Origin of the sequence: Brevundimonas sp. NPDC058933 (genome assembly GCF_049315965.1) — a bacterium.
GTDB lineage: Bacteria > Pseudomonadota > Alphaproteobacteria > Caulobacterales > Caulobacteraceae > Brevundimonas.
Window position 1 is genome coordinate 108778 of sequence record NZ_JBMOSL010000003.1, and the last position, 54230, is coordinate 163007.

59 protein-coding genes are annotated in these 54230 nt (G+C 66.0%); 34 read left to right on the top strand and 25 right to left on the bottom strand.

The genetic code is table 11. The features are described 5' to 3' along the window. Positions 1-168: 168 nt before the first annotated feature. On the top strand, positions 169-1440 hold the full coding sequence (locus tag ACOZBP_RS08745; protein ID WP_422676035.1) for an NAD(P)/FAD-dependent oxidoreductase: 1272 nt from the start codon (positions 169-171) through the stop codon (positions 1438-1440). Between the two features lie 284 nt (positions 1441-1724). On the opposite strand, the gene glf is transcribed toward ACOZBP_RS08745, so the two are convergent. The 9 genes from glf to ACOZBP_RS08790 all read right to left on the bottom strand — a co-directional run bounded on the left by glf (position 1725) and on the right by ACOZBP_RS08790 (position 11933). Next, positions 1725-4127 (bottom strand): UDP-galactopyranose mutase, encoded by a 2403-nt coding sequence (glf, locus tag ACOZBP_RS08750; protein ID WP_422676036.1) that lies wholly within the window; start codon positions 4125-4127, stop codon positions 1725-1727. Between the two features lie 29 nt (positions 4128-4156). Next, positions 4157-5704 (bottom strand): hypothetical protein, encoded by a 1548-nt coding sequence (locus ACOZBP_RS08755; protein WP_422676037.1) that lies wholly within the window; start codon positions 5702-5704, stop codon positions 4157-4159. Next, positions 5694-6701 carry a UDP-glucose 4-epimerase GalE gene (galE, locus tag ACOZBP_RS08760; RefSeq protein ID WP_422676038.1) on the bottom strand — a complete coding sequence of 336 codons (1008 nt, stop codon included), beginning with the start codon at positions 6699-6701 and terminating at the stop codon, positions 5694-5696. The genes ACOZBP_RS08755 and galE overlap by 11 nt, the downstream gene beginning before the upstream one ends. A 402-nt stretch (positions 6702-7103) precedes the next feature. Beyond that, the gene (locus ACOZBP_RS08765) at positions 7104-7802 is read right to left on the bottom strand and encodes a Crp/Fnr family transcriptional regulator (protein WP_422676039.1); all 699 of its coding nucleotides are present in this window, start codon (positions 7800-7802) and stop codon (positions 7104-7106) included. Between the two features lie 841 nt (positions 7803-8643). After that, positions 8644-8853 (bottom strand): hypothetical protein, encoded by a 210-nt coding sequence (locus ACOZBP_RS08770; RefSeq protein ID WP_422676040.1) that lies wholly within the window; start codon positions 8851-8853, stop codon positions 8644-8646. A gap of 84 nt (positions 8854-8937) precedes the next feature. Beyond that, positions 8938-9138, bottom strand: coding sequence for a hypothetical protein (locus tag ACOZBP_RS08775; protein ID WP_422676041.1), 201 nt, complete (start codon positions 9136-9138; stop codon positions 8938-8940). Positions 9139-9474: 336 nt separating this feature from the next. Beyond that, positions 9475-10002: a hemerythrin domain-containing protein gene (locus ACOZBP_RS08780; RefSeq protein ID WP_422676042.1), complete on the bottom strand. Its 528-nt coding sequence runs from the start codon at positions 10000-10002 to the stop codon at positions 9475-9477. Positions 10003-10095: 93 nt separating this feature from the next. Continuing rightward, positions 10096-11052: a methyltransferase gene (locus ACOZBP_RS08785; RefSeq protein WP_422676043.1), complete on the bottom strand. Its 957-nt coding sequence runs from the start codon at positions 11050-11052 to the stop codon at positions 10096-10098. After that, the gene (locus ACOZBP_RS08790) at positions 11019-11933 is read right to left on the bottom strand and encodes an iron-containing redox enzyme family protein (protein ID WP_422676044.1); all 915 of its coding nucleotides are present in this window, start codon (positions 11931-11933) and stop codon (positions 11019-11021) included. Before ACOZBP_RS08790 ends, ACOZBP_RS08785 begins: the two co-directional genes overlap by 34 nt. A gap of 158 nt (positions 11934-12091) precedes the next feature. Between ACOZBP_RS08790 and ACOZBP_RS08795 the strand changes: the two genes are divergently transcribed. The 5 genes from ACOZBP_RS08795 to ACOZBP_RS08815 all read left to right on the top strand — a co-directional run bounded on the left by ACOZBP_RS08795 (position 12092) and on the right by ACOZBP_RS08815 (position 17437). Then, on the top strand, positions 12092-12283 hold the full coding sequence (locus ACOZBP_RS08795; RefSeq protein ID WP_422676045.1) for a hypothetical protein: 192 nt from the start codon (positions 12092-12094) through the stop codon (positions 12281-12283). Beyond that, positions 12280-15063, top strand: a complete 2784-nt coding sequence (gene cphA, locus ACOZBP_RS08800) for a cyanophycin synthetase (RefSeq protein WP_422676046.1) — start codon at positions 12280-12282, stop codon at positions 15061-15063. The genes ACOZBP_RS08795 and cphA overlap by 4 nt, the downstream gene beginning before the upstream one ends. Beyond that, on the top strand, positions 15056-15880 hold the full coding sequence (locus tag ACOZBP_RS08805; RefSeq protein ID WP_422676047.1) for a cyanophycinase: 825 nt from the start codon (positions 15056-15058) through the stop codon (positions 15878-15880). Before cphA ends, ACOZBP_RS08805 begins: the two co-directional genes overlap by 8 nt. Before the next feature lie 77 nt (positions 15881-15957). Beyond that, entirely contained in the window at positions 15958-16476 is a 519-nt protein-coding gene (locus ACOZBP_RS08810; protein WP_422676048.1) for a ferritin-like domain-containing protein, read from the top strand. Between the two features lie 55 nt (positions 16477-16531). Continuing rightward, complete coding sequence (locus ACOZBP_RS08815; protein ID WP_422676049.1) at positions 16532-17437, top strand: manganese catalase family protein; 906 nt, start codon at positions 16532-16534, stop codon at positions 17435-17437. A gap of 511 nt (positions 17438-17948) precedes the next feature. Here the strand turns inward: ACOZBP_RS08815 and ACOZBP_RS08820 are convergent. Together ACOZBP_RS08820 and ACOZBP_RS08825 are read right to left on the bottom strand one after the other, a co-directional pair. After that, positions 17949-18833, bottom strand: coding sequence for an NAD(P)H-hydrate dehydratase (locus tag ACOZBP_RS08820; protein WP_422676050.1), 885 nt, complete (start codon positions 18831-18833; stop codon positions 17949-17951). Beyond that, a complete protein-coding gene (locus tag ACOZBP_RS08825; protein WP_422676051.1) occupies positions 18830-19591 on the bottom strand; it encodes a histidine phosphatase family protein in 762 nt (253 codons plus the stop codon). Before ACOZBP_RS08825 ends, ACOZBP_RS08820 begins: the two co-directional genes overlap by 4 nt. 798 nt (positions 19592-20389) lie before the next feature. Between ACOZBP_RS08825 and ACOZBP_RS08830 the strand changes: the two genes are divergently transcribed. After that, complete coding sequence (locus ACOZBP_RS08830) at positions 20390-20635, top strand: hypothetical protein (protein ID WP_422676052.1); 246 nt, start codon at positions 20390-20392, stop codon at positions 20633-20635. A 31-nt stretch (positions 20636-20666) separates the two neighbouring features. After that, positions 20667-21395 carry a DUF72 domain-containing protein gene (locus tag ACOZBP_RS08835; protein WP_422676053.1) on the top strand — a complete coding sequence of 243 codons (729 nt, stop codon included), beginning with the start codon at positions 20667-20669 and terminating at the stop codon, positions 21393-21395. On the opposite strand, the gene ACOZBP_RS08840 is transcribed toward ACOZBP_RS08835, so the two are convergent. Next, positions 21392-22048: a DUF6766 family protein gene (locus ACOZBP_RS08840; protein ID WP_422676054.1), complete on the bottom strand. Its 657-nt coding sequence runs from the start codon at positions 22046-22048 to the stop codon at positions 21392-21394. The two genes, ACOZBP_RS08835 and ACOZBP_RS08840, sit on opposite strands and share 4 nt — an antisense overlap. A gap of 153 nt (positions 22049-22201) precedes the next feature. On the opposite strand from ACOZBP_RS08840, the gene ACOZBP_RS08845 reads away from it, so the two are divergent. From ACOZBP_RS08845 to ACOZBP_RS08875, 7 genes are all read left to right on the top strand, one after another. Continuing rightward, positions 22202-22417, top strand: a complete 216-nt coding sequence (locus ACOZBP_RS08845) for a hypothetical protein (RefSeq protein ID WP_422676055.1) — start codon at positions 22202-22204, stop codon at positions 22415-22417. Positions 22418-22589: 172 nt separating this feature from the next. Continuing rightward, on the top strand, positions 22590-23174 hold the full coding sequence (locus ACOZBP_RS08850; protein WP_422676056.1) for a DUF4142 domain-containing protein: 585 nt from the start codon (positions 22590-22592) through the stop codon (positions 23172-23174). 5 nt (positions 23175-23179) lie between these two features. Beyond that, the gene (locus tag ACOZBP_RS08855) at positions 23180-23638 is read left to right on the top strand and encodes a hypothetical protein (protein ID WP_422676057.1); all 459 of its coding nucleotides are present in this window, start codon (positions 23180-23182) and stop codon (positions 23636-23638) included. 42 nt (positions 23639-23680) lie between these two features. Beyond that, entirely contained in the window at positions 23681-24229 is a 549-nt protein-coding gene (locus ACOZBP_RS08860; RefSeq protein ID WP_422676058.1) for an SRPBCC family protein, read from the top strand. Positions 24230-24248: 19 nt separating this feature from the next. Further along, positions 24249-25421 (top strand): zinc-dependent alcohol dehydrogenase, encoded by a 1173-nt coding sequence (locus ACOZBP_RS08865; RefSeq protein ID WP_422676059.1) that lies wholly within the window; start codon positions 24249-24251, stop codon positions 25419-25421. A 710-nt stretch (positions 25422-26131) separates the two neighbouring features. Then, the gene (gene dinB, locus ACOZBP_RS08870; RefSeq protein WP_422676060.1) at positions 26132-27229 is read left to right on the top strand and encodes a DNA polymerase IV; all 1098 of its coding nucleotides are present in this window, start codon (positions 26132-26134) and stop codon (positions 27227-27229) included. Between the two features lie 5 nt (positions 27230-27234). After that, positions 27235-27804 (top strand): alpha-ketoglutarate-dependent dioxygenase AlkB, encoded by a 570-nt coding sequence (locus tag ACOZBP_RS08875; protein WP_422676061.1) that lies wholly within the window; start codon positions 27235-27237, stop codon positions 27802-27804. Between the two features lie 331 nt (positions 27805-28135). Here the strand turns inward: ACOZBP_RS08875 and ACOZBP_RS08880 are convergent, their stop codons facing one another. After that, on the bottom strand, positions 28136-29890 hold the full coding sequence (locus ACOZBP_RS08880) for a response regulator (RefSeq protein ID WP_422676062.1): 1755 nt from the start codon (positions 29888-29890) through the stop codon (positions 28136-28138). 341 nt (positions 29891-30231) lie between these two features. Here ACOZBP_RS08880 and ACOZBP_RS08885 point away from each other — a divergent pair, with 341 nt between their 5' ends. After that, complete coding sequence (locus ACOZBP_RS08885) at positions 30232-30465, top strand: hypothetical protein (protein ID WP_422676063.1); 234 nt, start codon at positions 30232-30234, stop codon at positions 30463-30465. A gap of 20 nt (positions 30466-30485) precedes the next feature. Here ACOZBP_RS08885 and ACOZBP_RS08890 read toward each other — a convergent pair whose 3' ends face one another. After that, positions 30486-32561, bottom strand: a complete 2076-nt coding sequence (locus tag ACOZBP_RS08890; protein ID WP_422676064.1) for a glycoside hydrolase family 65 protein — start codon at positions 32559-32561, stop codon at positions 30486-30488. A 554-nt stretch (positions 32562-33115) separates the two neighbouring features. On the opposite strand from ACOZBP_RS08890, the gene ACOZBP_RS08895 reads away from it, so the two are divergent. Then, positions 33116-33862, top strand: coding sequence for a Crp/Fnr family transcriptional regulator (locus tag ACOZBP_RS08895; RefSeq protein ID WP_422676065.1), 747 nt, complete (start codon positions 33116-33118; stop codon positions 33860-33862). Positions 33863-34272: 410 nt separating this feature from the next. On the opposite strand, the gene ACOZBP_RS08900 is transcribed toward ACOZBP_RS08895, so the two are convergent. Beyond that, a complete protein-coding gene (locus ACOZBP_RS08900; protein WP_422676066.1) occupies positions 34273-34509 on the bottom strand; it encodes a DUF378 domain-containing protein in 237 nt (78 codons plus the stop codon). 249 nt (positions 34510-34758) lie between these two features. Here ACOZBP_RS08900 and ACOZBP_RS08905 point away from each other — a divergent pair, with 249 nt between their 5' ends. From ACOZBP_RS08905 to ACOZBP_RS08920, 4 genes are all read left to right on the top strand, one after another. Next, positions 34759-34980, top strand: coding sequence for a hypothetical protein (locus ACOZBP_RS08905; RefSeq protein ID WP_422676067.1), 222 nt, complete (start codon positions 34759-34761; stop codon positions 34978-34980). A gap of 32 nt (positions 34981-35012) precedes the next feature. Further along, a complete protein-coding gene (locus ACOZBP_RS08910) occupies positions 35013-35285 on the top strand; it encodes a hypothetical protein (RefSeq protein ID WP_422676068.1) in 273 nt (90 codons plus the stop codon). A gap of 87 nt (positions 35286-35372) precedes the next feature. After that, complete coding sequence (locus ACOZBP_RS08915) at positions 35373-35705, top strand: hypothetical protein (RefSeq protein ID WP_422676069.1); 333 nt, start codon at positions 35373-35375, stop codon at positions 35703-35705. 104 nt (positions 35706-35809) lie between these two features. Further along, positions 35810-36274 (top strand): DUF6894 family protein, encoded by a 465-nt coding sequence (locus ACOZBP_RS08920; RefSeq protein WP_422676070.1) that lies wholly within the window; start codon positions 35810-35812, stop codon positions 36272-36274. Positions 36275-36296: 22 nt separating this feature from the next. On the opposite strand, the gene xth is transcribed toward ACOZBP_RS08920, so the two are convergent. From xth to ACOZBP_RS08970, 10 genes are all read right to left on the bottom strand, one after another. After that, positions 36297-37070, bottom strand: a complete 774-nt coding sequence (gene xth / locus ACOZBP_RS08925; RefSeq protein ID WP_422676071.1) for an exodeoxyribonuclease III — start codon at positions 37068-37070, stop codon at positions 36297-36299. 137 nt (positions 37071-37207) lie between these two features. After that, positions 37208-37450 carry a hypothetical protein gene (locus ACOZBP_RS08930; RefSeq protein ID WP_422676072.1) on the bottom strand — a complete coding sequence of 81 codons (243 nt, stop codon included), beginning with the start codon at positions 37448-37450 and terminating at the stop codon, positions 37208-37210. Positions 37451-37610: 160 nt separating this feature from the next. Beyond that, on the bottom strand, positions 37611-38912 hold the full coding sequence (locus ACOZBP_RS08935) for a DUF1254 domain-containing protein (RefSeq protein WP_422676073.1): 1302 nt from the start codon (positions 38910-38912) through the stop codon (positions 37611-37613). Then, on the bottom strand, positions 38909-40339 hold the full coding sequence (locus ACOZBP_RS08940; RefSeq protein WP_422676074.1) for a DUF1254 domain-containing protein: 1431 nt from the start codon (positions 40337-40339) through the stop codon (positions 38909-38911). The genes ACOZBP_RS08935 and ACOZBP_RS08940 overlap by 4 nt, the downstream gene beginning before the upstream one ends. Before the next feature lie 497 nt (positions 40340-40836). Continuing rightward, positions 40837-41325: a ferritin-like domain-containing protein gene (locus ACOZBP_RS08945; RefSeq protein ID WP_422676075.1), complete on the bottom strand. Its 489-nt coding sequence runs from the start codon at positions 41323-41325 to the stop codon at positions 40837-40839. A gap of 581 nt (positions 41326-41906) precedes the next feature. Then, positions 41907-42545, bottom strand: a complete 639-nt coding sequence (locus ACOZBP_RS08950) for a hypothetical protein (RefSeq protein ID WP_422676076.1) — start codon at positions 42543-42545, stop codon at positions 41907-41909. Positions 42546-42587: 42 nt separating this feature from the next. Next, a complete protein-coding gene (locus ACOZBP_RS08955) occupies positions 42588-42935 on the bottom strand; it encodes a hypothetical protein (RefSeq protein WP_422676077.1) in 348 nt (115 codons plus the stop codon). A 213-nt stretch (positions 42936-43148) separates the two neighbouring features. Continuing rightward, the gene (locus ACOZBP_RS08960) at positions 43149-44339 is read right to left on the bottom strand and encodes a GAF domain-containing sensor histidine kinase (protein ID WP_422676078.1); all 1191 of its coding nucleotides are present in this window, start codon (positions 44337-44339) and stop codon (positions 43149-43151) included. Positions 44340-44517: 178 nt separating this feature from the next. Next, positions 44518-45039, bottom strand: coding sequence for an SgcJ/EcaC family oxidoreductase (locus ACOZBP_RS08965; protein ID WP_422676079.1), 522 nt, complete (start codon positions 45037-45039; stop codon positions 44518-44520). 231 nt (positions 45040-45270) lie between these two features. Next, on the bottom strand, positions 45271-46347 hold the full coding sequence (locus ACOZBP_RS08970) for a winged helix-turn-helix domain-containing protein (protein WP_422676211.1): 1077 nt from the start codon (positions 46345-46347) through the stop codon (positions 45271-45273). A gap of 80 nt (positions 46348-46427) precedes the next feature. Between ACOZBP_RS08970 and ACOZBP_RS08975 the strand changes: the two genes are divergently transcribed. The 13 genes from ACOZBP_RS08975 to ACOZBP_RS09035 all read left to right on the top strand — a co-directional run bounded on the left by ACOZBP_RS08975 (position 46428) and on the right by ACOZBP_RS09035 (position 53987). Beyond that, positions 46428-47012: a hypothetical protein gene (locus ACOZBP_RS08975; RefSeq protein ID WP_422676080.1), complete on the top strand. Its 585-nt coding sequence runs from the start codon at positions 46428-46430 to the stop codon at positions 47010-47012. 780 nt (positions 47013-47792) lie between these two features. Next, positions 47793-48173 (top strand): hypothetical protein, encoded by a 381-nt coding sequence (locus ACOZBP_RS08980; protein WP_422676081.1) that lies wholly within the window; start codon positions 47793-47795, stop codon positions 48171-48173. Between the two features lie 172 nt (positions 48174-48345). Further along, positions 48346-48507, top strand: coding sequence for a hypothetical protein (locus ACOZBP_RS08985; protein WP_422676082.1), 162 nt, complete (start codon positions 48346-48348; stop codon positions 48505-48507). Beyond that, positions 48504-48725 (top strand): hypothetical protein, encoded by a 222-nt coding sequence (locus ACOZBP_RS08990; protein ID WP_422676083.1) that lies wholly within the window; start codon positions 48504-48506, stop codon positions 48723-48725. Before ACOZBP_RS08985 ends, ACOZBP_RS08990 begins: the two co-directional genes overlap by 4 nt. A 2-nt stretch (positions 48726-48727) precedes the next feature. Then, entirely contained in the window at positions 48728-48982 is a 255-nt protein-coding gene (locus tag ACOZBP_RS08995; RefSeq protein WP_422676084.1) for a hypothetical protein, read from the top strand. 17 nt (positions 48983-48999) lie between these two features. Next, positions 49000-49563, top strand: a complete 564-nt coding sequence (locus ACOZBP_RS09000; RefSeq protein ID WP_422676085.1) for an SOS response-associated peptidase family protein — start codon at positions 49000-49002, stop codon at positions 49561-49563. Between the two features lie 43 nt (positions 49564-49606). Beyond that, positions 49607-49879 carry a hypothetical protein gene (locus tag ACOZBP_RS09005; RefSeq protein WP_422676086.1) on the top strand — a complete coding sequence of 91 codons (273 nt, stop codon included), beginning with the start codon at positions 49607-49609 and terminating at the stop codon, positions 49877-49879. Between the two features lie 702 nt (positions 49880-50581). After that, the gene (locus ACOZBP_RS09010; protein WP_422676087.1) at positions 50582-50878 is read left to right on the top strand and encodes a DUF736 domain-containing protein; all 297 of its coding nucleotides are present in this window, start codon (positions 50582-50584) and stop codon (positions 50876-50878) included. Positions 50879-50943: 65 nt separating this feature from the next. Further along, positions 50944-51828, top strand: coding sequence for an ArdC family protein (locus ACOZBP_RS09015; protein ID WP_422676088.1), 885 nt, complete (start codon positions 50944-50946; stop codon positions 51826-51828). A 149-nt stretch (positions 51829-51977) separates the two neighbouring features. Next, the gene (locus ACOZBP_RS09020) at positions 51978-52241 is read left to right on the top strand and encodes a helix-turn-helix transcriptional regulator (RefSeq protein ID WP_422676089.1); all 264 of its coding nucleotides are present in this window, start codon (positions 51978-51980) and stop codon (positions 52239-52241) included. Continuing rightward, positions 52238-52795 (top strand): DUF2840 domain-containing protein, encoded by a 558-nt coding sequence (locus ACOZBP_RS09025; RefSeq protein ID WP_422676090.1) that lies wholly within the window; start codon positions 52238-52240, stop codon positions 52793-52795. The genes ACOZBP_RS09020 and ACOZBP_RS09025 overlap by 4 nt, the downstream gene beginning before the upstream one ends. Then, positions 52792-53307, top strand: a complete 516-nt coding sequence (locus ACOZBP_RS09030) for a S26 family signal peptidase (RefSeq protein WP_422676091.1) — start codon at positions 52792-52794, stop codon at positions 53305-53307. Before ACOZBP_RS09025 ends, ACOZBP_RS09030 begins: the two co-directional genes overlap by 4 nt. Next, positions 53304-53987 (top strand): lytic transglycosylase domain-containing protein, encoded by a 684-nt coding sequence (locus ACOZBP_RS09035; protein ID WP_422676092.1) that lies wholly within the window; start codon positions 53304-53306, stop codon positions 53985-53987. The genes ACOZBP_RS09030 and ACOZBP_RS09035 overlap by 4 nt, the downstream gene beginning before the upstream one ends. The last annotated feature ends 243 nt before the right edge of the window (positions 53988-54230 follow it).

Consider the following 54230-nt stretch of genomic DNA (forward strand, 5'->3'; position numbering starts at 1 on the left):
ACGTCCTTCTTCTTGAACAAGGAAGCCCTTCGTCCGCGCCTTGGCGCCTAGAGTCCGCTTTTGGTCACTGGCGAAGCAAGCATTCTTAGGAAACCCCCGAGCTTGCGGTCCGGAATGCGGGGCGTCGGCCTTTTCGCAACCCCTGCAGGCGGCGGGGATTGTTTCGGGATGCAGAACCAGATCGTGATCGTAGGCGGCGGCGCAGGCGGCCTGGAGCTCGCCGCCCTTCTTGGGCGGCGGCTGGGTCCTCACGAAGGACCCCGAAAGGTGCTCCTCATTGACCGGGCGGTCTTCCATCTGTGGAAACCCTCCCTTCATGAAGTCGCGGCGGGCTCGCTGGACTCGAGGCAGGAGGGCCTCGACTATCTGATGCTCGCGCGTCGCAATCATTTCAGATTCGTTCTCGGCGAGGTCGAAGGCTTGGACCCCGTCGCGCGCCGCCTTCGCCTGGCCGAAACGCGTGACGTAGACGGCGCTCTCCTGATCGGGGCGCGTTCCCTTGATTTCGAGCGTCTGGTCCTGGCGACGGGCGCCGGAAGCCATTTGTTCGATACGCCCGGCGCGGCGGAACACGCCTGTCTGCTGGAGGATGTGGCGGATGCGGAGGCCTTTCACCGGCGGCTGGCGGCGCTCTTTCTGTCCTCCGCCTATGACGGCCGCCGTCTGCTCAGGATCGCCATTGTCGGCGCCGGCGCGACCGGGGTCGAACTCGCAACCGAGCTCCTGGAGGGACACGCGGTTTTGTCGGCGGCGCTCGACCCGACCGAGCGCTTCACGCTGGAGGTGACGGTAGCAGAAGCCGCGCCTCGCATCCTCGGCGGTCTGCCTGAGGCGGTCGCCGACAAGGCGGCCCGGGCGCTGCAGGCGCGCGGCGTCAGGCTCGCCGTCGGGGCGCGCGTGACGCGGGTGCGGGCCGACGGCCTCGAGACCAGCGTGGGTGAGATTCCAGCCGACCTGGTCGTCTGGGCCGCCGGGGTCAAGGCGGCCGACGTCAACAAGACCTTTGGCCTGACCACGGGGCGCCTCAACCAGTTCATCGTGGATGACCGGCTGCGCGCCTCCGCCCCCGGCGTCTACGCCATGGGCGATTGTGCAGAAGCGCCTGGACCCGACGGACGCGCGGTTCCGGCCCGGGCCCAGGCGGCGTCTCAGGAAGCCGTCTATCTGGCGAGGGCTCTTATGCAGCCCGGGGACCCCGGACCCTATCAGTACCGCGACAGAGGATCCCTCATTTCCCTTGGCCCTGATCATGGACTGGGCTCCCTGATGGGAGGCCTCGTCGGACCTGACTTCCTGATCGAGGGCCTTCTCGCGCGCTGGGCCTATATGGCTCTTCACCTGCAACATCACCGGGTTGTCGTTGGGCTGCGCAGAACCATTTTGCTCGCCTTGAGCCGGTTGGCCCATCGCCGTGTTTCGGGGCGGCTCAAGCTGCACTGACGCGATGACGTACAGGCCGGTCGAAGCGCTCAGCGCTCAGACGGACGGCCGCCCCCCTGCGAAATCCAGTTCCTGGTCCTGCCGGGGCGGCGCATAAGCGGCGTCGGGCCGAAGATGAAAGCCAGCACCCGGCCAATGAGGCCGTTCGGTCGTCTCGGTGTGGATCCCGCTCTCGACATGGAGCCATCCTCACTCCGGACATGAGGCAGTCCAATAACATGGGTTAGGAAGAGATTATCTGTCGGCGGAGACGGAAGACACCGGCCTGGTCGGAGACGGTGGCGTCAGGCCCGGATGCCCGGACTTGCCGTCAGATCTGAAACGACGGAAGACCTTGTAAGGCGACGGAAGGCGGCCAGGGCCTGTCCGGTCACCTGATCCATGTTGTAGTAGCGATAGGTGGCGAGGCGGCCCACGAAGCTGACGTCGCGACGCGCGAGGGCGAGCGCCTCATACTGCTTGAAGCGCGCCTGGTTCTCGGGGCGGGGGACCGGATAGTAGGGGTCGCCGTCGTCGCAGGGGTATTCATAGCTGATGCTGGTGCAGGGATGCGACTGGCCCGTCAGGTGCTTGTACTCCGTCACCCGGGTATAGGGCGCCGCCTCTTCGGGGTAGTTGACGACCGCGGCAGGCTGGAAGGTTTCCTGCTGAAGCGTTTCGTGGCGGAACTGCAGAGATCGGTAAGGCAGCGGCCCGTATCGATGATCGAAGAACTCGTCGATCGGCCCCGTGAAGACCAGATGGTCGTAGAGCACTTCGGCCTCGACATCCCTGAAGTCCACGCCCGTCTCCACCCGGATATTGGGGTGATCAAGCATGTTCTCGAACAGCTGAGTATAGCCGTGCAGAGGCATGGCCTGGAAAGCGTCAGTGAAATAGCGGTCATCGGTATTGGTTCGCGTCGGGACGCGCGCCGTCACGGAACGGTCGAGCTGCGAAGGGTCCAGGCCCCACTGCTTGCGGGTGTAGCCGCGGAAGAAGGTCTCGTAGAGCTCCCGGCCGACCGCAGAAACCACGACATCCTCGGACGTGACCACCTTGTCCACCGGCTCAGCCCGCGACGACAGGTAGGCCTCGGCCTGCTCGTCGGACCTGAGGTCTAGGCCATAGAGCAGATTGAGCGTCGTCCGGTTGATGGGCATGGGCACGAGGCGTTCCCCCACTCGGGCCAGAACACGATGTTCATAGGGTCGCCAAGGCGTGAAACGCGAGAGATAGTCGAACACCTCGGCCGAGTTGGTGTGGAAGATGTGGGGACCGTACCGGTGGACCAGGACGCCAGCCGCATCTAGTTCATCGTAGGCGTTGCCGCCGATGTGGGATCGGCGATCGACCAGGAGGACCCGTCGTCCGCTTGAGGCCAGGCGTTCGGCCATGACTGAACCCGCGAAGCCGGCGCCGACGACGAGGGCGTCGTAGTGAGACGCCCGGTTTGATGGGCGGATGAAGGGAGATTCAGGGGCGCGAACCGAGCCGGCGCCGGTGGAGCATCCGCGATGTGCGCCGCCGCCCGTGAGGGGTTCGCGGAGTGTAGCGGCCCTGTCGACCATGACCGCCATTCGGGCCTGGGTCTGGTCCCATGACAGGTGCGATAGAGCGGCGTCGGCCTCGTCCAGCCATGACGGGTCGCCCCTTTGCGCCAGGGCCGCTTCGCAGCCAGCCACAAAGGCGTCGGCGCCTGCTGCGATGTGGACGCCCTCCAGAGCCCCGTAATGTCTCACGACGTCGGTAACCGGGGTCGAGACCACGGGGCGACCGCCTGCCAGATATTCCGGCGTCTTAGTAGGGCTGATGAAACGGGTGGATTCATTGATGACGAAGGGCATGAGCGCCACGTCCCATCCCGCGAGAAGGTCCGGGAGCTCGTCATAGGTCTTCAGCCCCAGGTAATGGAGATTGGGGCGCCGGGGCAGGTCCGCCTCGTCTATCTTGACCACAGGGCCCACGAAGACGAGGGACCAGTGCGGCCGTGCGTCGGCGACCGCCGCTATGAGGTCGAGGTCCATGCGCTCGTCGATGACCCCGTAGAAGCCGAGCCGCGGCCCGGGCAGATCAGCCTGAGCCGGATGATCGCGTCCGGCCTCGCGCGCTCGGGCGAAGTGAGGGACGTCGACGCTGGAAGGAAAGGGATGGATATTGGCGTGCCGGTTCCGCCTGGCTTCGAAAAGACTGTAGCCGCCGGTGAAAACTACGTCCGCCGCGCTCATCAACTCCGCCTCCAGAATTCGGAGCTCCGGCGGGGCGAAACGGAAGGCGGAAAGCTCGTCCATGCAGTCAAACACCACGGCGGCGGCTTCGATATGTCTCGCGACGGGCAGCATCATCGGTGTGTAGTACCAGAGCACTGGACGGCTCAGCGCGCGTTCAGCGAGAAGATCGTCGAGGAGCTGTCGCACGACGGCGTCGCGACAGGGCCCGTCTACGCCATGCGGCAGTCGGGGCGTGGCCACCAGCACGCCGGTGTCAGGGCACGACCGGACGTCGAGGCCGACCGGCGCGCCCGCTTCCGCAGGCAGGGCCTCTTCCAGGAAGACGACCGGTCGGGTCCGGGCGAACCGGGCCATGAGATGTTGGGGTCGCTGGAAGACAAAGTTCCACCGCAGATGGGAAAGGCAGACGACGGGATCTCGCCGCGCGTGTGGAAGATCAAGAATGTCGGCGGCGGAGGCGGCGGAAGGCTGGGTCATAGCGGCTTTCTTCATAAAGGGAGCCTTGATCAAATCCTGCGGCGGCCGCCTGTATCCCTGTGTCGGGTCGAGGGCACAGACCCCCCGGACAGGCGTTGGTCGATCAATAGATCCAGAGCTCGGCGCGTCGGCGTCTCTGAAGCGACAAAGCGCCAGGCCGCGCCGTCTTCGGCGCCCTCCAGACGCAAGCCCCGACGTTCGCACTCCGCCAGGAGTTCAGGGTGCGCGTCCTGGCAGGCAATGGCCTGCAAGGGGGCGGCCTCCCGTGGCTGACAGGACAGGGACCCGGGTCTTGGCGGCGGGTAGAGCAGACGTTGGGGCCGCCGCCACCAGCCGGTCTCGGTTGCGAGCGCCATATCGGTGTCGCCATCCAGGGCCAGGTCCCTCACCAGCGCCGCCAGGGCCGTTTTACGGGGGACGCCTTCCGAGATGTCGAAGGCGCCGGTTTCGTAGCGGCCGTCCGCGCGAGTCAGGAGACTGTCCCAATCGAAACTGCCCAGAAGATTCCAGACGGTCACGGCCTCCACCTTCGCCCCCGACCGGCGGACGTCCAGCGCCGCCGACCAGCATTCGTGGAGCCAGCGCAACTGTTCTTCGCGGGTGCAGCCGAGGTGGCATTCGGTGACGACGATGGGTCTGCGGTAGCGGCGCCAAAGCGCTTGCAGATGAGCGCTCCAGCCCGGCGGGGCGGGGTCGATGACACGCACCGCCTCGACGTCTGCGTAGGCGAGGCGTCCGTTTCCTCCGTGAAGCGACACGGGATAGCGTTCCAGCCGGTGGTCCAGAAGACGATCACTGGTGAGGTAGTGATTGAGGCCGATCACCGGGGGGCAGGGATCCGTTGAGATGGCGTCCAGACGAGGGCCGAATCCCATGTGGGCGAGGTGGGGGTAAAGATCGTGCTCGGGCGTCACCCGTCCGCAGAGCAGGTCCCAGGTCATCAGCCTTCGACGGTTCTCATGATCAGCCTGGTCCTGGCAGGGCGGCGTGGCGAAGGTCCGGCCGAAATCCTCGGTCTGGATCAGGCGGGCCTCCGGTATGATCCGCCGGATCTCGCGCATGGCGCAGCGCACGGCGTCGACCTGATTAAGGAGGGCGAGCCAGAAAGAGCGTTCGTCTCGAAGATGGGGATGCCACAGGCCGTAGAGGGTGCTGAAGCGCGCCGTGGTCAGGGGTTCGTTCACCGGGCACCAGTCTCGGATCCAGGGATAACGCCTTGCAGCCGCGCCCGCGAAGCGCGCCAGACCCGATGCGAAGTTCGGATCCAGGAGATCGGTCCAGGCCGGGCCCGACCCGTGATGAACCAGGCCGGCGGTCACGCCCATGCCCAGCGCCCGTATGCGGCCAAGCCTCCGATCCGCCCAGCTCCAGTCGAGGACCCCCCGGGAGAGTTCCGTTCTTTCCCAAAGCACGGGATAGCGCAGCGCCTTGAGACCAAGAGCGGCGAACCGGTCCAGATCGTCCTCCCTTTCCTCATGTCCGCTCAGGACGGTCTGATCTCGAAACGTCTCGCCGACCCGGTTCAATGAGCATTCGTGACCGCCCCAGATTTCCAGGGGCTTTTGTTCAGGCGACATGGGCGTGGGCGGCGGCGGGGCCGAAGCGGGGATGCAGCCGCCAGGCCAGGGCGGTTTCGACGATGTCGTCTATCTCCGTAAACCTCGGCGTCCAGTCCAGGCGAAGGCGCGCCAGGCCTGGGTCCGCCACAAGGACAGGAGGATCACCGGCGCGCCGCGGCGCGGCCTCCCAGGGCACGGGGCGGCCGGTCGTCCGCTCCACGGCGGCGATGACCTCCAGCACAGATAGTCCCCTGCCCAGTCCGAGGTTCATTGCGAGGAAACCGGCTTCACCCGCCGGAACCGTGAGGGCCTTGACGTGCGCGCGCGCGAGGTCGGCGACATGGATGAAATCTCGCACGCAGGCGCCGTCGCGCGTCGGGAAGTCCAGGCCGAAGACCTTGAGCGGAGGACCGAAGCCAAGCGCGGCCTCAAGGGCGAGGGGGATCAGGTGGCTCTCTGGCTGATGGGCCTCGCCGAGTTCTCCCTCCGGGTCCGCACCCGAGGCGTTGAAATAGCGCAGGGCCACGCCTTCCACGCCGTGAGCTCGGGCATGGGCGGCGATCAGGCGTTCTGCCGCCAGCTTGCTGTCGCCGTAGGGATTGATGGGAGAGGTCGCCGCCCTTTCGTCCAGAAGCGCGGCGCCGGCCTGCCCGTAGACGGCGGCGGTGGAAGAGAAGACGATCCGCCGCACGCCATTGGCGCGCATGGCGGCGAGGACCGAGGCGACGCCGTTGAGGTTCACGTCCCAGAAGGTCGCCGGATCCTGGACGGATCGACCCACCTCGATCAGGCCGGCGAAGTGGATCACGCCCTGCACGCCATGTCGCTTCATGCAGGTGCTCAGGGCGGCGCTGTCGCGCACGTCGCCCGTTACAAGGGGACCGTATCTGACGGCGTCGCGATGACCGTTGCTCAGATCGTCGAACACCACGGGTTCAAAGCCGGCGGCCGCGAGCGCCTTGCAGGCATGAGCGCCGATATAGCCCGCGCCGCCCGTCACCAGTATGGATTTCATCAGATACCTCCGTTGCCAGAGGGGAAGAGACCACGCCGCCCTGATGTTGCCAGTGTCCGATCCACGACTTGTGCACGCCTGGTCCCGGGCTCGACGGAGCGGCGGGTAGAGAGCGGTCGCACATGAGTGCTAGCGACGCGACCTTTAGGTCCGGGTTGAGGCCGCCGTGGAGCGGGTGTCGCCGCCAGCGTTCTGGCCCGCGCGGAAGATCCTAATGGGCTTCTTTTCTTCGAGACCGTCGGAGCGTCCGTCCGTGCGGGCCGGCGCCGTCACTGTGGGATCTGTATTTTCCTCGGGATGCGTGCTGTTCGGCTTGTCAGGGCGGGGGGGCATGGCGTCCTCGCTTGCAGGGGCTTGAAGTCAACCCGTCCAAGGACCAACCGGTTCCGGTCGCGCCCGGTATTAGAATGGCGCGGGAATGAGCGGCCCGCAAACCGCGCTGAGGTTAGCCGCCTGGACGAGGCCGGGCAGATCCTGCAGTGCGGTGCGTCCTGTCCGGTAGTCTACGAGAACGTTGCGTCGCAGCTGCTGCAGCGTACGGTTCATGTGGACCGCGCTCAGACCGAGGATGTCAGCGAGCACGTCCTGCGTCAGGGGAAGGTGGAGGGCGCCGTTGCGCGCGGACCCGAGACGGACCTGCCGCTCATGCAGCTCGAGCAGCAGGTGGGCCGTACGTTCGTAGGCGTTGAGCCGTCCGAGCCGGATGACCTGGCGCGCCAATCGAAGGCGTTCCGCTGTCCGGCAGCGCCGCCACGCTTCCTTCAGCGGGGAGGCCAGGGCCCCGGGTTCGGAAAGCATGGTCCAGAAGGCGGTGGCGTCCACCGTGACGATTTCGGTCAGAGCCCAGACCTGGAGATCGGCGTCCACCGATCCCGAGGCCACAATCACGTCGCCGGGCAGGCTGAGACCGACGATCTGACGTCGTCCGTCGTTCAGCATGGCTCCCCTCGCGATCCAGCCGCTCGCCACCAGTCGGGCCTGGTTGCGCTCAGGATCCATGGGAATCGCGGCGCCAGACGGCTGCTGCTGGGGCGCGCTCATGAAGCTGCTGCGGATCAGGGCCGTCCCCTCGATCCCCACGGGCGCGAAGCTGGCCAGCATACGCTCCAGGGGAGCGGTGAGCCGTGCTTCAAGACCTATATCCGACTGATTCTTCATGGCCTTCGACCAACAGCATGGCTTCGGCGCTCAGTTCTTCACATAGGTTGGTTTTTCGCGTGTTTCGCGCAGGCGGAAAGTTAAAATCAGACGCCGCCGAAGCGCCGCTGTCCCAGAACTCGCCTTCAAGACAGACGGCAGGACGGGAGTCGCGCCCAGCCCGTCGGAGAGAAGCTCCGGCGCTGGGGCCAATGGCTCCAGGGCGGGACGGGATGAGGCTGTCGCGGGGCGTCCAAAAATCCTAGTGAAGCATGTGGGCGTCCGCGACCGTAAACGCGAGGCAGAGATCCGCGGCCAGGCCCACGAGCACGTGGCGGGTCGCGCCGTGGGAGGGCGGAAGCACGGGCAGGCATCTTCCGTAAAAAAGCCCAGCTGTTGAGGCTTGATTATGTAGTCGTCGAAAGCGCGCTGCGTCTCGTCCTGAGGACGGCGGCAATCCCGACAATGTCGGAGTGGGCCATGATCATTCTGGCGTGGCCTGGTGGAAGTGGCGGCCGCCCAAGTTCGACGGCGGCGCGTCGCTTTACCTGGGCCTTATGTCGCACGGCTCTCTCTGAAACGGGACAGTTCGGCCTCATTTGCCGGGATCAGGGCTGATAGCCTTCCTCGGCACATGAAAGGCACGACGACGTGAAAGAATCCAAGGGGAAGGCCAAGAAGGTCCAGCCGAAGACCAATGCATCCAACCCAAGCGTGAAGGGCCTGATCGACAAGATCCCAGCCGGCGGCTCGAAGAAGCCCAAGTAATCCCAAGGCCCTCTGGAAACGGCCGCCCTTTTTTTGGCTATCGTCGGTGCAGCAACCCTGTCGCCACGGGATGCCGGCGGGCGACGCTGGTCGAAACCCAGACCAAGACCGCTGTCGACGCGAGTATGCTGGATACAAGCCCGCCAACCGCCAACAGCCCGCCGTTGGACAGTTTAATGCGCGACGCGATGCGGACCTTGCCCGCTCGAACGATCAGGGCGGCGCTGTTGGTTTGCGTTTCGCTCATGCGATCCTCCTCTCGGGTTACCCAAACCGGCCTTCGCTAGCTTCGTTCCGCCTGACCATATTCGGCCCTACGGGAATGGCTGGATCAGGGATGGATGGGATCGACGCGGTTACGGTTCACTGCCTCGGCAATGTCATCAAGATCACCGCCGATTTCGAAGGTCTCGCCTGATGTGAGCGTCAAGAACGTTCTGTCCGTGCCGAGCGTTGCGAGCTTGACTACATGCTCCGGGCAGATCCAGACCTTGCCGCCATCCTTCGACGCGATTGCTATCAGCTTGGCCATGCCTTTCTCCTTTAATGACGAGGCGTGCATGAGCCTCGCAAGATGACAATAGGAGCCTCCCCCGGTCGCAATGAAAAGCCCTCGTAGGCTTCTTCCCCGCCTAACGGCGCAGCTGCTGCTAGCGCTCCATTCGCGGCTGCCGATGCCAAGTCCGCCGACCGCCTGGAAGCCGCCGGCATCGCCGAGCGCGTGAAGGGTGAGACCACGGTCAAACCCAGGAAGCTTGGTGTGTCCAAAGCCGCCGCCCGACCTTCTTGAAATCAGCGTCGCCAACATCGACCGGTTCGCCCCGGCGCCCGACCTCACCCTATGGATCGAAGAGACGACATGCGGGAATCAGCCGCCGACGTAGCGATCGAATTCCTGGAGATAGCGAATCTTCAATCGGTCCTGGTCCTCGGCATGGGCCTTCAGGTGGAGAAACCAGCCGTGCTCTTCCTCATACATATGAGTGAGGACGGCGCCCTCGACATGCTCCCACTTGTCGAGCCAGGCGTCCGAGTTCGGGTTAAGGGTCTCAAGTTCGGCCATCTGCATCTTGGCGGCGGTCTGCTCGCTATAGGCCAGGCCAGCCTGGCTCTTGTGGCCGTGGCGGGCCATGGCCGGATAAAGAACCAGTTCCTCAGCGAGGCTGTGACCATTGAGGACAAGGGCCAGGGCATCGCGCGCCGCCAGACGCTCCGCGCCCGAGGCCGCCTGTCGACCGGTTCGGAAGGCCGCCCTGATCGCTTCATGGTGATCCAGTGCCGTAGACAGCCAGTCCCCGGCCACCGCGGCCTCACGCGCCGCCGCCGTGGCCTCCGCCCTCTTTTCCGCCGAAGGCGCAGGCGTGATGGCGGCGATGGCCTTGTCGATGACGGACATGTCGTTCTTCTCCCTAGGCTTCAGACAGGCCTAACGATCCGCACAAAGGCCGGTAGGCTGAGACCGGAAGCCGACACAGCCGGGGCCCGTCCGTCAGACGGTGACGACCGCGCCGACGGCGGCGATGCGTTCGACCTCGGCGTAGGAGGCCCGGGCGAGGCTGGCCCCGAAAACGTCAGGATCAATCTCCTCATAGACCAGATGCGCCCCACACCGGCGCGCCAGGCTCGTGAGGGCGGCGCGCACCAAATCCTCGCCAGCCACGACCGGGGCGCCGGTATAGAGCAGGAGGCGGCCGCCGGGCGCGAGGCGGGAGAGGGCTTCGTTCGCCCATGCCAGAGCGACCTCCGCCCCGTACTGACCGCCGCCGTCGCGGTACAGCCGTCCGCTGCGACCCTCCATGTAAGGCGGGTTGGCCGCGATCAGGTCCCAGACGCCCTCAACGGGAAAGCCGCCCGGGCGGAGGTCGACCAGAAGATCGGCGTGCCGGGCGTTGAGACGACAGAGGCGAAGGGCTTGGGAATTGATGTCGGTGGCGACGACAGCGGCTTGCGGGTTGAGGGCGGCGATCGCAAGAGCTCCGGCCCCGGCGCCCACCCCTATCTCGAGGGCCTTTCCCCACGCGGCGCCGGACAGGGTCTGGCGCAGGAAACGGACGTAGCGATAGCTGTCCGGGCCCAGGAAGACAGCCTGGTCGTCCGCAGAGCAGGCGGAATGCAGGTGAAGGCGTCCGTCCAGCCGGCTCACGCGAAGCCGGGCGCGCAAGCCGTCGGCGTCTTCCCTGAGGGCGTCGGCCTCCGTCAGAACGTCCAGAAGCCAATCGGGCGCGGCTTCGGGATCAAAGACCCGGCCCCAGCCGAGAATGTCCCGAAGGATGTCCGCCCCTCGCGCCCGCCGTCGTCGCGCGACCAGGCCATGGGTGGCCGGGGTGGGCGAGACGAAATGATATCCGGCGGCCTCCAGGCGAGAAAGCAGATCAAGAAGGGCGAGGTCGGCGGGCGTGAAGGCCTGCGCCGTCACGCGGAGCGACGTACGGGCGAGGCGCCCCAAAGCTGGGTCCGGTAGGCGTCATAACAACGGGCGCCGGCCATCAGCCGCATGATCGCGCCTTCAGCCAGGGCGCGGACGCACTCTGGCCGCTCCGCCGCAAGCGGACGAAGCACCTCCTCGTTCCAGGCTTCGGAATGGGCGATGTCCAAGGTGGCGTGAAGGGCGAAGTATTTGCGCTCCACGCCAACGCCGAGCCGTTTCAGCCCCTCCGCCACATGGGCGGCTCTCCAGGGCGCCGTGAGTTCGACCGCCCCCAAGGCCCCGAGAGCGTGATAGGCGTAGCGTCTCTGGGTGGAGAAGGCGACGAGCGTATTGCCGAGCGCAAGGGACGGCCAGACCGTCTCATCAATCCTGGGATTGAGGTCGAGCGCTGCGGCGAGACGGTCCAGCATGGGGCCGTGCATGCCGGCCTCCGACCCGCGACCCATTTCGTCCCAATAGTTGCGCGCCAGCTCGAGCTTGGGACGGGCCGGCATCTTGACCTGGGCCATGGCCACGAGATCCTCGAAACCGGCTTCACCGGCCACCTCCTGGAGCAGGAACCAGCGCATCTCCTCCATCGACGCCGTCTCGGCCAGCCAGGGAAAGAGCGGATCCGCCTCGCCGGGGCCGGATCCCTTGAGCGCCTCGAACCAGGCGACGAAGGCGTCGGCGGTGGAAGGAAGGTCGGCGAGCAAGGGCGCGGCCTCGGCCCGGGCGCGTTCGATGAAATCGCCCTCGACCAGCATCATCTCCGCATCGTGGCGGAGGTCGTCACGCCATGCAGGGCGCGGCGTGGCTGGGGCGAGGCGACGGTGGTTCCAGTGCGCCAACCGGCGATGAAAACCCGCCGGGTCCGAGGGTTCGGGGGCGGGGAGCGGGGCTGGGCCCTCTGGCGACATGAAAGGCTCCTGTGACTTGGGACTGCCATACGCCTTGCCGCGACCCAGGGTTCCCGAAGGGGCGCGAGGCCGCGAAATCCCTGGCTCCGTGTCGGGTTTCAGACAGTGGAACTGGGTTAGGGACAGTCGGTTCATCCAGTCCTTCAGGGAGGCGCCGAGTGAAACAGGCTGGATTTGGATGGACGATCAGCCAGGTCGGGGAGACCTGGAACTGGGCCGTGACGGACCCGGGAGACGGGGCGGCCCTTGTCGGCGGGCAGGCCCCGTCGCGCGCCGTCGCCGCGGCCATGGTGGTTCGCGCCTTGGTGCGCGGCTTGACCGAGCAAGCGCCGCGCGAGCTGGCTGCATGAGCATGATGACGACGGCGACGGGCGAGCGGGCGATGCAGGTCCTTGAGCGGAGCCTTTACCGCGGCCCTCATCTGTACAGCGCAAGGCCCATGGCGCGGATCCGCCTGGATCTAGGGCGGATGGAGGACTGGCCGACCGATCGGCTGGGCGACTTCACGGCCCGCCTGCTGGAGGCGCTTCCGGGTCTGCACCGGCACGGATGCTGCTACGGCGAGCCGGGCGGATTTGTCCGTCGTCTGCGCGACGGGACCTGGTTCGGCCATGTCGTGGAGCATGTCGCCCTTGAACTGCAGACCCGCGCAGGGACCCCTGTCACCCGCGGCAAGACGCGTTCTGTCCGGGGTCGCGCGGGCGTCTACGACATCCTATTCACCTATCGCGATGAGACGACGGCCCTCCTGGCGGGACGACTGGCCCTCCAGCTTTGCGACGCCCTGCTGCCGGAGACCCTCGCCGGAATCGGCGGTCTGGACCGGGTCTGCGCGGACAGCCTGGATTCCCGCCTGCCAGGCGCGGCGGGCGCCGACGCGGCCGTGGCTATCCTCCGGGACGCGGTGCGCCGGACCGCGTTCGGACCCTCGACCCAGGCCTTGGTCGACGCCGCGCGCCGCAGAGGGATTCCTGTCGAACGCCTCAACACCGGCAGCCTCCTGCGCCTGGGCTGGGGCGCCCGGCAAAGACGGCTCCGCGCCAGCGTGACGGACCGTACAGGCCTGATCTCAGCCGAACTGGCGGGCGACAAGGCTCAAGCCAAGGCCCTGCTCGAGGCGGTTGGCTGTCCGACTGCGCGCGGAGAGGTGGTCCGCACCGCGGACGAGGCCGCCGCCGCCGCCGCCCGCCTGGGCGGCAGGGTCGTGGTCAAGCCGCTCGACGGCAACCACGGAAGGGGGGTGACGACAGGCCTGGACTCGGCCGAGGCGGTCAGGAAGGCCTTCGCCCTGGCCGCGCCTCACGGACGGCGGGTCATCGTCGAGCAGGAGCTTCCGGGCCGGGACTACCGCGTCCTGGTGATCGACGGCAGGGTCGTCGCCGTCGCCGAGCGCCGCCCGCCCTGCATCGAGGGCGACGGGCGCCGGTCGGTGGCCGAACTGGTCGAAGAGGTCAACGCCGATCCGCGCCGGGGGGTCGGCCACGAGAACAGCCTGACCCTGATCCGTCTCGACGAGGAGGCGCTGACCCTCCTCGCCCGCCAGGGTTTGACGCCCGAGAGCGTCCCCGAGCCCGGCGCCAGGGTCCTGCTGCGTACCGCCGCCAACCTCTCGTCAGGCGGGACGGCGACGGATCGGACCGATGAGATTCACCCGGCCAACGCCGCCATCGCCCGGCGGGCGGCCCTGGCCCTGGGCCTGGACGTCGCCGGAGTGGATCTACTGGCGCCGGACATCCGCCGCTCGGTGCGCGATACGGGCGGGGGGGTGGTCGAGGTCAATGCGGCGCCGGGATTGCGCATGCATCTGGCGCCCTCGGAGGGGGAGGCGCGAGACGTCGCCCGACCCGTCATCGACATGATGTTCCCGCGGGGCGCCCCGTCCCGCATCCCCGTCATCGCGGTGACGGGCACCAACGGGAAGTCGACCGTGGGCCGGATGATCGCCCATGTGCTCCGAGCGGAAGGCCGGGTCGTGGGCCTGACCAACACCAGCGGCGTCTATGTCGACGGAGAGAGAATCCGCGCCGGCGACGCCAGCGGCCCGCGCAGCGCTCGGATGGTGCTCAATGATCCGGTCGTCGACGTCGCGGTGCTGGAGTGCGCCCGGGGCGGCATCCTCCGCGAGGGCCTCGCCTTTGATCGCTGCGACGTCGGCTGCGTCCTCAACGTCCAGCCTGACCATCTGGGGCTCAAGGGGGTGGACACGCTGGAGGACCTGGCGAAGGTCAAGTCAGTGGTGGCCGAGGCCGTGTCCCGTCGGGGGCTGAGCGTCCTCAATGCTGATGATCCCCTGACCCTGCGCATGGCGCGCCATGCCGGAGGCCGGGTCTGCTGGTTCTCCATGCGGGGCGGCGCCGAGACGCCGGGTTTCCTGCTCAAGCATGTGGCCGAAGGCGGCGCCGCAGTCCTCTATGACGCTTCAAGCGGCGTGCTCGATCTTCACGACCGGGGCGAGCCTCGCCGGCTGGGCCATGCTGCCGACCTGCCCTCGACCCTGGGCGGCGCGGCCGCCTTCAATGTGGCGAACATCCTGGCGGCCGCGGCCGCCTGCTACGGGGTAGGCGTGCCCCCCGAGCGGATCGGGCCGGCCCTGGCCAGCTTCACATCCAGCTATGAGCAGAATCCCGGTCGTCTCAACATCTGCGACCAGCACGGCTTCCGGGTCATTATGGATTATGCCCACAATCCGGACGGCCTCCGGGCGCTCGGCGCCCTCGTGGCCGCGACCCGGCCAGCCGGCGGCCGGACCATCGCCATGATCAGCATCCCCGGCGACCGGAGGACGCAGGAGATCGTCGCAATGGGCGAGATCAGCGCAGGCTTCTTCGACGAGGTCGTCTTCAGGGAGACGCCCGACAACCGCGGTCGGCCCGCCGGAGAAGTGATCCGCCTTCTCGCCGAGGGCGCGCTGCGCAGCGGAGCGGACGCGTCGCGTTTCCGCGGCGTGCAGAAGGAGGAGGAGGCGGTGGCGGCATGCCTTGAAGCGGCGCGACCCGGGGACCTCGTTGTCCTGACGCCGACCCGTATCGAAGCGGTCTGGGAACAGATCCTGGCCTTTCGTCCCACCTTCCCGTCCTCGGCCCAGGGCCTGAATGCGCCGGGCGTCATCCTGGAGCCTCCTCATGGGTAAAGGTCCCCTGATCATCATCGGCGGCCATGAGGACAAGACCGGCGAGCGGGTCATCCTCAGCGAGGTGGCTCGCCGTCTCGAGGGGGGCAGGCTGGTGATAGCGACCATCGCCTCCCATGAGCCCGAAGGCTATTTCGACAGCTATCGGAAAGGCTTCAGTGGCCTCGGCGTCGGGGAGCTGATCGAGCTCTACGTCGAGGACCGGGCCGAAAGCCATGACCAGGATGTTCTCGATGTTTTTGACGGCGCCGCGGGGGTCTTCTTCAGCGGCGGCGACCAGCTCAGGCTCGCTAGCCAGATCGGCGACACGCCGATCGAGCGACGCATACGGGATCTTCATGCGCGCGGCGGCCTCATCGCAGGAACATCTGCAGGGGCTTCGGTGATGAGCGAGACCATGCTGGTCAAGGGACCTAGCGCGGAATCCTATCGGATCGGCGAGGTGCACATGGCCCCGGGACTCGGCCTGCTCCCCAATGTCATCATCGACCAGCATTTCGCCGAAAGGGGAAGGTTCGGGCGGCTGCTGGGGGCAGTGGCCCACAATCCGCGCCTCATGGGGCTGGGGATTGACGAGAACACGGCCGTAGTGGTCGAGCAAGGAGAGCTGCGGGTGCTTGGCGACGGCGCCGTCTACGTCGTCGACGGTGAGAACGCGACTCATTCCAATATTTCGGAAGGCGGCGCCGAGGACGCCCTGTCCATGTTTGACGTGCGCCTCCACGTCTTGTCGCGGGGCGACGGCTTGGACCTGGATCTCCGTCGTCCGCAGCGTGCGGTTCCGGAAGGCAAGGGCGGAAGCGCCGATCCGCAGTGACCTGAACCCGACACGTCGGCTCCGTCGCCGGTCGCGGGGGTTAGCCTTCTGTACCGATTGCAGGAAGGAACGCCGACATGACCAATGCAGACGACATCTGGCGCGACGTCTTCGTCACGGGCCTCAAGAACGCCCACGCCGTGGAAAATCAGGCCCTGGCCCTGATGGATCGCCAGATCGACCGGGCCTTGAACTTCACCGAGGTCGCCGACCGGTTGAAAGCCCATCGTCTTGAGACGGAGGGTCAGATCGTCCGTCTGGAGACCTTGCTGGCGGGGTTCGACGAGACGCCGTCCGGGCTGAAGGACGCCGCGCTGTCGCTTGGCGGCAATCTGGCGGCCATCGGCCACAGCTTCGCCGAAGATGAGATTCTGAAGAACGCCTTCGCCAACTACGCCTTCGAAAATTTCGAGGCGGCCTCCTATCGGGCCCTGATCCTACTGGCCGAGAGCGGGGGTTACGCGGCGGCTTATGACCCTCTCAAGGCCACCCTGGAGGAGGAGTTGCGCATGGCGCGCTGGGTCGACGAAAGCCTGCCCATACTGGTCGAAAAACACCTCCAACTGAGACGCGCCGGCGAAAACGCCAGCCGCTGAGCTGTCAGGCCGTCTTCGACACCATTTACATCGTGATCAACAGGATGCCTATCTCATGTTCATGCATAACAAGAAGCTGATGTATACGGTTCGGGTCGCCGAACCCAATCCCGCCCTGGCCACGCTCATGCTGGAACAGTTCGGCGGTCCCCAGGGGGAGCTGGCCGCCGCCATGCGCTACTTCACCCAGGGGCTGGCCGACGAGGACGTGGGTCGCCGCGACATGCTGATGGATATCGCCACTGAGGAACTGAGCCATCTCGAGATCATCGGCTCGATCGTCGCCATGCTCAATCGCGGGGCCAAGGGCAAGCTGGCGGAGGCCGCCGAGGAAGAGGCGGACCTCTACGCGAGCATGACCTCGGGCGGCGAAAGCCACACCATGTCCATCCTCTACGGCGGCGGCACAGCCCTGATCAACTCGGCCGGCGTGCCTTGGACGGCGGCCTATATCGACTCGATCGGTGATCCGGCCTGCGACCTCCGCTCCAATATCGCGGCTGAATCGCGGGCCAAGATCGTCTATGAAAGGCTGATCAACGTCACCGATGATGCGGGCATCAAGGATGCCCTGACCTTCCTCATGACACGGGAGGTGGCCCATCAGAAATCCTTCGAGAAGGCGCTCTACGCCATCCCCGCCAACTTCCCGCCGGGCAAGCTTCCCGGTCATCCGGACTTCGCCGACAAATACTACAACATGTCCCAGGGAGAGGGGGATGCGCGCGGGTCCTGGAACGAGGGCGAGCAGTGGGAGGTCGTCGACGAACGCGAAGCCCAGGCGGCGGTGGACGGCGGCGCGGGCGACGCCTCGGTCAAGCTGTCGCCGGCTGACAAGAAGACGGTTGAGGCCTTCGCGGCCCGCACCCAGTCCGATCCTTCAGCCAATCCGATCACTGGTGCCGATCTCGGCGCTGGTCCTGGCGCCGGGCGCACCACGCCTATGGAGGCGCCGGCCTGACGGCCACTGCCAGCTCCCTGGCGGGTTTAAGGATCCGGAGGCCGTCCGACCGGCGCGCTTCACGCATCGTGAGCGACACCGTGACCGATCAGGCCCGTGTAGGCAGGAGGGCCCGCAGACGGAGGGCGCTCCTGTCCGGCGCGGCCTCGGGCATGAGCTATGAGCAGCATCGCAAGACGGCCAGGTCGGGAGGGGCGGGCGATGGCGCGAGGTGAACCAGGTCAGACCGCCTTGCAGTTGGGGTGCGGATGCCTGCTCTCCGCTGGCGGGCTCGGCGCAGCGGCGGTCGCCATGACAGAAAGCGACCCGACATTGATCGGGAATGCCTGGGGCGTCATGACCATCGGCATGGCGCTTGTGCTGGATGGGGTCGTTCCAGACGAAGACGACAAGGATCAATAAAATCGGGACGCTGTCGATGCAGCGAATCCGACGGCGTCAGGGTTGGATCTATTGCGCATGGCGCCCGCAGGCGAGGATTTGATGAGGCGCTAGTCCCGGACGACGCCCGTCAACGCTCAATCTCGTCCAGAATCCCGGGAATCTGGTCCGGCAGCTCAGACGCGAGGAAGCCCAGCGCTCCTAGGTCTGCCGCGAGCCGCCTTCCCGCAGCCGCATGAAGATAGACGCCCCATTGGGCGGCCTGGAGGGGTGAGGCTCCGCGGGCCATGAAGCCGGCGATCAAACCGGCCAGAACATCGCCGGACCCGGAAGTAGCGAGGCCGGCCACTCCGCCTAGGTGCCGCCAGGCCAGGCCGGACGGCGTGGCCACAAAGGTCGCGGCCCCCTTCATAACGACGACGGAACGCAGTCGGCTCGCCGCATCCCGCGCCATGGCGAGAGGGTCGGCGAGCACCGCCTCGCGGGTCCGGTCCAGCAGTCGGGCCATTTCCCCGGCATGGGGCGTGAGGACGACCCGCCCATTCGCCAATCGGGAGAAGACCTCGGCTTCTGACGGCGAGGGCAGGGCGGCGGCGTCCACCACGATGGGGAGAAAAGGCCAGGCCTCCATCAGGCTTCGCGCGAACCGGCGCGGGGTTTTCCGCGGCGCCATCCCGGGCCCGACCACCACGGACCCGGAGTGGGCGGCAAGGGCCGCGACGCGTGGACGGGAGGGCAGGGCGATCTCGAACCGCCGGGTCTCGGGCACGCATAGGATGGCCGCCTCGGGGAGGACGGCGCCGAGAGGACCCAGAAGTCGCAGGGTCGAGACGACCTGGAGCTTGCCTGCTCCCGCGCGAAGGGCCGCCCGACCTGTAAGCACGGGCGCGCCTGGAACCCCGCCGCCGCCGGCGACCACGAGGACGGCCCCGCGCTCCTCCTTGTCGCTGTTCGGCGAGAGCTTCGGCAGGGGCGTCCCGGCCAGCAGGTCGGCGTCCAGGAGGGCGACAGTCATCGGGCGGCCACCGGGGCGTCGGGCGCTGAGGTGACGGCGGCGCCGGTCTCTCGAAGAGGCGCGGTGAAGTTGTACCGGACCAGTTCCATTCGGGCGCCGTCGGCGGCCAGACGATATTCCGTGACGCCGCAGTTTGCGACGTCGCCGCGGGCGTCGATCGCCAGCACCTCGGCTTCGTCGAGTTGCTCAAGCAGGTAGCGGAGACAGAGAACGACGACCTGGTGGCCGATGATCAGGACCCGCTTGCCGGCGTGGTGCAGGCTGAGGGTGTCAAGGGCGCTCCGAAGCCTGAGGATGACGTCGCACCAGCTCTCGCCTCCCGGCGGCCGATGATAGAATTTTCCAAGGAGGCGACGGGCTTCGGCCTGATCCGGAAATAGCTCCGCCACGCCCGAGGCAGTGAGGCGGTCCAGGACGCCGAATTCTCGCTCGCGGAGGCGTTCGTCCTCACACAGGGAGGTGGAGACCGCCGCCAAGCCGCCGCCGGCTCTAATCGCTTCAGCGGTTTCACGCGCGCGGCGGTAGGGTGAAGCCAGTACGACTTCGGGACGTTCATGGGCCGGGAGATTCGCGAACCAGGATCCGAGGGCCTTGGCCTGCACAAGACCCTGGGCGCTCAGTGGAACGTCGGCGTCCCGCATTTCCAGCTGGATACGACCATGACCGGCGGCATGGGCCGCCTCGAGCGCGACATTGCCGGCGCTTTGCCCATGGCGAACCAGCCACAGGGCGACCGGCCAGCGGGAGGCGGCGTTCATGGCGTCTCTCGCTGCCGGTCGAAATCGGCGCGCACGGACTTCGACGGCCGCACGTCGCGCGCTCGTGAAGGGACGCCGGACGCGTTCGCCAAGCTCAAGCCGCCTCCGCCAGCGGTGAGGGGGCCGGAACGGATTCATCGTCGGCCCGAGAGGACTCGTTCCGGAACATGCGGGACGAGCCCGGTTTCACAAGCCTCGCCGCCGTTGACCGGCTTGGAGACGTGAAGACATAGAAGCCGCGATCGGCCATGGCGGCGAAGAAGTCATGATCGTAGACGCGATCCGCAAACATCGAAGCTCAAGGTCTCCCTCTGGTGATGGGGAGGGCGTAACGAGACCCCTGACGGCGGCGTTCCATAGGTCCGGCTCCCGACTCTAGGCGCCGGCGCCTTAATCGTCCAAAGACCGTTCAAGGGGCGCCTCGGCGCCCGTCATTCGCGGGTCTGGCCGCTTTTCCTGGTTCCTCAGAAACCCTGTCAAAGCCGTGCCGAGGTAGACGATAGCCAGCAGTAGCAGGAGTAGGCCTCCGAACTGCAGGAGCCGCCTGGGGTTGCGCAGGACGGGCGGCTTGTCAGCGGATTTCATGGGCGCTCTATCCTTCGTGCTGGGCGTTCGGGGGTTCAAGCTCCGGAACGCGCCGTCTGTTCCCCGTGTCGCCGCTGGGTCTCCGATCCGCCTTTCGGCGTGATGTGACCGGAACGCGTCGGCCGCCGTAAGCGCTAACCGGGACAGCCAGCCGCCGGACACGTCGGTCTGGCGCGTTCGCCGACACAACCCGGGACCAGATGAGGAATGGACATGAAATTCTATGAGATTGTCGTCGCCGACGCCCATGGCGCCGAGCGCAAGCTGAGGGTTCCTTCGCCGACAGACGTCCAGGCGGCGGACGCCGCCGCGCCATTGCTGAACAGCGGGGACTCCATCCTTTCGGTCCGAGAGACGCCCGACGACGGTCTTCAAAGAACCGACGGTCCGCCCCCCAAGACCCAGGCAGCGGAGCTCGCGCCGACCACCCCCGGCATGGCGGCCCGTCGGGATCCTTGATGGCTGTACTGACTGCGCGGACCCCTGCGAGATGAAAGTCCGAGTCGGGACGGCGGGCTGGGCCATTCCCGCAGGAGTGAGAGACCATTTTCCTGTCGCGGGCGGCGGCCTCGAACGTTACGCCGCCCGCCTCGGCGCCGTGGAGATCAACTCCACCTTCTACCGTCGCCACCGGGTCTCAACCTTCGAACGCTGGGCCGCCGCCACGCCTGCGGACTTTCGGTTCGCCGTCAAGGCGCCCCGCGAAATCACGCACCGTCGAAAGCTGGAGAATTGCGAAGATCTGCTCGCGGACCTGGCGGCCGATCTCACGGGATTGGGGGACCGCCTGGGACCGGTCCTGATCCAGACGCCGCCGGGCCTGGCCTTTGACGATATCCGGACAGGGGCCTTTCTGGACGCCTGTGAGGCCCTGCTCGAGGCGTCGATCGTGCTGGAGCCGCGGCACGCTTCCTGGTTCACGACCGCGGCGGATCAATGGCTCGCCTCACGACGGGTCGCGCGCGTCGCGGCGGATCCGGCGCCGGCGCCGGGGGCGGGCCTTCCCGGCGGCTTCGGAGCTCATGTCTACTTTCGCTTGCACGGCAGTCCCGACATGTATCGCTCAGCCTATGAACGTGACCGGCTCCAAACCATCCAGAAAAGTGTCAGGGCGGCAGGAGCAGTCGGAGCTGAGCGCTGGGTCATCTTCGACAATACCGCCTCCGGCGCGGCCGCCGCGGACGCGCTCGCCCTCGTTCGGATGGCGGAGCCCCACTAGTCTCCGGTCTGGTCGTGGGGGGCGGCGACCGGCTTGGATTCAGGCGACTCGCGCTGCCGCAGGAAGATCGACAGGACCACCAGGACCGCCGTCGATAAGAACTCGCTCTGCCAGTTCTGGAAGGACTCGAACCAGAGCTGCGGGTCGGCGAGATAGGCGAAGGCCCCCTTAGCCGCTTCACCATGTTCCAGCGCCTCTTGCGCAGCCGCGCGCGCGCTTTGGGTCCAGTGGAGGATGAAGGAGGCGAGGAAAAGGACCGCAAGCGCCAGACCTAGGGACCGGGAATAGACGGCCCGTGCGAAGGCGCCCCAGCGCAAGGGGGCGGGCGCTCCCGCCTTTCCGGCCTGAGTCTCAAGATCGGCGTCGCGGGGCGGAGCCTCGGGATCCCGGGATTCCGACGAGCCCTTCTGGATCAGGAAGGCGGTGAGAACCACATAGGCCGCCATCTGCAGGAACTCGCTCTCCCAATTCTCAAAAACGGTCGACAGGAAGGGAGCGCTGCCGAGATATTCCATCAGCGTGCCGCCGTCCTGGCCGTGACGCAGGGCGTCCGCCGTCTCGACCCGCCACCCTGTCAGGGCATGCCCCAGAATGCTGGCGGCGAAAAGGAGCAGAAGAATGAGGGTCAGGCCGTTGTCGCGTAAGATCCGCATGATGTCCTCCGGGTCCCCTGGTCAAACGTCGAGATACGGTCAAGGCTCCCTCTGACGCGGAGGCGCGGTGGAAGCTCCCTGTGTCGGGTAGCGGGCGTGAGAAACAGACGGCTACGGCGGGGATTGTCCTGTTTCACCGGAAGGACATCGCCCATGAACGCCCAGCAGTCCGGAGCGCTTTCGCTCGCCTCCATCGCCCTGCAACTGACCCTGCTCGACACCCTCGTGGAGAAGGGACTTCTGGAGCAGGAGGAGGTGCAGGGCCTCCTGCTCCGTGCGGACGCCAAAGTGGGAGAGAGCCCGACCATGGAGGTTCCCAGGGGATTTGTAGCCGATCTCCGTCGTGACCTGGGGCTCCAGGATGGGTAGGAGCCCCATCGCTCTTGAACCGCCGCGTCCAGTCTTGTGTCGTGTTTCCGACATTGGCGCGCAGCCCCGCTGCTCCGGGCTCGACGGGCCTCGCAGCGGCCGCGTGGTCAGGGATGGAAACCCGCCGGCGCGCAGCGCGCTTCCCATTGACACTTAACAGGAGCTCACAACCATGCGCCACGCCCCGATCATCGCCGCTGCAGCCGCTGCTGCGCTTCTGGCCGCCTGTAGTCCGCAAGGGGGAAACGAGGCCGTCGACAAGGCCCAGGACGCGGTTTCAGCTCCGGTCGGTCAGACTTCCGCAGCGACCATGGGGAGCAACATGGTCAGCGCCTATGTGCCGGGCGCCGCCATGGGAGACATGTATGAGATCCAGGCCGCCGACATCGCTCTCGAGCGAGCCAAGCGGGCTGACGTCAAGGCCTTGGCGCAGATGATCAAGACGGACCACACCGCCGCCAGCGCGGCCCTCCAGGCGGCGGCCGCCACGGCAGCTCCGGACGTGAAGGCGCCGGGCGAGCTGGACCAGAGGCGCAAGGGCCTCCTGGATAATCTCAGGTCTGCTGGCGTCGAAGATTTCGACAAGGTCTATATCGACCAGCAGGTCGCGGCCCACCAGGAGGCCGTGACCCTGCATCGCGGCTTCGCCGACAATACGGATGCACCGGCCCTGGCGGCTCATGCCCGGACTGTGCTGCCGAAAATCGAGGCTCACCTTCAGAAGGCGCAGGAAATCCAGGCCGCGCTCTCCGCCTGATCGACATGGCCCCCAGGTTGAAGGTCTTTGAATGGTCGGACGGCTTCCATCGTTTCACGGTGGCGGCCCCCTCCCGGCCCAAGGCTCTGGCCGCCTGGGGGATCCAACAGGACATCTTCGCTTCCGGTCTCGCCATGGAAGCCCCCGACGCCGAGGATGCGGAGGCGGCCCGGGCTCGGCCTGGAGAGGTCGTCGAGCGGGGGCTGGTCGTCGACATCGGCAAGGCCGCCCCCCGTGCGGTGAGAGCGAGGGCGCGCAAGGGGCCGACCGCCGCCGAGAAACGTCGCGTCGAGCGCCTCGCCGACGAACTGGAGACGCTGGAGCAGGCCTACGCCGATAGCGCGGAAGCTGTTCGCGCAGCAATGGAAAGCCTTGAAGCGCGGGCCGCCCAAGAGAAAGCGCGGTTTGGCCAGGCCCGGAACAGGCTCGTCCGCGACCTCGCCAAGGCGCGCGAGAAACTATGATCGACGGGGGCGACCGCGCCTCCCCAGAACCGGAGACAACCAATGCAGACGCAACCGACAAGCACTGACGCGGACATGGCGTCGACGGGATTTCTGGACGGCGACGTCCACGATGGTGACCACGCCGCCTCGTCCATCCAGGCCGTCATGATCAACCGGCCACGGTCTGAGCTCTACGCCTTCTGGCGCGAGTTCCGGAATCTTCCTCTTTTCATGGCCAATGTCCGGTCTGTCAGCAGCGACGGACGCGACTGGGTCATAGCCGGGCCCGGCGGAATGGATGTCGAATTGGAAACCGAGATCGTGGAAGATCGGCCAGGCGAGAAAATCGCCTGGCGCTCAACCGAGGCGGCTGACGTCGACCACGAGGGCTGGGTCGAGTTCCGTGAGAACCCGTTCGGGCGCGGAACCGAGGTGCGGGTCATGATCAGCTACGATCCGCCCGCAGGGGCGGTAGGCAAGCTGGTGGCCAAGGTGATGCAGCGGGAACCGCGCATCCAGGCGAGGCGTGAACTTCGCCGCTTCAAGCAACTGATGGAGACCGGCGAGGTCTCGACCTCCCAGGCTCCTCTCGCCGCGCCCCGCGGCTGATCATCAAGGATAAAATCCCATGCGCGCACTGACCTGGCACGGCAAACACGATGTTCGGGTGGACACTGTCCCCGATCCCGAGATCGTCAATCCCCGGGACGCGATCATCAAGATCACCGCCACCGCCATCTGCGGGTCCGACCTCCACCTCTACGACAGCGTCATACCGGGCATGCACCGCGGCGACATCCTCGGCCACGAGTTCATGGGCGAGGTGGTCGAGGTTGGGCGCGGCAACACGAGCCTAAGGGTCGGACAGAAGGTGGTGGTGCCCTTTGTCATCGCCTGCGGGCAGTGCTTCTTCTGCGGCAAGGAGCAGTATTCAGCCTGCGACAACTCCAATCCGGCCGACAAATCTGACGCTTCGGAAGTCGCCTACGGCTACCCCGCCGCCGGGCTGTTCGGCTACTCGCACCTCACGGGCGGCTACGCAGGAGGGCAGGCCGAGTATGCCCGCATTCCCTATTCGGACTTCGGCCCCATCGTCGTGCCTGACGGCATCGAAGACGAGCGGGTGCTCTTCCTGTCGGACATCTTTCCCACCGGCTGGATGGCGGCGGAAAACGCGGGGATCGAGCCCGGCGACACCGTGGTGGTCTGGGGTTGCGGCCCCGTGGGCCTGTTCACGATCAAGAGCGCCATCCACATGGGAGCGGCGCGGGTGATCGCCATCGACCACCACCCGCGCCGTCTCGCCCTGGCGAAGCAGAACGGCGCCGAGGTGCTCAACTATCATGAGGTCAAGGTGCTGGAGGCCCTTAAGGAGATGACGGCGGGCATCGGGCCTGACGCCTGCATCGACGCCGTGGGCATGGAGGCGCACGGCTTCGCGCCGGACAACATCATCGATGCGGTGAAGCAGGAGACGAAACTGGGCACGGACCGCCAGCATGTTCTGCGGGAGGCCATTATGGCCTGCCGCAAGGGCGGCCGTATCTCCATGCCAGGCGTCTATGGCGGGATTGGCGACAAGCTGCCGATCGGCGCCTTCATGCAGAAGGGACTGACCCTCAAGACGGGGCAGACCCATGTGCAGAAATACCTGCCGAAGCTGCTGGAGTTGGTCATGGACGGTCAGATCGATACGACCGATCTTATCAGTCATCGCCTTCCCCTTGAGGAGGCGGCGACCGGCTACAAAAACTTCCACGACAACCCCAATGAGTGGACCAAGGTCGTGCTCAAACCTTGAGCACCCTTTAGGGGGGGGCGTCCTGGTATGCCGGCAACCAGGACGAAGGCCCGTCTCCGGTGGAGGCGGGCCTCGATGGCGGAGCCTTGCAGCTCGACGCGGTCGGATGAAGGCGGGCGGTCCGGCTAGTCCGGGCCGAGGCGACGGGCCCAGAGGGCTTCGTCGCTCGAAGGACCGAGGGATCTAATGTCGATTGTTGCGTTCATGGCGCTTCTCCTCGCTGGACCCCTGCTGTGGCGAACGCGCCTCTGGCGAATGGCCCTTGTGCACGTCTCCCTCTCCTCCGCCGCCCGATACCTGGCTGCGGGGCGACAGATGGTCGGAATCTTGGGCCTCCTTCACTAGGGGATCGGGCTGCGGCGCCTGCCGGTTCTGGTGGCTTGATCCCGGGCCGCCCCAGCGGTCGGCGTCCTTGTCTCGGTCCATCGACGTGTCTCCCTCTTTCTAGTCCATGCCGGTCGAACCGCTGGCAGGACGCCGCGTTCCGACTGTCCGGCAGCCGGCCCTGGCGGCGGATGCGGAACCCGCCCGGCGGCTTGACCCGCGCCCTCGCCGCTGGAACAGGTGAGAGCGACCGCCCGATCGCTCGGGCAGGACCTGTCGAATCGCACCCCTGGGCGCGACCTCTCGGTTCCGGTCTCCCTAACCTGACCCTGCTTCCAGGCTGGAAAGCAGTTCCCGATTTGTTCTCATTCTGCTAGGCGTGACGCATGGACGTCGCGGCGCCTCGCAAGATCATCCACGTGGATATGGACGCCTTCTTCGCCTCGGTGGAGCAGAGGGACGATCCGACCCTGCGCGGTCGGCCGGTGGCCGTCGGCCACGCCGCCTCGCGCGGGGTGGTGGCCGCCGCCAGCTATGAGGCGCGCAAGTTCGGGGTGCGTTCGGCCATGCCTTCGAGCACCGCCTTGCGGAAATGCCCGGAACTGATCTTCACGCCGCCCAGGTTCGAGGTCTATCGGGCCGTTTCCGCGCAGATACACGCCATCTTCGCCGATTATACGCCCCTCATCGAACCCCTGTCCCTGGATGAGGCCTATCTCGACGTCACCGCCAATATCCGGGGGCGGCCGACAGCCTCCGCCACAGCCGAGGAAATCCGCGCGCGCATCCTGGAGGAGACCGGTCTGACGGCCTCGGCCGGTGTGTCCTACAACAAGTTCCTGGCTAAGCTGGCTTCGGACCAGCGCAAGCCGAACGGTCAATTCGTGGTCCCGCCCGGGCGAGGGGAGGCCTTTGTCGAGGTCCTGCCGGTCAAGCGCTTCCATGGCGTCGGTCCGGTGACGGCGGAGAAGATGAACCGCCTGGGCATAGAGACCGGCGCGGACCTGAAGCGTCAGTCCCTGGCCTTCCTGCAACATCACTTCGGCAAGTCCGGCGCCTGGTATCATGGCGTGGCGCGGGGAGAGGATCATCGCCCGGTCAATCCGGATCGCGAGCGCAAGTCGAGCGGGTCGGAGACCACCTTCGCCAGCGACCTGGTCGATCCGGCGGCGATTGAGGCCGGGCTGGACGAGATGGCGGATGATGTCTGGGCCTGGTGCGAAACGGCCGGGTCGTTCGGCCGTACGGTCACGGTGAAGATCAAATGGGCCGACTTTCAGCAATCGACGCGCAGCCGGTCCTTTAATGAGCCGGTCGCCTCGAGGGCTCGGTTGCGCGAGATCGCCCGCCTGCTGGCAAGATCCCTCTATCCACCGACCCGGGGCGTGCGGCTTGTCGGCGTGACCCTTTCCAATCTGGAGAAGGCGTCGCCGGGACTATCGTCTGGGGCGTCCGGGGCGTCTCCCGGCGAACTGGCGCTGTGACGGCCATGCTCCAGGCCGACCTGTTCGGGCACGCCCCCCGTCCGGTTGTTCCGCAGGGCTTCGACTATTGGCCGGATGTCCTGTCGGCGCCCGAGCAGGCGGCGGTGGTAGAGCAACTGCAGCGGCTGAGTTTCAGGCCCTATGAGCACATGGGCTACCAGGGCTTCCGACAGATCGCCGCCTTCGGACGCCGCTATGATCTGGAGCGGCGTCGAATGGAGACGGCCGCGCCCTGGCCGGACTTCCTGAGGGCGCTTCTGCGTCGCCTGGCCGGACGGCTCGACCTTGATGAAGAGGCCTTCCTCCAGGCTTTGGTCAATGAATATGCGCCCGGCGCCGGGATTGGATGGCACCGCGACAGGGCTGTCTACGGGGAGATCCTGGGCGTCTCCTTTCTCGCGCCTTGCGTCATGCGCCTGCGCCAGAGGGCGGAAGCAGGATGGCGCCGGTCTGCGGCGTCGCTGGCGCCTGGATCGGCCTATCGGCTGTCCGGACAAGCGCGGAGAGAGTGGGAGCATTCGATCTCGCCGATGACGGCCTTGCGATACTCCATCACCTTCAGGACCCTGGCCTGACAGGCGAGCTAGCGCGCCAGGATATCGGCGGCCTCGGGGTGGCGCTGGGCCATGCGTGAGATCCAGTCCGCGGACATCGGGCGTTAGGCCCGCTCCAGGGCCCTCGACGGCGTCGAAGGCGGGAAGGCGGGAAGGTCGTCGCGCAGGAACGGGCCGACAGGTCTCGTTCGAACAGGGTCCAGCGCAGCACCTGAGCCTCCTGGCGGCTTTCCTCGGCGTCCAGCCGGTCGATGGTGGCGGCCTCCCAGGCCGAGGTCAGCCGGGGCGCGCCGGCGGCTGGATGGCTTCCAAAAGTCCAGTGACGGTCGAGCGGGGAGGGGCCGGGGAGGATTCAGGCGCGGAACGCCGGCCTGTCCGCGGCCGCGTCATCGGGGTCGTGGGCCGCCCGCTTGATCGCCGCGTAGAGAGTTTTGGGTTGCACAGGTTTACCGATAAAATCATCCATCCCCGCCGCAATGTATTCGTCCTGTTGATGCTGCAGGGCGTTCGCCGTCAGGGCGAGGATCGGCGTGCGCCGCCGTCCCAGGAAGGCCTCTTCGGCGCGGATCGCCCGCGTGGCGGCGACGCCGTCCATGACGGGCATCTGGATGTCCATGAGGATCAGGTCCCAGTCACGCTGTCGCCAGGCCTCCAATGCCTCCTGGCCGTTTTCGACAAAGTGGCATTCCACGTCGGCCGGTTCGAGAAGAAGCTCGAGGACCTTGCGATTGATCGGATGATCCTCCGCCGCCAGAATTTGTAGCGGAAAGGGGCGGCCGCCCGGTACGGCTTCGCTGACGCCGGCTGCTGGCGGGACTGGTTTCGCCTCTTGCTGGGCTCGGAGCGGATTCCGTCGTTCCGGCAGCGGGAGGACGATGACGAACCTCATGCCCGCGCCCGGAAGACGTTCGGCGCGGATGTCGCCTTTCATCAGGGCGACGAGATCGGCGCAGAGGGAAAGGCCTAGACCTGCGCCTCCGTGACGGCGCGTCGGCGATTCGTCGAGTTGGACGAACTTCTGGAAAAGCAGCTCCATCTGGTCGCCGGCCACCCCGGGTCCGGTGTCGGACACCGCCAGCCGCAGGCCCTTTGCGTCGGCGCAGGCTTCGACCAGTATCCGGCCATGGTCGGTGAATTTGACGGCGTTCGAGATGAGATTGGCCATGATCTGGCGCACCCGTGTTTCGTCGCCGATGTAGACCTCCGCGAGATCCGGCGACGCGGCCAGATGCAGTTCCAGGCCCTTGGCCGCCGCTGCGGGTTCGAAGAGGCGGACCAGACTGTCCAGAAGCTCGTGTAGGACGAAGGGGCGGTGATCGAGAACGAAGTGACCGGCCTCGATCTTGGACAGGTCAAGCATGTCGTTGAGCAGGACCCTGAGCGCTTCGCCGGATTCCAGCAGAAGCAGACTCTGCTCACGCTCGCGCGGCGGCAGGTCCGAGCCCGCGAGCGCTCGCGCCAGACCCAGGACGCCATTGAGCGGTGTTCTGATTTCATGGCTGATATTGGCGATGAAGGCGCTCTTGGCTCGGCTCGCCGCTTCCGCCTGACGGCGCGCGGCGACGGCCGCCGCCTCGGCGGCGCGCTGGCGAGCCATGGTCCTGGACAGACCCCTGACCGCGGATACGGTGGCGGCCACCAGCAGCATGCCGGCCACCAGGAGCTGTACCGCCGCCAGCGGCGAGTCATAGCTGAGGTAGAGGAAGATCGGCAGGCTGAGCAGAAGTCCGAGATGGGGCGTCAGGGCCGCCAGGGTGACCGGGCGGGAGCCGCCGGTCGACATGGCTCCGTTGATGAGGGCGCCGGAAGCAAGGACCGCGGCGCAGACCAGCCCAAGGGCGTCCAGGGTCATGGCCTGGCGCAGAGCGAAGCTGGCGAAGACCAGGTTGCCCGCTAGGACCAGGGCCAGACCCGGAAACGTCAGGCGTCTTCTGAGGCGCGGGGAGGCGCTCCACAGGGCGGTCAGGAACCGCTCGGCCGCCTGGATGAGGAGATAGGTCCCGGTCCAGGCCAGGGCGAAGAACGCACCCGTCATGGGCCAGAAGACCAGGGCGATTAGCAGCCCGAACCCGAGCCGCGTGCGCCACTGCTTCGCGCGCCGCCTCAAGGCCTCTCCAATCCACCGCCGCTCCATAGGGGTCATGCCGGTCTCTCCTGATGACGACGATGGTGGGACGGTCTTCGTCAACAAAACGTTCGACGTCTGCAGGAAGCGGAACGGAGCAGGGTCCTGGATCATTGGCGCTACGGAGCTGTGATGCGCTCCAGCCTTCGGCGGGCGGACGTCGTCGCCGCAAGGGCCGGCGGCGTCCGCCATCCGCCGTTGGAAAAGTCCCCCCTCCAGGTCGGGGCGCCAATTCCGGAGGGCGCCTGTGTCGGGCTTCCGACACAGGGAGACGGCGGCCGGCGAAGACGCTTGTCTCAGGAGGCTGGAGCCGGGAGCGATCTATGACCTATCTGGTCACATATGAAGTCGGTAAGAAGGACCTCGCCACCTGTGTCTCCGACGACCGCGTCGCACTGCGTCTGGCGGCGTCATTCGAGGCTCAGGGACTGATAGGCGTCGCCATTCAGGACGGTCGAAGCGGAGAGGTGTTTTCACCCCTGGCCTTTCGTCTTCGATGCGGATCGGGCGCTGAAGGCATGCAGGCGGACGGGCAAGGTTTCGAATCGCGGCGCTAAGGGGCGGCGACGTCCTGACGTCAGGAAAAGGACAGCTCGGCGCGCTCGGCGCCTTGTCGCGCGACGAGACGCGCTGAGCGGCCTCTCACCCGGAGACGCTCAATCCTGACAGCTTCCCAGCCCGTCGGCAGGGTGATGGGGCGGCGGGCCCAGGACTCCGGCTCCCCGTCGTCCACCACCAGTCCGGTCAGCCCATAGCAGAGACCGAGAAGCATGCCGCCGAGGTTGGCGAAGAAGGGGCCGGCCGCGGGCCCCTCGGCCCGGTCCAGCCGGTATTCAAGACACTGGTGAAACCGGGGGCGGTCGTAGGCGGCGAAGCCCTCCTCAAAGAGCCTGAGCGCCAGGTCCCGGTCGCCGGCCATGGTCGCCCAGGCGCAGTAGAGCGCTGGCAGCATGGGCGATCCGACATAGTCGGGCCAGAGCTTCAGGTAGAAGGCAAGCGTCTTGCGGCTCAAGGAGGGCGGGGCCGGAAAGTCATAGGGGAAGAGACCGGCGAGGGGGGAGGGGGTGGCGCCCTTTTCCTCGCGGCGGTCATAGTCGTCATGAGCGGCGATGACCCCGTCGGAACGCACCGGTAGATAGAGGTCGGCGAGAACCGCCTTCCACGCGTCGGGCGCGGTCCGCCGCAGGCGCTCGGCGACCCGAAGGGCGCGCCGAAGCACGTCGGCGCCGGCCATGAGGCTGAAGGCGTCGTTATCCGGAGGCGAAGGAACCTCGGCCGGTCCCATGGAATGCAGAAGCTCAAAGCCCCGGTCTGTCCGGGTCACCCGGCTCACGAACCAGTCGGCCACCCCGCTGATGACCGGCCAGGCCTCTTCCTCGAGAAATCTCTGGTCGCCCGTGGCGTCGGCGAAAAGGGAGAAGGCGCGAGCCACATGCAGAGAGACGTGGTCCTCATGATGGGCGGCGTCGCCGGCGCCGGGCGACGCCTCCTGGCCCGTGCCGGGTGCGGCTTCCCAAGGATACTGCAGCCCCTGGCGGTCGAAAAGGCGTGCATTGGCCGCCGCAGCAGGTCGTCCTCGACTCCGGAACGCCAGCATGGCGCGCGCCGCGTCCGGCTGCATGAGGATCAGGGGCGGCAAGCAGAAGGCGTCCACGTCCCACATCACATGGCCGTAGTAATAGTGATAGTCCCGCCAGGTCGCGAGGCCGAAGATCGAGGTGGAGGCCGGCGAAGCGGGATGGACGGAGGCGTTCAGGTAGTAGAAGGCGGCGTCGATAAGCGCCTGGTGTTGCGCACTCGCGCCGACAATGACGATCCGACCTTCCCATATCTCCGCCCAGGCCGCCTGGTTGCAACGTCTCAAGACGTCAAAACCGTCCTTGGCCGCCCGCGCCACGCGCCTGACCGCTTCCTCGTCAGGCCGAGCATGGAGGATGGAGGGCACAAGAGCAGCCAGTTGTCGGAATTTCGCAGGCCTGCCTGAAGCCAGCCGGATCTCATATTCCGTGCAGAGGGGACCGGCGTCGCTCCAGGTCAGGATCTGTCGTCGAGCGGACGCCGGGCCTTCAATGGCGAGGGCGAGGCCGCATTGACTGAGCGCTTCGGCCGTTTCCCACAAGAGGCTGCCGTCGCAGACAGGTTCGGGTTCGCCGGGCGTGTCCGTGCGCCGTCGCGCGACCCGTCCGGTCACTCCGGCGATCGATACGAAAGCCCGGAACTTTACCTCACAGGGGCCGTCGGCCGTGACCCGGACCTCCTGGGCGACGATCGAGGGGGCGGTGCGGCTGGCGAAGGCGACGACCTCAACCGAAAGGCGACGCGTCCCGACTTGATAGGCGAAGGCGGAACGGAGCTCGGCGGTCGCGAAGTCGTAGGACTGACGGAGATCGCCGACGGCCCAGGGTTGCTCGCTCATCCAGACGCCGTCGATCGCCAAGTCGCCGGACAACGGATAGGGCGCGGAGGCGGCCGCCTCGATCCCGCGCTCCGGGTGGGCGCCGGTCAGGCCGCTGACAAGGACCATCCCGGCGAAGAGGGGGACCTCGCGAACCCTCAGGCCAATCAGGCCGTTGCCGAGATAGGCCGGCAGGTCGCCGTCTCGTGGCCCGGAAACGGCTTCGGGACTAAGCGGCGGCGCAGGGCGATCATCCATTCGGCGGACGCGCCCCAGGCCTCTTTTCGCCGGGTTCTTCTGCTCGCCCCTGGCCGGGAGGCGTTTTGAAGATGTCGCCGACTACCGTCGCGTCCGGGCCGTCCGGACCGGCGCGCCGGCGGGACTCGCGACCCACCCGCATCACTGCTTTATCGGATTCGGCTGCTTCGGGCTTGCCGCCCGGGGTCGCGGCGTTCCGCGCCCGTCCATGGGATTGCTCGGATGTCATGACCCTGCTCCTGACCGGCCCCCCGCCATACAGACGGTTTCTTGACAGGATGGTTCCCTTCCAGGGGGGCGGGAGGATCAGGATGAAGCCGGACGTCATCCCGCCAGTGCTATCGGATGGTTTTTTCCGGGTCTGACCTCCGGTCGTGAGGATATCCATGGACGCCTAAACCCGCCGAGGCTGACAGCGGGCCGGCGGAGGAGGGAAGAAACACTTCAGGCCCGGCGGCGTTATCGTGACACGCAGTCAAACTGCGTGGATCGATCAAAAGGCGAACCAGACGAGCCATGGCGCGTGAGCGCACGCAGCCAGTATGGAGCAGAGAGTGTCCGATACTGATCTTTATGGTCTGTTGTTCGCGAAGCTCAGCATTCGCCGGGAGGTCCCGGCTCGGGCCATCAACCGGCTAGCCCAAGCCTTCTCCTCGTCGCGACTGGTCTCTGCGAAGGAAAATATGGTCGTAGAGGGCGCTCATGCATCGACATGCATGTTCCTGACGTCAGGCTTATGCGCGCGCTACCGCCTTTTGGCTGATGGGCGGCGGCAGTTCACAGAGATCTGTATTCCCGGAGATTTTGTGAACCTTGGCTCCTTGTTGAAAAAGCGACAGCCGCAGGGCCTTACCGCCCTGACCGACTGCAGAACGGCCGTCATTTCCCATTCAGCGCTCGACAGGTTGATCCGTGAAGAACCGGAACTGATGCGCAGCCTCTGGCTGGAAACCCTGATCGACGGGGCCATCAGCCGCGAATGGGTGCTGTCCCTGGGCGTGCAGAACGCCAAGGAGCGGTTGGCCCGCTTCTTCTGCGAACTCTTCATGAGGATGGAGATCGTGGGCCTGACGGAGGGCGACGGTTTCCGACTTCCCATGACCCAGACGGAGATGTCGGACATGCTTGGAATGTCCGCAGTGCACGTCAACCGCATCATAGGGGAACTGCGAGAGGAAGGGTTGATCGAAATGTCCGGGGGGAGGGTGCGCCTGCCGGATCTGGCGGCCTTGGCCGCCCTTGGTGAGTTCGAGGCAGCCTATCTGGAAGCGCCAGCCGACCTCTTGCGAGCCATCGCCTAGACCCGAGTTTACGGACGGACCACAGCCCCGCGTGGCTGTTCTCGTCGGCGCCCTTGACCAAGATGAAATAGAGGGCGTGTCGCTCGACCGGGGTGGGACAAAGCCGTTTCTGAAGCTGCCGAAGAGGTCATCTTCCAATGGCCATGTGCCGCGCGATCCTCGACGAAGGCGGGGCGTTCGCCTTCTCGAGATGGCTCCCTTAATCTGTCGGCGCAACATTGGCCGACGAGCTTCTCCGTTACCGCAACTGGGGGCTGGACGAACCGGCTGCGGCAGAGGGTTCATCCGCCGCCTGATCCTACGGCCCCCATGCATCGCCCTTAATGGAACAGAAGCAGATCGTGGCTAGGTCCCTGACATGGCTGGCCGAAACCTGTCCCGAACTGGGCGCGGCCCGTCTCGCGGGAGGCTCAGCGGGCAAGGCTACGGCCGGCTTCAGCGCGAGGCTCATCGATCTGGAAGGCCCGGGCGAAGGGCGCCAACTGCCAGAGACCCGAAAGTCCGACAAGTATGTAGACGCCGCGGGCGACTATGGAGCCGTCGCCAAAAAGGGCGGAAACGAGATTGAAATTGAAGGCGCCCACAAGGCCCCAGTTGACGGCTCCTATGATGACCAGAGAAAGGGTGATGAGATTGACGACTTTCATTGTCTGTCCTCCCTACGATCTTGGTCAATCGGGCGGGCCCTCCTCCTTGTTCCGATAAGACCGGTATCGGTCAGAGTTGCAGGATCCCGCCGCCCTCTCAGCCCGTCCTGCCAGAACGGTCGGTCCTAACGCGCAGCGCAGCTCGAACCTGTGAGCGCCGTGAGGGATTGTTCTCGTGGGCCCGACTTGAACAAGAGGCGTAGAACCATGGAAAGAAACCAAGGGTCCGATAGGATCGAAGCCTTCAGCATGGAGCGCACAGCGGAGGATCAGCCCGGCTCGGGCGCTCCGGGGACGGGCGGTCATGACCGCGAGACCGAGGTGTCTGACGATCTGGCGGACGAACTGCTGATCGACGGTCAGGAGGAGGTGTTTTCCCGCACAGAGGTCGAAAGCGGGCGCTTTGAACACCATGTGGGCGAGGAGCGGTCCGTTCCAGTGTCGCCTTCCCGACCCACGACCGCCGAATAGGAACCACGGTTCGGGCCATGGATTCAGCTCGCATGCCTCACCCCCTTCAGGAAAAGGACGCCCACTGGCGTCGCCGCGGCCATGACGCCAGGCCGATATTTGATCCGGGCATGGCTCCGGCCGGCGCCGATGAAGAGGCCGGAGGCGCGCGTTCGGTCGTCCCTGCCGATGAGGGGCCGCGCGATCCTCTCCCGACGGAGCCTGTATTCCAGCCCGGGGGGCCGCGCCTCACGCCGAGCTTCTGGTACGGATGCGCGGCTGTAGTCGGTCTCTTGATGCTCATGTTCGGCCTTCTGAGCCTGTGAGGGGCTGTTGCAGAACAGCACGAGGCGTCGATGAGGACGCGTTCGCAGGGCGGAATACCGCGCCGATCCTATGTGAGAAGGACGAACATGCCCCACAATCCCCATGAAGCCTCGGCCAGGGCCGTGAGGAACCACCGACCGGTCGAGGCTCAGTACGTCCGCCAGGGTCGAAGAGGGTTGCGGATCGTGGCGGTCCTCCTGGGAGGCCTGGTGCTGACGGCTGTCGGTTTCGCGCTGGTTTGGGCCTTCTGGGCCGGCCCCTTCGCCGCCGCGCCCGTCGACAACGGGGCGCAGGTCGAAGACGCCGCCGCCTTCCAGGATGAGGCGGCCACGGCGTCCATGGACGCGCCCGCCAGCCCGGACGATCGCGCGGCCTCTGGTCGCGCTCCGGAGATCGACGCTGCGCCTTCGTCCCGCTGATTTCGGAAACGCGCAAGCTTCAGGGCAAGATGCTCAGCTTCATATTCGAGTCCGACGCTGGGCCTGAGGGTGCAAGGTTCAGGTGGGAGGCGAGCCTTGCCTCAATGCAGGAGGCCCAGGTCGAGGCGGTTCGCACCTTGGGCGAGCTTCTTCGGGACGACGGACCCGGCTTTTGGATTTCGCGCGAGGCGCGGATGATTGTCTTTTCATGCCAAGGCGAGATCCTGTTCCAGCTGGTTGTGAGCGTCGTGGCGACGCCAGCCGTCGCCGCGATTGCGCCAAACGAACGACGAGAGAACCCGGACGCCTGTCGCAAGGCCTTATGGGAAATGCGTGAGATCGCCGCCGCTGCAGCGCTTCAGGATAGTCCCATGACCGATCAGGAAGCGCTAAGCACGCTCGCCGCCATAGCGGCCTGGGTGCAGTCGGAGGCGCCGACCGACAGCGCGGCCTGCGGGACTGTGATCGATCTCCTGGTTGATCTCACCGCCGGCGTCGATATCGACGCTCTGGACGACGCTCAGGCCCTCACGCTGTTTCGCCGGATTGAAAACGGCCTGTCCTTCTGACCTGGGCCGTTGGCCGGTTGCTTCAGGGTGCGATCTCGATCCAGGTCGGAGCGTGGTCGCTTGATCGGTCCCAACCTCTGACCTCGTGATCGACGCTGGAGGCGTGGAGGCGATCAACGAGGGACGGGCTTACGAGAAGATGGTCGATGCGCAGTCCCGCGTTGCGGGCGTAGGCGTTCCGGAAGTAATCCCAGAAGGTGAAGAGGGTTTCCTGCGGGTGGTGGAGGCGCAGGGCGTCTGTCCATCCCTGGTCTAGCAGGCGGCCGAAGACGTGGCGCGCCTCGGGGCGAAAGAGGGCGTCCTCTGTCCAGCGCTCTGGCTTGTAGACGTCCGCCGGGGTCGGGATGATGTTGTAGTCGCCCGCCAGGATCACCGGAGCGCCGGTCTCGATCAGCCCGGCGGCATGAGCAATGAAGGCTTCCGCCCAGGCGAGCTTGTACTCAAACCGGGGACCGGGCGCGGGATTCCCGTTGGGCATATAGAGGCAACCCACCAGAACGCCGTTAATCGCAGCCTCGATATAGCGGCTCTGGCTTGGGTCGGGGTCGCCAGGGAGGCCCCGGCGGGTCGGATGAATGGCGGCGTCTCTCGCCAGGATTGCGACCCCGTTCCAGCTCTTCTGACCCAGCCAGATCGCCTCATATCCGACGTCGCAGAGGGCCTTGGCGGGAAAGTTCCCCTGTTGGGCCTTGAGCTCCTGCAAACAAACGACGTCCGGGCGGCTCGTCTCCAGCCATCGGAGCAGAACGGGCAACCGGCCGTTGATCCCGTTGACGTTATAGGTAGCGATCCTCATCGCGCGCCAATCCAGAAAGGCGAGGTCCGACAACCCGCGTCAAACGCAATGGCGGTTCGAGCGAGAGGTAGAAAGACCATGGGGTTTAAAGGCGGCTGCCGCGAAAGTCGTTCCGCGGACGCCAGGCCGGCGTCGCCTCATGAAGCTGCATATGGCGGAGCTGAAGCCTCGATGTCCACGCGCCAGATCTCGCGGCTTTCGGGGTTCAGAACGACCAGGCCAAAGCTGACAGGCCTCTGACCGGGGGAAGACTGTTCAGCGAGCAATTCAGCGGCGAAACGGGCTCCTTCACGGTAGGCGACGGCGTCCGTGGCGGCTGCGTTGTCGAGCATGAATTCCTTGTCCGGTTGCGTGACGATATATCTATAGAGCGCCAGCATGGGCCTCTATCCACGCCATCAAAGTCCGGTCGGCCGCCATGATGGTGCGCATGGTGCCTAAGTCGTTGGGCAGGGCAGGGTTCAAGGACAGGCGGGGGTGGCTAGCGGACATTCTGCGGCCGAGCGAAGGCAGCCAGACAGTGACTGTTTGACGTCGAGGCTAGGATTGAAGGGGCGGCAGCTTCCACCTGTCCTGTTTCGCCGCCTCTGACGGGCCGTAGATACGCGCCACAAGGCTGTACTTTCCGGCCGGCGCTGGAAGCCAGTTGGACTCCAGCCCAGGCCCCGGAGCCTCGTGACTGATGTAAAGGGTCAATGATCCGTCCGCATCGGTCTTCAGTTCCTCTGTCCGATCCCCAATGGAATAGCGGTTGATCGCGTTGTCGTAGAGGAACCGATCAGGCAGGGTGTAGAGGGTGATAGACCAGAAGAACCGCGCCTCCGGCAACTGGCCAGGCGCAAAGTAAATCTTCGCTGGTTTGGCTCCATCGCCCACATAACCGCCGTACCATGCCTCGTCGATCGAGTTGCCATACATGCCTTTGTTGGCCGCCACGGCGCGCAACATATAGTCGTTGCCGTTGTCGTTCCGGGTGCCGAACAGGCCGTTAGAGCTCAGGGTCACGGCCAACTTCGCGGCCATGGCGGCTTTGGCGTCCTCGATCCCGGCGTCGATCGCCGTGAGCAAGGCCGGTTCCAGCGTCTTGGCGTCCCAGGTCCATTGCGGTCCGATGCCGATGGTCTCGAAACGCTCGCGCAGTTCGACCTCGCTCGGATCCGGCGGCTCGGCGAACTGCAGCAGGAAGTTAAGGTAGGTGATGAAGTCGTGGCCGTGCGCTCGCGCCGCGTCATATGGAGGGAATGAGATAGCTGGCGCAGCGGGCGGCGCACGCTGGCCAAGGAAGGCGCTCAGCGGCTGGAGGGTTAATCCCGCCTGCACCGCGCGCACCGCCGGCACGTCCTCCGGCCCGTCCAGCTGCGTCCGCGTCAAGGTGCCGACGATGTCGGTCTCCGCCTTGAAAACCTTGTCGATGCCCGTCGGCGTCTCGCCATCCCAGCGGGGGCCAGCGAACAAGTAATGACCTGCTCCGTTGCCCGTGGTCCGCGAGCCGACATAGGCGAAATTATAGGTGAACAGATCGACCCACTGGCTGACGTAGTAGCGACCGGACGGCACCTCGGCGACGCTCAAAACCCAAGGCTCCGCCCGCAAGTCCAGCCAGGCCCAGGAGTAGGGCGTGTCGTTGTTGGGCGTGACCACGTCATGGTTCTTGGGGGTCGAAGGCTCGGAGTAATGCCGGAACTGTCCAAAGCCGCCAACATACTCCGGAGCATCAGGATCAACTGCCTGCTTGAACCAGGTCGCGTAGTTGTCGAGCATCGGATAGGCGTAGATGTAGGCCTCCGCGGCGATCGCACGGGCGGTGTCCGGCGAAGCGGACACTTTGGCTGAATCGGTCATTTCACCACCTCGATGTCCGGCAGCTTCCAGCTGGCGTCGAAATAGGGCTTCAGCGGCGCATAGAGCCGGAAGTAGGTGAACCAGGCCCGGCCCGGCACGGTCGGAACCCAATTACTCTCGGGCGAGTCCGTCGGCGGCTCCGGCGCGAACACCAGATCGACCGATCCGTCGGCGTTCCTGGCCAAGTCGGTGCGCGAGCCGATCTCCACCTTGTCGTACTCGGTGTCCATAAAGCAGCGCGTCTCGACATCGTACAGCGCCACCGACCACCACTGGCCAGCGGGCACGTCCGGCGGCACATGCAGCCGATAGGTCTTGCCGCCGTCGAACCATTGCTTCTGGGCGTCGCGATAGGACGACAGATAGACCTGCCCCTCGCCCGGGGTCTGGGTGGTCATCCCCTCCGATAGACCGACCGCCTCGTAGAACCACGACGAGCGCTCATCGAGCTGGGAATAGAATTCGCTCTCCTGGCTCATCGCCACATTCACTGCGCGATCCCATTGCCCGCCGTAGCGCGCGGTCTCGAACCGCTTGTCGAACGAGTTGGCTACGGCCATCAGCTGGCCGATCTCCGCCCCGTCGGTCAGGGCGCGGGTCTGGGCTGCGTCCGGCTGGAACGGCTTGCCCTTCTCGATGCCCAGTGGCTTGAGCATGGCCATGAACAAACGGTCTTCCTCGCGCACCGGCTCGATCTGGAGGTATTCGTTCAGCCGCTCCCAATAGGCCATGCCGGTCGGCTGGGTCCCGCTCCACGGACGCCCGTCGGGGGTCAGGATGCGCGTCTTTGGCGGGTTCTTAGCGCTGGCCGGATAGACCTGATAGCCGTGCAGGATGCGGTCGCCCTCCGCCGGATCGGTGGTCAGGATGCGGAAGGCGTGGAAGACGTTCACCGTCGGCGACCGCACCTCGAAGTCGTAGGTGACCCCCTTCGGCGGCTCCTGTCCCGGACCCAGCAGCAGGTAGCGCCCGCCCTTGCCGCGATCCGGGCCGGTCAGGCCGAAGTCGGTGATCGACCGCTCCCAGAAATCGCCGAAACCGCCCGCGACCTCGCCCGGGGGAACCGCGACCACCAGCGGTCCCGTATGCGAGGTGTTCACGAACCCCATCACATAGGGCGTTGTCGCATTGGCGGTGATCAGCCCCAGCTTGTCTCGCACCGAGACGTATTTGACGATGTCGCCGTCCTTAGCCCCAAACACGGTCTCGTGCTGATTCTGCCACTGGCCGTAGGCGACCAGGGGAAGGCCCCAGAGGTAGCATTGGCAGGCCCGCTGGAAGTCGCGCTCGGCGTAGATGGCGTCAATGGCCGCCTGATCCGGCAGGCCCTGGCGATCCAAATTGAGCGGCCCGATCCGCGTGGCGCTCTCGCCGCCGCCCGGCGAGGATCCTCGGTTCGAGATGGCCGTGGGGTCGACGTGGGTCATAGGCTGTGCTCCTCGAGGAGTTCAACCTGCCCCTTAGACGGGCCGGGATCAGTCAGGTGAATCCCCCCATGCGCTATGCCCGTTACCCGAGGCCAGCAACTTGAAATACCCAAGCGCTTTCCGACGTTTTTGAAACGCTTGCGCTCAATGTCGGCAAGGGGTCGGCTTCGGTCCTGGGCCTCGGCGCCGATAGCGGACGTTGGCCGCCGGACCGGAAAGTGGTCGCTGTCTGCGAGGGGTGGGAAGCAGGCATCTAATGCAAGGGTGGCAGGCTGGTGCCGCCTTAAGCGGAACAGCGACTTTGGACTTCCTGAAACTCCTACGGAGTTTCGAAGAGTTTCTTTTCGAAGCCACCAGATGGCTGATCTTCTATCCGCTGGCAGCAGCCAATCCCTAAACTGACGAGTACATAGCCGTGACGACGGACGCGTCCACGACCACAGAGCGCGAGACGGGCAGCCGATCATCCGGCCGCCCGTGCCCGACTACTTCGCAGTCTAAAGAGCTTCGGCGTTTACCGCAGCATCGGCGATCGTTGTGAGGTCCTCGTCGGTCTGGGACTCTTCCTGCAACGTCTCGTCCAGCAGAGCGGCGGCATCATTCAAGCCCAACACTAGGGCCCAACGCTTCAGTGTGCCGTAGCGCGTGATCTCGTAGTGTTCGACGGCTTGGGCGGCGGCCAGCAGGCCAGCGTCCAGGGCAGGCGTGCCTTTGTACTCTTCCATGATCTCGTCGCCCTCGGCCAGAATGCCTTCAATGGCGTCGCATGTCTTGCCGCGGGGCGCCTTGCCGATGATTTCGAACACCTGCTGGAGGCGCTCGATCTGGCCTTCGGTCTGGTCCTTGTGCTTCTCGAATGCGGACGTCAATTCAGCGGACTGCGCGGCCCGGGCCATCTTAGGCAAGGACTTCAGTATTTTCCGCTCGGCGTAATAAATGTCCTTGAGCGTGTCGTGGAACAGGGTGTCGAGTGTCTTCTCGGCCATGTAAAAATCCTCGGGGTGATGCGCCCAGCGCGCGGACCGGAAAAGAGCGAGGCGGCCATTGGTTCCCGGCACGGCTGGCCAACGCCAATCGAGATCTAACCCCAACGCCATGGAACGACAAAAGCCTGCCCAACGACTTGACGGTCACAAGACTGCTTAGCTGTAATGCCGGATCTAATAGTTTGAACGCGAGGAGCCGATGCAAAGAAGGTCCGTCGATGAGCTTTGCGAACTAGCGCGATGCGGAGGCAGCCTAGTCATTTATTCGGACACACGATCCGTGGAGGACCTGATCCAGATCGCCAGCCAGTTGAGGTATGGGGCCACCCTAACCCTTAACGGGATGGCGATGCGGCCAACGGAGGATCTCTGCCGAATAGCTGAGAGTGCGCCGGGTCGGGTTACATTCGGGGGCTAAACGGCGCCAGAAGTGTCGGGAACCCGACAGGCGGAACGGCATCAACCAAGCATCGCCAGTCACCCCGCGAAGGAAGTCTCGCATCGCGCTCTGTGGCCCAGTCAGCGAAATGGCCCAGTGGAGAACCACTGGGCCATCTTTCGCTTCTCCGAACTCGGCTCACTTACCGGTAGCGCGCGCGCTCCTCAGAAATCTGCGTCGTGCTGTAGGGTTCGGCGTCGGGATCGAACCGGGTCCAGCCGGACTGACGATAAGCTTCCCCTCGGGTCGCTGCATCGTAGCCACGTTTGCCGTTGAGGATCTGCTCCAGCTTGTCCTTCTCGTTCTCATCCGCCTTGACGCTAACCAGCGTGCCGCCGCGACGAACACCTTCCGAGTAGACGTTAGCCTCCTCATCCGAGTGACCCGCTTCCTTCAGCGCGCCGAGGAGACCCCCAGTAGCTCCACCTGCTACCGCGCCGACCGCCGCGCCGACCGCGGTGGAGGCAAGCCAACCGGCCGCTACGACCGGGCCCAAGCCCGGGATCGCGAGCATGCCCAGACCGGCGAGAAGGCCTGCTCCGCCGCCTAGAAGGCCGCCCGTCGTAGCACCCTTGCCGGTGCCGTCGGCCACGTCGTTCTCGCCGTCGCCGTTTTGATCTCCCAGCGGGCCACCGCTGCCGCGTGAAGATCCTGAGTGCCAGTTGTCGGCGTTGTTCGAAACGATGCTGATCTTGTCGTGAGGGACGCCGCTCCCTTCAAGTTCCGCTACTGCGTCGAGGGCTTCGGTGTGGCTGTCGAACAGCCGCGTGATGGTCGCCATGTGAAGGCTCCTTTAGTCGTAGATAAAAACCGAACGATGAGCTTATTGCGGCGTGACGACGCCCTTGTAGTCGACGCTCACGGTCGTCGATGCGCCACCGGACTTGGTGGCTTGGCCCTTCCAAATCCCATTCGCGTCCTGAGTCAGCGGTCCTGACACGCTATAGCCCTGCTTCTCGATGGCTTCGCGGGCCTGCCCCTCAGTGAAGGAGTTGGCGCCGGGCGTGAGCGTGGCCTTCTCAGACGTGTCTTCTGTGTCGATCGGCGGGTTCACGGGGGCCTCGGCGCTCGAAACCGCCGGTCCTTCGACAGGAGCTTCCGCGCTGTCGCTATTTCCGCATGCGGTCACGAGGACCGCGACCGCCGAAGCGGCAACAAGTGTTTTGATCATAGCAGTTCCCTTCCAAGGAGACGGTTGGAAGGCTTCGCCGTCAGGATCGTTCCTACGGCTCAGTTTGGAACTTGGGGAACATCACGGCGGGCGCTCTAGTGTCCGCAACAGGTCGGCTTCGGTCCTGGGTCTCGGCACCGAAAGCGGACGTTGGCCGCCGGACCGGAAAGCGGTCGCCGTCGATGTCAGCGAGGGGTGGAAAGGAAACGTTGTCTAGGGGTGCGAAATTCTCAATGTGAACCGCGTAAGCGCCTTGTCCGAGTGGACTGTCAGCGTCCCGCGATGGGCTTCGGCGATCTTCGAGGCGATGAATAGACCCAGCCCAAGCCCGCCCGCCGCTTGATCGAGAGAGGCCCTTGTGAAGGGCTTAAACAGGTTCGGAAGCGCCTCCGCCGGGATTGGCTTGCCGCCGTTCGCTACCGACAGGAAGAACTCGCCCGCCTCGGCCCTGGCGTTGACCTCAACCGGGTGATCGGGAGAGCCATGCACCATCGCATTGCCGAGCAGGTTAGACAGTAGCTGGCCGATCCGTTCGGGGTCGCCCGCTATCTGCTCGTTGATTGCGATAGAGAAGCGGATAACGCGCTGTGGATGCGCTTGTTGGATTTCGCTGATGACCTGTTCGATTATCGGCCTGATCTGATCGTCACCGCGCAGGTCCATCAGGAGGCCATCGCCTAAATGACCTCTGGCGAAGTCCAGAACATCATCGATCAGGCGACCGATCCGTTTCGCGCTGGCGGCCATTTGTGCCACAACTTGACGCTCGCGGTGCTCAAGGCTTGAACGAGACAGGATTTGAATGCCGGCGTCGATTGCCGCGACAGGATTTCGCAGGTCATGGCCCAGAATGGCGATGAATTGATCGCGGAGTTCGGCAGTCTCCCGTTCCGCGCGCAGTTCCGATGCGCTCGTTTCCAGTTGATCCGCAGCGTCGATGTGGAAGGCGATCAACTCGGCAAAGAGCCTGAACATCTCCTGGACTTCGGGCGTCGAGACGCGGTGGGGCGCGGGATCGATGGCGCACAGGGTGCCGAACATGTCCCCATTGGATCGAATGATCGGGAAGGAAATATAGCTGCGCAGGCCATACATACGGGGGGTGTGGTGGTCGGCGTATGCGGGATCTAGCGCGGCGTCGTCGAAGATGACGGGGACGTGGCTGGCGCGGATTTCATCGCAAATCGTGGTCTTGAGTTCGAGTTCTCCGCCGGGCTTCAATCCGAACTCGACATCGTCCCTGACGGCGCATGCAATCCATTTTTCGTCAGTTACCCGGGCGACGGCAGCGAAACCCATACCCGTGGTGCGGCACACGACATCAAGGATACCTGACACCGCGCTGAGCTTTGCGATAAGCGCGACATCTGCCAGCAGGGCGGGCGAGGGAGGTTCAGAAATCACCGGACTGTCTGACATTCCGCAGTGGTAACTCGCGGACCACGTGATGGAAAGGTTGCGTCAGACGTGGAGCGGCACCTTGCCAGCCTGTTGAGCAAGGTCCGCTATGGGTCGTGAAGCGAAGTTCGCTCAAGGGTAGGAAGCGGACTTCCTGCTCTGAGGATCGTGATGCAGAGCGGCCTTATCCGTCAACGGATGGAGGACCTTTTACCGGGTCGAACTGCTGAGCGACTGGATCAATCTGAACGTTCGCGCCATGGGCAATCTTAAGTCCGTCTGATGTTCGAAGGAGCAAAAGGCTCATCCGGTCCTTTGAGGACGGCACAGCCTTGCCGTCTGGCGTGGTGAACGCGCCCATATCCCAGCGTGCGACGACAGATAGCGCGCCCGTTCCAACGGGCACGACACTCTCGACTTCCTCCAGCATCAGAGGCACGCCTTTGAACATCACTTCCAAGTATACTTGGTGCGCCAGCTCAACCTGCGCTCTGCCCTGCCAGTGCATTCCGACGATGTTGACCCAGTGAATGTCATTTGTCGCCAGCCGGAACATTCGAGCGGCGTCACCCGCGTTCCAAGCGGCCTGATATTCGGCAAGCAGACTGGCAACCGCCTGAGCATCACCTGTCGAAGCTGCGGCCTCGACGGTCGAACCGACAAGGGAGCCGAGTGCTGCAACGACGACGAAGCTACGGCGATCCATGTTGATGTCCTGACGTAGCTCAAAAAACGACGATACCTCAAGTTAGGTCGGTGTGCAAAGTCTGAAACGGGTCGATCTGCGACTTCAGCTCCGGCCGAAATGCGGACGTTCCGTCCCATCAGGCACGCTCCATCTCCGAAGAAGGGTTAGCGTGTTGCGGTCATCGGTTGCGGCCGCCACCCCTAGCCGACATACAACATGGTTCCGCACTCCGAGTGCGTCCGTATAATGTCAAAGAGCGCCGGGTCGTTGCTGCTGCTCGACGGTAAGCGCTAACACCATGGCCGCGCCGAACAACGCGCCTTCCAATCCCGCCGTAGTGATCTGGCTGATCGGCCCAAACGTCGCTTCGCCGAAAAGGCGCAGGTGATCTAGGCTCAGCTGCGCTCCTGGGAACTGCGCCGCCAGAGCTGCCAGGCTGCCTCCCATCAGCCGCCCACCCAGCAAGACGGCGCCCGCCCCTGCAAGACCCGCCAGGACTGCTCCGGCTATTAGAGCGATCCGCCGTCGTTTTCCCCGCGCGATCCACACGCCGGCGCCGATCGCGGCGCCCAGCAATAGGCCTTCGCCGGCGCCTGTCATCGCCGTGGGCGCCATTCCGAACAGCAGGTTGAAGGCGTCCAGCCCGGCCAGCCGCGCGAACGCGCCCACGACTAGTCCGCCGCAGGCGCCGCCAAGCAGAAACCAGGGCTCCCGCCGCCGCGAGACGAAGCTCGCCGCGCCGACCCCGAACCCGACGCTCGAGCCCCCGATCATCCCGACCACAGCCGTCAAGGCGGCGAGCACCAGAAGTCCGGACAGTGAGCCGCCCGCGCCGCCCTCCGCGATCCCGGCAAAGCCGTAGGCCAGACCGCCGATTAACCCCGCCGCGCCGCCGCCGATGAGACCCGCCCGACCCATGCCTATGAACTGCGCCAACGCCTCGCTTCGACCGGTACGAGGGATGGGCTTGCCGCGCGCCGTCCTATCTTCGGCGCCGGCAAGGCCGGGCGTCACTGGCGCGATGAAGCGATATCCGTGGCGCGGCACTGTCTCGATGAACCGAGGCCTTCCTGCCTCGTCCCCGAGGGCCTTACGCAGAGACCGCACACACTGGGTCAGCGCCTCGTCGGTGACCGGGACGCCCTTCCATATCTCATCCAGAAGGCGTGCCTTGGTCACCAACCTGCCCTCCTCGGCCACCAGCAGGACAAGCGCGTCGAGATAACGACCGGACAGCTCTACCGACCCGCCGTCATCGGACAGCCGGCGATCCGCAGCATCTAGAATGAAGCGGTCGAAACAGTAAACGCCAGCTACGTTTTTCAGGACTTCCTCACGGGGCGCTCAGGACTTTCACCGTCCACGCCTTCACCGTTCAAGCCTCACCCAAGCTGGAAGTGAAGGCAATGAAGAACATTATGGCGCCCAACCCCAACGACCGACTGACCTCGGCCCTGCGCCTGATCGGCTGGACACTCGTCGCGGGTCTTTTGGTCACGCCTGCCATCGCGATGCGGTTTACCGACGAGGTTCAGTGGACCACCTCGGATTTCATCTTCGCCGGCGCCGTCCTGATCGGCGCGGGCGGGGTTGCAGAGCTGGCGGTGCGTACCTCTAGCGCCTGGTCATACCGGATCGGCGCCGGCCTCGCCGTGCTCGCGTCGGCGCTGTTGCTTTGGATCAATGGCGCCGTAGGGATCATCGGATCCGAAGACAATCCGGCAAACCTGCTCTATCTGGCCGTTATCCTGGCCGCCTTCGTGGGCGCTGTCGCTAGTCGGTTCCGCTCGGGGGGCCTCTCGTTGGCAATGGTGTCGGCCGCCGGCCTACAGGCCGTTATCGGCGCCGTCGCCGTCTCGCGGGGCTGGGGTGTGGGCTCCGAGAACTGGCCGCGGCCGGCAATCGTGCTCAGCATTGTTTTCTCCCTTATCTGGTTAGCGTCGGCGGCCCTTTTTCGTCGTGCAGCCCGCACCCAGGCCGACCCTGGGTGAGGCGATGCCGCATCGCTAAGGGCAACTCAGATCGGCTTGAAACCGGTCTGTGCTGCTGAAGTGGGAAGGGTAGCTGGCTCGCAACGGGTCGGTTTGAGGAGCTGGCGTCGTGTCGAGAACACGACATTGTCGGCGTCGCCGCCTGCTGGCCTGCTGTACAGGGTCGGCCTGTACGCCGTGCGTGACCCGCACGATCGGCGATCCGGCGCATGGGCGCAGGCCGAGACTCTGGCGACGGCGGTCGGGCTGGACATGACCGGGACCTGGTCGGCCACCGCCGCAGCTACTTCTCGCGCGTCCCCAAGGCGCGGGTGCTGGAGGCCGTGACCGAGGCGGTCGGCGCCGAGGAGGCGGGTCGGTTCGCCGAGTTCAAGAAGGGCGATATGGCCGACGCCGCCGAGCGGTTGCTGGAGGGGAGGGAGTGGTGGCCGCCGGTTCTCCGAACCGCCGAAACCTTGCCGGAGGACCGGCGCAGGAAGGCGATGGCTAGGAGGGACCCCCGCCTTCGCTCGACGAGGCCTACGACATCGCAGCCGAATAGGTCTGCGATCCGGACCGAAACGGACCGCGCGCCCCTTGGGGCGCGCAGTCTTTTCCTTGCGCGAAGGTCGTCCGGGCCAAGGAGGCGAGACGACGATCACGGCGGTTCATGCTGGACCTGGCAAGCCGTCGACTTCACATCGGCTGGGTCCAACGGAGGGCGCGGGACTAGAGTGGACCGGTTGTCTCACCTGGAAACTGCGGCTTGCCGACCGCCCGGTCGGGGCCCTAGATCGACCGATGATCCACTATCTCAAGCCGGTTCGTTCGCGATACAGGTCCGCCTCGCTCAGCCTGCGTTCGCGCAAGACCACGGCGGCGCAACTGCTGGGCTGGGTTTCCGGCGTCGCGCTGGCGGCCGTGGTGACGCCTCCGGCGAAGACGGCTGTCCTCGAACTTCTGACGGCCTATCGTTCCTCCGCGCTCATCGACCGGATCAACCCGCAGGCCCTGGCGGCGACCGTCTTCATCCTCGTCTTCTTCGGATGCACGATCTTGCTCGGCCTGGGCCTCGGCGCCCTGCTCAAGGTCACCCTTCTGCGCGAGCGTCTGCGCCTTTCCACGTCCAGCGCCCTCTATCCCGGCCCGGGTCTCAAAGGTCATCCCCGACTGGAGCCGTGAGGTTCAGGCAGGTCCCATTGCCTGACGCCCAGTCCGATGATCCGCCCGCCCGCGTCGCCAGGGGGCGATTATCCACAGATCTCCGGGACCTGTGGTCAAGCATTTGACTACTCTTGTTCTCTTTTTGTTCCCATGTAGAAGTCGCCTCGGGTCGGTGCTTGAGGAGATGGAAATGGATAGGAAAACCCTGGGACCCGATGAGGGGTTGGCCCGCGACCTCGAAGAACTGGATCGCGCGCTTGAACAGCGTGAGCGTCCGGATGTCCCGCCGCCCACGGTCGATCTGATCGCCGGGCTCGTCGCCGGCATGCGGCTGGCGGGGCGGCCCCAATGAGCGACGTGACCCCGACCCCCGTTGAACTGCAGGTGCTCCAACTGGTCGCGCTCTGGCGCCAGGGACCCGCCGTCCGGCATGATCCTGTTCTCGCCAACATGTTCAAGCGTCTCACGGCGGCGCTGAACCGGTCTGCGCCGGGCGTCGCCGCCAGGGTTCTGGGGACGCTCGAGGACATGCAGGCGCGTGGCCTGAGCCTGTTCGCTCGAGGCGATTGAGCATGAGCCGCTACAAGGGGATGTCGAGCAAGGGCTCCCTGAATGTGGAGGACCTGGTCGAACTGGTCGACATCTATCGTCGCCTCCAGGCCATGCACGCCGGACTCAACCCCGTCTCCACCCAGCGCTTTCCCGTCATGGCCGCCGCCGCCACGGTCAAGGCGGCCTGGGCCGAGGTCAGCGGCGCCGAACAGGGATGGAGCTTTCCCGCGGAGTACGTCGTCAAACCGGACGAAAGGAAGCCTACCGGCGTCTGAGGCGTTGGAGCGGAACCATGTGCAACAACTACCGCCTGCATGTTCCTGCCAACCAACTGGCCGCGCCCTTCACCGACATCGGCCGGACGCTGGCCCTGCCAGATGGCGTACCGAACCTTGAGCCGACCGACTACCGGATCGGCGACCGCGCGCCTGTGGTGCTCGCCGGCGAAGGCGGCCTGCGTCTGGTGATGACGCCCTGGGCCTGGAAGGGCCCGGCCGGAAAGCCGGTCTTCAACTTCCGGTCCGAGGGCCGATCCTTCGCCGGATCGACCCGCTGCCTGATCCCCGCTGACGGCTTCTATGAGTTCACCGAGCCCAAAGTAGCGGGGAAGAAAACGAAGTGGCGCTTCACCCAGATCGACCAGCCCTGGTTCTGGATCGCCGGGGTGGTGAAGCATGGCGCCTTCGCCATGCTGACGACTGAACCCGGACCGGAGGTGGCCCATTATCACGACCGACAGATCGTCGTCCTGCCGCCAGGGGCAGGCGCGCACTGGCTCGACCTTTCCGCGCCGGAGGACCTGATCCTCAGGCCCAGCCCCCTGGGCTCGCTCTTCGTCGAGCGGGTTTATCCATAGGCGAAACGACCAGTGGCGGCGCGACTCAGCTTAACCGCGACCCATGACCCCCGATCAATTGACCGCCGCCCTGGACGCCATGCAGCAGGCTGCAGGTGGCGACGCTGAACGCATGCCTGGCCTGATCACGGTGAAAAGCTCGGTGTGGTGCGACAGCCTCTACGCCATCGACCGCATCACCAAGACCCTGGACGAGGGCATTCGGCACCGGGGGATCAAGGTTGAGGTCTCCTCCCTGTTCGAGACCAAGGTCTTGACCCGCGCTGAAGCCGGTGATCGCGGCGCGCCCTACCACGACCTGACCTCTGGGGGCTGACCCCAGTCGCCCGCCATCGGCCTGCCCGCGCGGCTGGCGGGCAGGTCCTGAAGCCATGGCGTCATCGCCTGCAAACATGCGCAGGCTGACGTGACGGCCGCCTTGAAAACGGTCTGAAGGGGATGGCGCCGCCACCTGGGCGTCGTCGCGCGGCGCTCAGTCGCGCCGCGTTTTCAGCAGCGGCGGAGCCGTCGCGTTCCGCTGCCGCAGCGGGGCGCCGACGAGCTCCTTTAGAAATCAGATGGTCTGAACCTCAGAGAGGGCGACCCGCGCCAGGCCAGGCTGGTCAGCATTCCGAGCCTCCACCGGCGGCCCCTATCTCTGCAACCGCGAGCCTGGATCGGGCGCCGATCCTCATCACGGCCAGGTCGAACCCTTCTTTCCCAGGGGCCTGGCAGGACCGACAGTTGCGCGGCGCCTGGGTGAGTTCGCGTCGGTAGCGGCCGGTCTTCCGTCTTTCGCGCCATCCGGCGCGGCCTCTCGATGTGGCGGATCTGACCGGGACCGGTCGGCTGGCGCAACCGTCGGACCGACCTTCTTCCCCGGCCTGCGGCCTTCCTCGCGAAACAAGAAAGTCGCTCCCTCCGGTCCTCCGCTGCGCTGCGGGGTCTCGCGCGCTCGCCCTGCGCGCCTTCCGGCCCCGGTCTCCCGATCGCCATCGAGGCGGCGGCAGGCGTGGCCCGAAGCAAAGGAGAGACTGACATGGCCGCTATTGGAACCTTCATCGCCCAGGGCGACGGCTACACCGGTTCGATCAAGACCTTGAATCTCAATGTGAAATCGGCAGCGTTCCGGCCGAACGAGAAGAGCGACGACAAGGCCCCGGACTATCGGATTTTCGCGGGGACCACGGAGTTCGGCGCGGCCTGGAAAAAGACCAGCCAGCAGAACCGCGACTACCTCTCGGTCAAGCTGGACGATCCGAGCTTCCCGGCGCCGATCTACGCCTCGCTGGTCGAGAGCGACGAGGGGCACAGCCTCATCTGGTCGCGCAACTGAGAGCCCGGCGGCGGCGCCAGGGGCGCCGCCGCCTTCCCCTTCAGACCGTTTTCAAGGAGGCCGCCATGTCGCGCCCCACCGCTTCCGTTCGCCCCGATCCCCATGCCGAGATCACCGCCCTCATCCTCGCCGACCTCGAGGCCGGCGTCCGACCCTGGGCCCGTCCGTGGACAAACCAGAGCGCCGTCTCCCGCCCGCTGCGGCATGACGGACGGCCCTATCACGGGGTCAACGTCCTGACCCTCTGGGTTCGGGCCGCCCGCTGCGGCTACGCCCGCCCCGTCTGGATGACCTTCCGTCAGGCCCTGGCGCTCGGCGGTGCCGTTCGAAAAGGCGAAAAGGGCGCCCCCGTCGTCTACGCCGCTCCCATTGCGGCGGCCGATGACAGGGACGATCAGCCGGAAGGGCGGCGCGGGGGAAGCTTCCTCAAGCGCTACACCGTCTTCAATCTGGATCAGATCGAAGGTCTGGACGACCGCTATCCGCAGCCGGCCCGCCCCGACGTCGCCGATCGGATCGATCATGCGGAGCGCTACTTCGCTGCGACCGGCGCCGATATCCGGGCGGGCGGCGACACCGCCTGCTACCGTCCGGACGCCGACACGGTGCAGATGCCGACCTTCGAGGCCTTCCATGACCCGGAAGCCTACTACGCCGTTCTGGCCCATGAACTGGTCCACTGGACGGGCCATCCTTCTCGCCTGGATCGCGATCTCACTCTCGGCCGTTTCGACGAGGAGGCCTATGCCCGCGAGGAACTGGTGGCCGAACTCGGCGCCGCCTTCGTCTGCGCGGACCTCGGCCTGACCCTCGAACCCCGTCCTGATCACGCCGCCTACATCGCCTCCTGGCTGCGTGTGTTGCGCAACGATACCCGCTTCATTGTCGCCGCCGCCGCTCATGCGGAACGCGCCGCCAAGTTCCTGGCCGACAAACAGCCGCCGCCCTGATGTGAACGTCCTGACGTAGAGGGCGTGATGACGCGCGGGCATCGTCTGATGCCCGCGCGCCGACTGCCGCAAACGCCGGTTTGGCGAAATCCTTGGCCTGTCCCGCCGCCGACCGCCGACGGCGTTCCAGCCTCGCAAGGATTGCCGCCATGCACGACGCCCAGACCCCGATGCCGCCGCGCTATCTCCGCACAGCCGAGGCCGCGCGGCATCTCGGCCTGTCCGGCCGCACGCTCGAGAAGCACCGCTGCTACGGCACCGGTCCCCTCTATCGGAAGATCGGCGGACGCGTCGTCTACGCCGTCGGCGATCTCCAGGCCTGGGCGGACCGCGGCGTCAAATCCTCGACCACGGACCCGGGCCACGACAGGATTTCGCCCGCGCGCCGTCCGGATCGGGACCCCGCGCTATGATCGGCCGGGACGACGAGGGCGCTCCGCCGCCGCCCTATCTGGCCTACCACCGCGATCCTGTGGTGGTGGCCGAGACGCCGCCGCTGTCCGCCGATCAACTGACCTGGGTCGAACTCGTCTTCGACCCGGGACGCACGGAGCGCTGGATCCGCTTCGGTCAGGCGGTCGACCAGCGCATCGTCTCGCGACGGAACCGTTTCGTCGCCTTTCGGCCCGGCGCCGTCTTCGCCTATGTGCGCTGGGCCGCCAACGCCTACGGCACGGTCGTATCACGCCTCGACATCCTCCAGGCGGCCGATCCATCCCGCGACCGGATCGCCATCCCCTGCGTCGTTCCCGGCGCTGTCAGCCTGCTTCGGTTGAACGGCTGGCCGCGGGTTCGCCGCGCCCTCGACCTGATTGACGCCGTCGAGACCGGCGGCTTCGAACCGGGCGAGGTCGCTCCCGACTACTGGCGCCACGTCCACGCCCGGTTGGCGGTCAGCCTGCCGCCCCTGGCCTATACCGCCGAGCGCCACCGAGCCTTTCGTCTGCGCCAGCAGGTCTCGTCATGAAGCGGGCTGTCGTGCTGGGATGGGCCGGCCTGGCGCTCGCCGCCCTCGCGCTTGGCCCGGTCGCGGCCCGCGCGCCGCGCCTGATCTGGAACGCCTCCGCGAGCCTCCCGATCGGCCTCTACCGGCTCGAACCGACGCGCGCGGCCGCCGTAGGCGAACTTGTCGCCTATCGTCCAGCGCCGGAGTTGTCGCGGGCGTTCGCGGCGCGCGGCTATCTGCCGGACGGCGTCCCGCTCCTGAAGCCGGTCGCGGCGACCCCGCCTTCCGTGGTCTGTCGCCAGGGACTCCGGATTGTCATCGACGGCCGGACGGTCGCCATGGCGCTGGAGAAGGACCGCGCCGGACGCCTGCTGCCGCGCTGGAGCGGATGCATCACCCTGGGTCCGGAGGCTGTTTTCCTGCTCGCGCCTGACGTCCACGACGCGCTCGACGGCCGTTATTTCGGTCCGGTCGATCGCAGGGATTTGCTCGGCCGCATCGTGCCCATCCGCATCCGGGAGGGTCGCGGATGAGCGTGCTGTCCTTCCCTAGAAGGCGCGCGAGGTGGGCGGCGGCGCTGGCCCTGGCGCTCGCCCCGACCAGCTTTCCGTGCGTCTCGGTCGCGCTTCCGGCGGCGTCTGAACCGCGCGAGCAAGCCCTTGCCAGACGCGCGATCGATGACCTGATCACGGAGGCGGCGCGTCGTTTCGGCCTGCCGCCACACTGGATCCGGGCGGTCATGAAGCAGGAGAGCGGCTTCAATCCTCGCGCTAGGTCGCGCGTGGGCGCCATGGGTCTGATGCAGGTGATGCCCGCCACCTATGCGGAACTGCGGCGCCGGCACGGCCTCGGCGCGGACGCCTACGACCCCCGCGACAACATCCTGGCCGGCGCCGCCTATCTGCGCGAACTGCACGACCGGTTCGGCCTGGAGGGCATGTTGCCGGCCTATAACGCCGGGCCGCGACGTTACCTGCAGCATAGAGATGAAGGGCGGCCCCTGCCTCTGGAGACCCGCGACTATATCGCCAGGATCGGGCTTCTGGACACGACGGCGGCGTCGCCTGTCGGCCCCCGGATCGTGGCGGTCGCGCCGGTTGATCCGCAACGGGCGCCGCTCTTCCCGGACATGCCGCAGTCTCCCGGTTCCGGGGTTTCCGGGCTCTTCGCAGTGCTGGCGCCTGCCGCCAGCTCAGATCCGGTTTCGCCGTGATGAGCCTTCCTAGAGACGTGCAGGAGGGAGGGCAGGATAAAAGCCGCAAGGTACGGCGGGGGTGGGGGAGGAATTTTACGCGTCATCTCAAGGGACTGTCGCAAGGCGCAATTCCACTGCCTACCTTGCGTATTTGGCTATCGTACGGAAATGGCGACGATTTTCGCGCCTTTATCCGCCTGTCATGACCCGTGACGACGATTTTCGGGTCCGACCCGGGCGGATACGCCCCGCGTCGGGGCC

Excerpts from the sequence above, each read along its gene's own strand:
- ACOZBP_RS08745 (WP_422676035.1), top strand. The coding sequence starts at position 169 with ATGCAGAACCAGATCGTGATCGTAGGCGGCGGCGCAGGCGGCCTGGAG.
- glf (WP_422676036.1), bottom strand. The coding sequence starts at position 4,127 with ATGACCCAGCCTTCCGCCGCCTCCGCCGCCGACATTCTTGATCTTCCA.
- ACOZBP_RS08755 (WP_422676037.1), bottom strand. The coding sequence starts at position 5,704 with ATGTCGCCTGAACAAAAGCCCCTGGAAATCTGGGGCGGTCACGAATGC.
- galE (WP_422676038.1), bottom strand. The coding sequence starts at position 6,701 with ATGAAATCCATACTGGTGACGGGCGGCGCGGGCTATATCGGCGCTCAT.
- ACOZBP_RS08765 (WP_422676039.1), bottom strand. The coding sequence starts at position 7,802 with ATGCTGGCCAGCTTCGCGCCCGTGGGGATCGAGGGGACGGCCCTGATC.
- ACOZBP_RS08770 (WP_422676040.1), bottom strand. The coding sequence starts at position 8,853 with ATGAGCGAAACGCAAACCAACAGCGCCGCCCTGATCGTTCGAGCGGGC.
- ACOZBP_RS08775 (WP_422676041.1), bottom strand. The coding sequence starts at position 9,138 with ATGGCCAAGCTGATAGCAATCGCGTCGAAGGATGGCGGCAAGGTCTGG.
- ACOZBP_RS08780 (WP_422676042.1), bottom strand. The coding sequence starts at position 10,002 with ATGTCCGTCATCGACAAGGCCATCGCCGCCATCACGCCTGCGCCTTCG.
- ACOZBP_RS08790 (WP_422676044.1), bottom strand. The coding sequence starts at position 11,933 with ATGTCGCCAGAGGGCCCAGCCCCGCTCCCCGCCCCCGAACCCTCGGAC.
- cphA (WP_422676046.1), top strand. The coding sequence starts at position 12,280 with ATGAGCATGATGACGACGGCGACGGGCGAGCGGGCGATGCAGGTCCTT.
- ACOZBP_RS08805 (WP_422676047.1), top strand. The coding sequence starts at position 15,056 with ATGGGTAAAGGTCCCCTGATCATCATCGGCGGCCATGAGGACAAGACC.
- ACOZBP_RS08810 (WP_422676048.1), top strand. The coding sequence starts at position 15,958 with ATGACCAATGCAGACGACATCTGGCGCGACGTCTTCGTCACGGGCCTC.
- ACOZBP_RS08815 (WP_422676049.1), top strand. The coding sequence starts at position 16,532 with ATGTTCATGCATAACAAGAAGCTGATGTATACGGTTCGGGTCGCCGAA.
- ACOZBP_RS08820 (WP_422676050.1), bottom strand. The coding sequence starts at position 18,833 with ATGACTGTCGCCCTCCTGGACGCCGACCTGCTGGCCGGGACGCCCCTG.
- ACOZBP_RS08825 (WP_422676051.1), bottom strand. The coding sequence starts at position 19,591 with ATGAACGCCGCCTCCCGCTGGCCGGTCGCCCTGTGGCTGGTTCGCCAT.
- ACOZBP_RS08830 (WP_422676052.1), top strand. The coding sequence starts at position 20,390 with ATGAAATTCTATGAGATTGTCGTCGCCGACGCCCATGGCGCCGAGCGC.
- ACOZBP_RS08835 (WP_422676053.1), top strand. The coding sequence starts at position 20,667 with ATGAAAGTCCGAGTCGGGACGGCGGGCTGGGCCATTCCCGCAGGAGTG.
- ACOZBP_RS08840 (WP_422676054.1), bottom strand. The coding sequence starts at position 22,048 with ATGCGGATCTTACGCGACAACGGCCTGACCCTCATTCTTCTGCTCCTT.
- ACOZBP_RS08845 (WP_422676055.1), top strand. The coding sequence starts at position 22,202 with ATGAACGCCCAGCAGTCCGGAGCGCTTTCGCTCGCCTCCATCGCCCTG.
- ACOZBP_RS08850 (WP_422676056.1), top strand. The coding sequence starts at position 22,590 with ATGCGCCACGCCCCGATCATCGCCGCTGCAGCCGCTGCTGCGCTTCTG.
- ACOZBP_RS08855 (WP_422676057.1), top strand. The coding sequence starts at position 23,180 with ATGGCCCCCAGGTTGAAGGTCTTTGAATGGTCGGACGGCTTCCATCGT.
- ACOZBP_RS08860 (WP_422676058.1), top strand. The coding sequence starts at position 23,681 with ATGCAGACGCAACCGACAAGCACTGACGCGGACATGGCGTCGACGGGA.
- ACOZBP_RS08865 (WP_422676059.1), top strand. The coding sequence starts at position 24,249 with ATGCGCGCACTGACCTGGCACGGCAAACACGATGTTCGGGTGGACACT.
- dinB (WP_422676060.1), top strand. The coding sequence starts at position 26,132 with ATGGACGTCGCGGCGCCTCGCAAGATCATCCACGTGGATATGGACGCC.
- ACOZBP_RS08875 (WP_422676061.1), top strand. The coding sequence starts at position 27,235 with ATGCTCCAGGCCGACCTGTTCGGGCACGCCCCCCGTCCGGTTGTTCCG.
- ACOZBP_RS08885 (WP_422676063.1), top strand. The coding sequence starts at position 30,232 with ATGACCTATCTGGTCACATATGAAGTCGGTAAGAAGGACCTCGCCACC.
- ACOZBP_RS08890 (WP_422676064.1), bottom strand. The coding sequence starts at position 32,561 with ATGGATGATCGCCCTGCGCCGCCGCTTAGTCCCGAAGCCGTTTCCGGG.
- ACOZBP_RS08900 (WP_422676066.1), bottom strand. The coding sequence starts at position 34,509 with ATGAAAGTCGTCAATCTCATCACCCTTTCTCTGGTCATCATAGGAGCC.
- ACOZBP_RS08905 (WP_422676067.1), top strand. The coding sequence starts at position 34,759 with ATGGAGCGCACAGCGGAGGATCAGCCCGGCTCGGGCGCTCCGGGGACG.
- ACOZBP_RS08910 (WP_422676068.1), top strand. The coding sequence starts at position 35,013 with ATGCCTCACCCCCTTCAGGAAAAGGACGCCCACTGGCGTCGCCGCGGC.
- ACOZBP_RS08915 (WP_422676069.1), top strand. The coding sequence starts at position 35,373 with ATGCCCCACAATCCCCATGAAGCCTCGGCCAGGGCCGTGAGGAACCAC.
- ACOZBP_RS08920 (WP_422676070.1), top strand. The coding sequence starts at position 35,810 with ATGCAGGAGGCCCAGGTCGAGGCGGTTCGCACCTTGGGCGAGCTTCTT.
- xth (WP_422676071.1), bottom strand. The coding sequence starts at position 37,070 with ATGAGGATCGCTACCTATAACGTCAACGGGATCAACGGCCGGTTGCCC.
- ACOZBP_RS08930 (WP_422676072.1), bottom strand. The coding sequence starts at position 37,450 with ATGCTGGCGCTCTATAGATATATCGTCACGCAACCGGACAAGGAATTC.
- ACOZBP_RS08935 (WP_422676073.1), bottom strand. The coding sequence starts at position 38,912 with ATGACCGATTCAGCCAAAGTGTCCGCTTCGCCGGACACCGCCCGTGCG.
- ACOZBP_RS08940 (WP_422676074.1), bottom strand. The coding sequence starts at position 40,339 with ATGACCCACGTCGACCCCACGGCCATCTCGAACCGAGGATCCTCGCCG.
- ACOZBP_RS08945 (WP_422676075.1), bottom strand. The coding sequence starts at position 41,325 with ATGGCCGAGAAGACACTCGACACCCTGTTCCACGACACGCTCAAGGAC.
- ACOZBP_RS08950 (WP_422676076.1), bottom strand. The coding sequence starts at position 42,545 with ATGGCGACCATCACGCGGCTGTTCGACAGCCACACCGAAGCCCTCGAC.
- ACOZBP_RS08955 (WP_422676077.1), bottom strand. The coding sequence starts at position 42,935 with ATGATCAAAACACTTGTTGCCGCTTCGGCGGTCGCGGTCCTCGTGACC.
- ACOZBP_RS08965 (WP_422676079.1), bottom strand. The coding sequence starts at position 45,039 with ATGGATCGCCGTAGCTTCGTCGTCGTTGCAGCACTCGGCTCCCTTGTC.
- ACOZBP_RS08975 (WP_422676080.1), top strand. The coding sequence starts at position 46,428 with ATGAAGAACATTATGGCGCCCAACCCCAACGACCGACTGACCTCGGCC.
- ACOZBP_RS08980 (WP_422676081.1), top strand. The coding sequence starts at position 47,793 with ATGATCCACTATCTCAAGCCGGTTCGTTCGCGATACAGGTCCGCCTCG.
- ACOZBP_RS08985 (WP_422676082.1), top strand. The coding sequence starts at position 48,346 with ATGGATAGGAAAACCCTGGGACCCGATGAGGGGTTGGCCCGCGACCTC.
- ACOZBP_RS08990 (WP_422676083.1), top strand. The coding sequence starts at position 48,504 with ATGAGCGACGTGACCCCGACCCCCGTTGAACTGCAGGTGCTCCAACTG.
- ACOZBP_RS08995 (WP_422676084.1), top strand. The coding sequence starts at position 48,728 with ATGAGCCGCTACAAGGGGATGTCGAGCAAGGGCTCCCTGAATGTGGAG.
- ACOZBP_RS09000 (WP_422676085.1), top strand. The coding sequence starts at position 49,000 with ATGTGCAACAACTACCGCCTGCATGTTCCTGCCAACCAACTGGCCGCG.
- ACOZBP_RS09005 (WP_422676086.1), top strand. The coding sequence starts at position 49,607 with ATGACCCCCGATCAATTGACCGCCGCCCTGGACGCCATGCAGCAGGCT.
- ACOZBP_RS09010 (WP_422676087.1), top strand. The coding sequence starts at position 50,582 with ATGGCCGCTATTGGAACCTTCATCGCCCAGGGCGACGGCTACACCGGT.
- ACOZBP_RS09015 (WP_422676088.1), top strand. The coding sequence starts at position 50,944 with ATGTCGCGCCCCACCGCTTCCGTTCGCCCCGATCCCCATGCCGAGATC.
- ACOZBP_RS09020 (WP_422676089.1), top strand. The coding sequence starts at position 51,978 with ATGCACGACGCCCAGACCCCGATGCCGCCGCGCTATCTCCGCACAGCC.
- ACOZBP_RS09025 (WP_422676090.1), top strand. The coding sequence starts at position 52,238 with ATGATCGGCCGGGACGACGAGGGCGCTCCGCCGCCGCCCTATCTGGCC.
- ACOZBP_RS09030 (WP_422676091.1), top strand. The coding sequence starts at position 52,792 with ATGAAGCGGGCTGTCGTGCTGGGATGGGCCGGCCTGGCGCTCGCCGCC.
- ACOZBP_RS09035 (WP_422676092.1), top strand. The coding sequence starts at position 53,304 with ATGAGCGTGCTGTCCTTCCCTAGAAGGCGCGCGAGGTGGGCGGCGGCG.